General features: G+C 69.5%; 51 protein-coding genes, 3 tRNA genes and 1 rRNA gene (1 of these 55 running past the window's edge). 39 read left to right on the top strand and 16 right to left on the bottom strand.

The genetic code is table 11. The features are described 5' to 3' along the window. Positions 1–169 precede the first annotated feature (169 nt). Positions 170–286 (top strand): 5S ribosomal RNA (gene rrf / locus WBG06_RS06010). 321 nt (positions 287–607) lie between these two features. On the opposite strand, the gene WBG06_RS06005 is transcribed toward rrf, so the two are convergent. Beyond that, positions 608–1,915, bottom strand: coding sequence for an MFS transporter (locus WBG06_RS06005; protein ID WP_336735628.1), 1,308 nt, complete (start codon positions 1,913–1,915; stop codon positions 608–610). A 102-nt stretch (positions 1,916–2,017) separates the two neighbouring features. Further along, positions 2,018–3,574 (bottom strand): hypothetical protein, encoded by a 1,557-nt coding sequence (locus WBG06_RS06000; protein WP_336735626.1) that lies wholly within the window; start codon positions 3,572–3,574, stop codon positions 2,018–2,020. A 203-nt stretch (positions 3,575–3,777) separates the two neighbouring features. Between WBG06_RS06000 and WBG06_RS05995 the strand changes: the two genes are divergently transcribed. Next, on the top strand, positions 3,778–4,578 hold the full coding sequence (locus WBG06_RS05995) for a siderophore-interacting protein (protein WP_336735625.1): 801 nt from the start codon (positions 3,778–3,780) through the stop codon (positions 4,576–4,578). Between the two features lie 106 nt (positions 4,579–4,684). Here WBG06_RS05995 and WBG06_RS05990 read toward each other — a convergent pair whose 3' ends face one another. From WBG06_RS05990 to WBG06_RS05980, 3 genes are read right to left on the bottom strand one after another with little or no spacing between them, the layout of a single operon-like run. Next, positions 4,685–5,950, bottom strand: coding sequence for an Nramp family divalent metal transporter (locus WBG06_RS05990; protein ID WP_336735624.1), 1,266 nt, complete (start codon positions 5,948–5,950; stop codon positions 4,685–4,687). 20 nt (positions 5,951–5,970) lie between these two features. Then, complete coding sequence (locus WBG06_RS05985) at positions 5,971–7,200, bottom strand: RNA polymerase sigma factor (RefSeq protein WP_336735623.1); 1,230 nt, start codon at positions 7,198–7,200, stop codon at positions 5,971–5,973. A gap of 26 nt (positions 7,201–7,226) precedes the next feature. Next, a complete protein-coding gene (locus tag WBG06_RS05980; RefSeq protein ID WP_328528205.1) occupies positions 7,227–7,655 on the bottom strand; it encodes a YciI family protein in 429 nt (142 codons plus the stop codon). Between the two features lie 132 nt (positions 7,656–7,787). Here WBG06_RS05980 and WBG06_RS05975 point away from each other — a divergent pair, with 132 nt between their 5' ends. From WBG06_RS05975 to WBG06_RS05965, 3 genes are read left to right on the top strand one after another with little or no spacing between them, the layout of a single operon-like run. Then, complete coding sequence (locus WBG06_RS05975) at positions 7,788–8,672, top strand: LLM class flavin-dependent oxidoreductase (RefSeq protein WP_336735622.1); 885 nt, start codon at positions 7,788–7,790, stop codon at positions 8,670–8,672. A gap of 49 nt (positions 8,673–8,721) precedes the next feature. Further along, positions 8,722–8,961, top strand: coding sequence for a type II toxin-antitoxin system Phd/YefM family antitoxin (locus WBG06_RS05970; RefSeq protein ID WP_336735621.1), 240 nt, complete (start codon positions 8,722–8,724; stop codon positions 8,959–8,961). After that, a complete protein-coding gene (locus WBG06_RS05965; RefSeq protein WP_336735620.1) occupies positions 8,958–9,344 on the top strand; it encodes a type II toxin-antitoxin system VapC family toxin in 387 nt (128 codons plus the stop codon). The genes WBG06_RS05970 and WBG06_RS05965 overlap by 4 nt, the downstream gene beginning before the upstream one ends. A 37-nt stretch (positions 9,345–9,381) precedes the next feature. On the opposite strand, the gene WBG06_RS05960 is transcribed toward WBG06_RS05965, so the two are convergent. After that, positions 9,382–10,203, bottom strand: a complete 822-nt coding sequence (locus tag WBG06_RS05960) for a nicotianamine synthase family protein (RefSeq protein ID WP_336735618.1) — start codon at positions 10,201–10,203, stop codon at positions 9,382–9,384. A 189-nt stretch (positions 10,204–10,392) separates the two neighbouring features. On the opposite strand from WBG06_RS05960, the gene WBG06_RS05955 reads away from it, so the two are divergent. Beyond that, a complete protein-coding gene (locus WBG06_RS05955) occupies positions 10,393–10,770 on the top strand; it encodes a YciI family protein (protein WP_336735617.1) in 378 nt (125 codons plus the stop codon). 1 nt (position 10,771) lies between these two features. Then, a complete protein-coding gene (locus WBG06_RS05950; RefSeq protein WP_336735616.1) occupies positions 10,772–12,004 on the top strand; it encodes an RNA polymerase sigma factor in 1,233 nt (410 codons plus the stop codon). 14 nt (positions 12,005–12,018) lie between these two features. On the opposite strand, the gene WBG06_RS05945 is transcribed toward WBG06_RS05950, so the two are convergent. Next, a complete protein-coding gene (locus tag WBG06_RS05945; protein ID WP_336735615.1) occupies positions 12,019–12,597 on the bottom strand; it encodes a TMEM165/GDT1 family protein in 579 nt (192 codons plus the stop codon). Between the two features lie 295 nt (positions 12,598–12,892). On the opposite strand from WBG06_RS05945, the gene WBG06_RS05940 reads away from it, so the two are divergent. The 8 genes from WBG06_RS05940 (at position 12,893) to WBG06_RS05905 (ending at position 25,088) form a co-directional block, all read left to right on the top strand. Continuing rightward, positions 12,893–13,675: an HAD family hydrolase gene (locus WBG06_RS05940; RefSeq protein WP_336735614.1), complete on the top strand. Its 783-nt coding sequence runs from the start codon at positions 12,893–12,895 to the stop codon at positions 13,673–13,675. Between the two features lie 456 nt (positions 13,676–14,131). Next, the gene (locus tag WBG06_RS05935; RefSeq protein ID WP_336735613.1) at positions 14,132–15,064 is read left to right on the top strand and encodes an urea amidolyase associated protein UAAP1; all 933 of its coding nucleotides are present in this window, start codon (positions 14,132–14,134) and stop codon (positions 15,062–15,064) included. Between the two features lie 53 nt (positions 15,065–15,117). Then, a complete protein-coding gene (locus WBG06_RS05930; RefSeq protein WP_336735612.1) occupies positions 15,118–15,858 on the top strand; it encodes an urea amidolyase associated protein UAAP2 in 741 nt (246 codons plus the stop codon). Further along, a complete protein-coding gene (gene uca, locus WBG06_RS05925; protein WP_336735611.1) occupies positions 15,855–19,553 on the top strand; it encodes an urea carboxylase in 3,699 nt (1,232 codons plus the stop codon). The genes WBG06_RS05930 and uca overlap by 4 nt, the downstream gene beginning before the upstream one ends. Beyond that, complete coding sequence (gene atzF / locus WBG06_RS05920) at positions 19,550–21,232, top strand: allophanate hydrolase (RefSeq protein WP_336735609.1); 1,683 nt, start codon at positions 19,550–19,552, stop codon at positions 21,230–21,232. The genes uca and atzF overlap by 4 nt, the downstream gene beginning before the upstream one ends. 218 nt (positions 21,233–21,450) lie before the next feature. Continuing rightward, entirely contained in the window at positions 21,451–22,173 is a 723-nt protein-coding gene (locus tag WBG06_RS05915; RefSeq protein WP_336735608.1) for a TetR/AcrR family transcriptional regulator, read from the top strand. A gap of 158 nt (positions 22,174–22,331) precedes the next feature. Then, complete coding sequence (locus tag WBG06_RS05910) at positions 22,332–23,606, top strand: hypothetical protein (protein WP_336735607.1); 1,275 nt, start codon at positions 22,332–22,334, stop codon at positions 23,604–23,606. A gap of 111 nt (positions 23,607–23,717) precedes the next feature. Then, a complete protein-coding gene (locus tag WBG06_RS05905; protein WP_336735606.1) occupies positions 23,718–25,088 on the top strand; it encodes a cytochrome P450 in 1,371 nt (456 codons plus the stop codon). 126 nt (positions 25,089–25,214) lie between these two features. Here the strand turns inward: WBG06_RS05905 and WBG06_RS05900 are convergent, their stop codons facing one another. Further along, a complete protein-coding gene (locus tag WBG06_RS05900; protein ID WP_336735605.1) occupies positions 25,215–26,168 on the bottom strand; it encodes a helix-turn-helix transcriptional regulator in 954 nt (317 codons plus the stop codon). A 150-nt stretch (positions 26,169–26,318) separates the two neighbouring features. Between WBG06_RS05900 and WBG06_RS05895 the strand changes: the two genes are divergently transcribed. The 3 genes from WBG06_RS05895 to WBG06_RS05885 are packed head-to-tail and all read left to right on the top strand — an operon-like array spanning position 26,319 to position 27,860. After that, positions 26,319–26,954: a histidine phosphatase family protein gene (locus WBG06_RS05895; RefSeq protein ID WP_336735604.1), complete on the top strand. Its 636-nt coding sequence runs from the start codon at positions 26,319–26,321 to the stop codon at positions 26,952–26,954. Then, positions 26,951–27,280: a YnfA family protein gene (locus tag WBG06_RS05890; RefSeq protein WP_336735603.1), complete on the top strand. Its 330-nt coding sequence runs from the start codon at positions 26,951–26,953 to the stop codon at positions 27,278–27,280. The genes WBG06_RS05895 and WBG06_RS05890 overlap by 4 nt, the downstream gene beginning before the upstream one ends. Before the next feature lie 10 nt (positions 27,281–27,290). Next, the gene (locus WBG06_RS05885) at positions 27,291–27,860 is read left to right on the top strand and encodes an NUDIX hydrolase (RefSeq protein ID WP_336735602.1); all 570 of its coding nucleotides are present in this window, start codon (positions 27,291–27,293) and stop codon (positions 27,858–27,860) included. 268 nt (positions 27,861–28,128) lie between these two features. Here WBG06_RS05885 and WBG06_RS05880 read toward each other — a convergent pair whose 3' ends face one another. The 4 genes from WBG06_RS05880 to mobA all read right to left on the bottom strand — a co-directional run bounded on the left by WBG06_RS05880 (position 28,129) and on the right by mobA (position 30,792). After that, on the bottom strand, positions 28,129–28,344 hold the full coding sequence (locus WBG06_RS05880; RefSeq protein ID WP_336735601.1) for a hypothetical protein: 216 nt from the start codon (positions 28,342–28,344) through the stop codon (positions 28,129–28,131). A gap of 143 nt (positions 28,345–28,487) precedes the next feature. Next, complete coding sequence (locus tag WBG06_RS05875; protein WP_336735600.1) at positions 28,488–29,081, bottom strand: bacterial proteasome activator family protein; 594 nt, start codon at positions 29,079–29,081, stop codon at positions 28,488–28,490. A gap of 14 nt (positions 29,082–29,095) precedes the next feature. Continuing rightward, positions 29,096–30,070: an NAD(P)H-quinone oxidoreductase gene (locus tag WBG06_RS05870; RefSeq protein ID WP_336735599.1), complete on the bottom strand. Its 975-nt coding sequence runs from the start codon at positions 30,068–30,070 to the stop codon at positions 29,096–29,098. Positions 30,071–30,222: 152 nt separating this feature from the next. Then, positions 30,223–30,792 carry a molybdenum cofactor guanylyltransferase gene (gene mobA, locus WBG06_RS05865; protein ID WP_336735598.1) on the bottom strand — a complete coding sequence of 190 codons (570 nt, stop codon included), beginning with the start codon at positions 30,790–30,792 and terminating at the stop codon, positions 30,223–30,225. Positions 30,793–30,815: 23 nt separating this feature from the next. On the opposite strand from mobA, the gene WBG06_RS05860 reads away from it, so the two are divergent. From WBG06_RS05860 to WBG06_RS05850, 3 genes are all read left to right on the top strand, one after another. Further along, on the top strand, positions 30,816–31,592 hold the full coding sequence (locus WBG06_RS05860) for a carbon-nitrogen hydrolase family protein (RefSeq protein ID WP_336735597.1): 777 nt from the start codon (positions 30,816–30,818) through the stop codon (positions 31,590–31,592). Between the two features lie 85 nt (positions 31,593–31,677). Next, positions 31,678–33,423: a hypothetical protein gene (locus tag WBG06_RS05855; protein WP_336735596.1), complete on the top strand. Its 1,746-nt coding sequence runs from the start codon at positions 31,678–31,680 to the stop codon at positions 33,421–33,423. Between the two features lie 75 nt (positions 33,424–33,498). After that, positions 33,499–33,586 (top strand) — tRNA-Ser (locus WBG06_RS05850). 58 nt (positions 33,587–33,644) lie between these two features. Here WBG06_RS05850 and WBG06_RS05845 read toward each other — a convergent pair. After that, the gene (locus tag WBG06_RS05845) at positions 33,645–33,950 is read right to left on the bottom strand and encodes a hypothetical protein (RefSeq protein WP_336735594.1); all 306 of its coding nucleotides are present in this window, start codon (positions 33,948–33,950) and stop codon (positions 33,645–33,647) included. Between the two features lie 90 nt (positions 33,951–34,040). On the opposite strand from WBG06_RS05845, the gene WBG06_RS05840 reads away from it, so the two are divergent. The 3 genes from WBG06_RS05840 to WBG06_RS05830 all read left to right on the top strand — a co-directional run bounded on the left by WBG06_RS05840 (position 34,041) and on the right by WBG06_RS05830 (position 35,020). Continuing rightward, positions 34,041–34,535 carry a hypothetical protein gene (locus WBG06_RS05840; RefSeq protein ID WP_336735593.1) on the top strand — a complete coding sequence of 165 codons (495 nt, stop codon included), beginning with the start codon at positions 34,041–34,043 and terminating at the stop codon, positions 34,533–34,535. Between the two features lie 44 nt (positions 34,536–34,579). Further along, positions 34,580–34,673: transfer RNA gene (locus tag WBG06_RS05835), tRNA-Ser, on the top strand. A 179-nt stretch (positions 34,674–34,852) separates the two neighbouring features. Further along, positions 34,853–35,020, top strand: a complete 168-nt coding sequence (locus WBG06_RS05830) for a hypothetical protein (RefSeq protein ID WP_336735592.1) — start codon at positions 34,853–34,855, stop codon at positions 35,018–35,020. A 41-nt stretch (positions 35,021–35,061) separates the two neighbouring features. Here the strand turns inward: WBG06_RS05830 and WBG06_RS05825 are convergent, their stop codons facing one another. Next, complete coding sequence (locus WBG06_RS05825; protein WP_336735591.1) at positions 35,062–36,108, bottom strand: LuxR family transcriptional regulator; 1,047 nt, start codon at positions 36,106–36,108, stop codon at positions 35,062–35,064. A 107-nt stretch (positions 36,109–36,215) separates the two neighbouring features. Between WBG06_RS05825 and WBG06_RS05820 the strand changes: the two genes are divergently transcribed. After that, positions 36,216–36,288, top strand: a tRNA-Arg gene (locus WBG06_RS05820). Between the two features lie 65 nt (positions 36,289–36,353). Here WBG06_RS05820 and WBG06_RS05815 read toward each other — a convergent pair. Then, complete coding sequence (locus WBG06_RS05815) at positions 36,354–36,860, bottom strand: hypothetical protein (RefSeq protein WP_336735590.1); 507 nt, start codon at positions 36,858–36,860, stop codon at positions 36,354–36,356. A gap of 381 nt (positions 36,861–37,241) precedes the next feature. Here WBG06_RS05815 and WBG06_RS05810 point away from each other — a divergent pair, with 381 nt between their 5' ends. The 14 genes from WBG06_RS05810 (at position 37,242) to WBG06_RS05745 (ending at position 54,296) form a co-directional block, all read left to right on the top strand. Next, positions 37,242–38,888, top strand: coding sequence for an RNA polymerase sigma factor (locus WBG06_RS05810; RefSeq protein ID WP_336735588.1), 1,647 nt, complete (start codon positions 37,242–37,244; stop codon positions 38,886–38,888). Positions 38,889–39,026: 138 nt separating this feature from the next. Further along, positions 39,027–40,367 carry an O-antigen ligase family protein gene (locus WBG06_RS05805; RefSeq protein ID WP_336735586.1) on the top strand — a complete coding sequence of 447 codons (1,341 nt, stop codon included), beginning with the start codon at positions 39,027–39,029 and terminating at the stop codon, positions 40,365–40,367. 41 nt (positions 40,368–40,408) lie between these two features. Continuing rightward, positions 40,409–41,917: a lipopolysaccharide biosynthesis protein gene (locus WBG06_RS05800; protein ID WP_336735585.1), complete on the top strand. Its 1,509-nt coding sequence runs from the start codon at positions 40,409–40,411 to the stop codon at positions 41,915–41,917. Positions 41,918–42,101: 184 nt separating this feature from the next. Continuing rightward, on the top strand, positions 42,102–43,313 hold the full coding sequence (locus tag WBG06_RS05795; RefSeq protein WP_336735584.1) for a Wzz/FepE/Etk N-terminal domain-containing protein: 1,212 nt from the start codon (positions 42,102–42,104) through the stop codon (positions 43,311–43,313). Next, a complete protein-coding gene (gene pssD / locus WBG06_RS05790) occupies positions 43,313–43,762 on the top strand; it encodes a PssD/Cps14F family polysaccharide biosynthesis glycosyltransferase (RefSeq protein ID WP_336735583.1) in 450 nt (149 codons plus the stop codon). The genes WBG06_RS05795 and pssD overlap by 1 nt, the downstream gene beginning before the upstream one ends. Next, positions 43,759–44,421: a glycosyltransferase gene (locus tag WBG06_RS05785; protein ID WP_336735582.1), complete on the top strand. Its 663-nt coding sequence runs from the start codon at positions 43,759–43,761 to the stop codon at positions 44,419–44,421. Before pssD ends, WBG06_RS05785 begins: the two co-directional genes overlap by 4 nt. Then, positions 44,418–44,840 (top strand): adenylyltransferase/cytidyltransferase family protein, encoded by a 423-nt coding sequence (locus tag WBG06_RS05780; protein ID WP_336735581.1) that lies wholly within the window; start codon positions 44,418–44,420, stop codon positions 44,838–44,840. Before WBG06_RS05785 ends, WBG06_RS05780 begins: the two co-directional genes overlap by 4 nt. Next, the gene (locus WBG06_RS05775; protein ID WP_336735580.1) at positions 44,837–45,544 is read left to right on the top strand and encodes a sugar transferase; all 708 of its coding nucleotides are present in this window, start codon (positions 44,837–44,839) and stop codon (positions 45,542–45,544) included. Before WBG06_RS05780 ends, WBG06_RS05775 begins: the two co-directional genes overlap by 4 nt. Then, positions 45,544–46,359 carry a CDP-alcohol phosphatidyltransferase family protein gene (locus WBG06_RS05770; RefSeq protein WP_336735579.1) on the top strand — a complete coding sequence of 272 codons (816 nt, stop codon included), beginning with the start codon at positions 45,544–45,546 and terminating at the stop codon, positions 46,357–46,359. Before WBG06_RS05775 ends, WBG06_RS05770 begins: the two co-directional genes overlap by 1 nt. After that, complete coding sequence (locus WBG06_RS05765; RefSeq protein WP_336735578.1) at positions 46,356–47,273, top strand: glycosyltransferase family 2 protein; 918 nt, start codon at positions 46,356–46,358, stop codon at positions 47,271–47,273. The genes WBG06_RS05770 and WBG06_RS05765 overlap by 4 nt, the downstream gene beginning before the upstream one ends. Before the next feature lie 3 nt (positions 47,274–47,276). Continuing rightward, positions 47,277–47,951, top strand: a complete 675-nt coding sequence (locus WBG06_RS05760; protein ID WP_336735577.1) for a hypothetical protein — start codon at positions 47,277–47,279, stop codon at positions 47,949–47,951. 26 nt (positions 47,952–47,977) lie between these two features. Then, a complete protein-coding gene (locus WBG06_RS05755; RefSeq protein ID WP_336735576.1) occupies positions 47,978–50,839 on the top strand; it encodes a fibrinogen-like YCDxxxxGGGW domain-containing protein in 2,862 nt (953 codons plus the stop codon). 305 nt (positions 50,840–51,144) lie between these two features. Beyond that, complete coding sequence (locus tag WBG06_RS05750) at positions 51,145–51,948, top strand: glycoside hydrolase family 16 protein (protein ID WP_336735575.1); 804 nt, start codon at positions 51,145–51,147, stop codon at positions 51,946–51,948. A 44-nt stretch (positions 51,949–51,992) separates the two neighbouring features. Further along, positions 51,993–54,296, top strand: coding sequence for a fibrinogen-like YCDxxxxGGGW domain-containing protein (locus WBG06_RS05745; protein WP_336735574.1), 2,304 nt, complete (start codon positions 51,993–51,995; stop codon positions 54,294–54,296). Positions 54,297–54,311: 15 nt separating this feature from the next. Here the strand turns inward: WBG06_RS05745 and WBG06_RS05740 are convergent, their stop codons facing one another. Beyond that, positions 54,312–56,354: the 3' portion of a hypothetical protein gene (locus tag WBG06_RS05740; RefSeq protein WP_336735573.1), read on the bottom strand. It continues 711 nt past the right edge of the window; 2,043 of the gene's 2,754 nt are visible here — the last part of the coding sequence; its start codon lies beyond the right edge, outside the window; its stop codon occupies positions 54,312–54,314.

Raw genomic sequence — 56,354 nt, 5'->3', positions numbered from 1 at the left:
TACAGCAGCAATGCCCAGCCGACCGGTACTAATAGGCCGAGGGCTTATCTTTCATAAACCCTCAACAAAAACAACAAACGAAGACCGTCAAGTCTCGCGTCCACAACCAACTGTTGTAACACAGGTTTGGTCACCTCACCCGGAGCACGGGGAGAGTGATCTCTAGAGTTACGGCGGCCATAGCGAAGGGGAAATACCCGGTCCCATCCCGAACCCGGAAGTCAAGCCCTTCAGCGCCGATGGTACTGCAACCGAGAGGCTGTGGGAGAGTAGGACGCCGCCGGACATAACTTTGCGCAGGGCCACCTCTTCGGAGGTGGCCCTGCTGCCATTTGTACCCGTTTTTGATAGTCGCGGCTGCTCTCTTCGCGCCACGCCCGGTTGACGTGGGCGGTCCCGCGGGGTCCAATGTCATAGTTGGATCCGTATCAACATCGTCGAACGAGGAGTTCCCATGGTCAAGAAGCTGATCATCGCCGCAGTCGTCGCTGCGGGTCTCGGTGTGGCCATCAAGCTGGTAGCCAGCCGCTGATCCGGTTGCTTCCCAGTTGCCCGGCGCCCTCGAGGTGCCGGGCAACTGTCATCTCGACAAGCTCGATACATCGCATCAGCTGCTCTGGGACGCTTCCTCGTCCGGGGCGACGGGGTCAGGAGTGGCCACCCCGTCCGTCTCTTCCTGCTCGGCCATAGGAAGGTCGACCTCGACCAAGGACCGACGTGCGCCGGGGATGGCAAGGATGCCGGCCACGACGAGGAAGAGGAGCAGACCGGCGAGGACCAGCAAGGACTCGACCGAGAACTGGTCCGCAAGCGGCCCGAAGACGACCATCGACAGCGGCATCGCCACGGACATGACGATGCCGACGATGCCGAAGACGCGGCCCTGCATCTCTGCCTCGACGCGCTCCTGAAGGATCGTCATCGCAGGCGCGCTCAGGGCTGAGAAGAGCACTCCGATCACCAGCCCGAACGTGAAGAACACCCACATGTTCGTCGAGACACCGAGCCCGACGACGGCCAGCCCGATGAGGACGACCGAGCCGACCATCAGACGCATCCGGTGGGTGATCTTCGGTCCGAAGACTGCCATCGCGGCGCCACCGGCCAGCATGCCGAATCCCCAGAAGAGCTCGTTCGCGGTGAGCTTCCAGACCTCGTCACCGAAGGTGCGCGTGACCATGAGTGGGGTGAGGTACGACGGCGCACCCACCATGACCATGACCAGGCTGAAGAGGACGAGGATCCACCGCACGTGGGAGTGCGTGGAGACGTATTTCAGGCCGGCCCGCAGGTCGCCGAAGTAGGACACCTTGCCCTCGTCGGTGCGGACGAGGCGGGCGACCGGTACGAGGGCGAGCAGCGCCACACCGATCAGGGCGGTCGCGGCATCGATGAAGAAGACGGCGACGATGTCCATGCTGGCGTAGATGACGGCAGCGAGCGCCGGAGCGAGAAGAGTCATCGCCGACTGGATGGTCTGGAAGGCGCCGTTGATCCGGAGGAGCTGCGACGTCGGCACGATCTGCGGGATCATCGCGGTGACGGCGGGCATCTGGATGCCGGCGAAGACGGAGCGGACGGCCAAGGCCAGATAGATGATCCAGAGATCGTCGATGCCGCTGGCCATCAGGCCCGCCAGGATCAAGGTCGCCACCGCGATCGTGGTGTCGGAGCCCATGATCAGGAACTTCCGGTGGTGCCGGTCGGCCCAGACTCCGCCGAAGATCGACATGAAGGCCTGCGGGAGCATCCCGAAGACGAGACTCAGCATCAGGACCGACCCGGAGCGGGTCTCGATGGTGAGATGCCACATCACGGCGTACATCACCAGCATGGAGCCGAGCAGGGATACCGTCTGGCCGGCGAGGAAGATCGCTGCGTTGCGCCTCCAGCCGGGAAGCACGTCGGCGGGCATGCCGTCCAGCCTCAACCCGGAGGGGAGGCGCGTCAACCGACTTTGGTCGCGGCTCCGCCTCCTCGGGCATGTCGCTGTCGGACAGCCCCTGCGTCCGCGACGTCAGCCGACCTCGCTGCGGACGGCCTTGCGGGTGTCCTTCACGAGGTAGATCGCTCCGACATAGACCTTCTTGGTGGCCGCAACGACCCGGATCCGCCCGCGCACCTCTCGGTCGTGACCCAGGACGACCCACTTCGAGCCGTTCGTTCGCGCGTAGGTGTTGATCGTGCCGAAGTGGGTGCCACCGACGTAGATCTTGACCTTGCCGTGGTTCGGGCCGGTGTGCACCTTGATACGCAGCGACCTTGCCGTGAAGCGGTCGGTCGTCTGATCAGTGACTCGGGGTGAGGCCGAGGCGTACACCCAGGCGGCGCCGGCGATGGCCGGGAACCCGCCGCTCGCCCATCGTCCGCCCGTCACGGTGATCGGAGCGGTCGAGCACTTCCAGCCGGTCCAGGGAGAGACGTTGCCGGCAGCGTCGCGAGCGCGTACGCGGAAGCAGGTCGTCTCCCCGGTGAAGTCCGGCGAGCGGGTCTGGGACGTAGCTGTCGTGTAGGTCGTTCCGCCGACGAAGAAGGAGGTTCCGCCAGCTGCGATCTTCTCCTGGTAGAGGTAACCAGTCACCTTCACGTTGTCGGATGCCGCCCACGTGGCGACCGCCCGATACATCCCGTTGCTGCCCCGCTTGCTCGGCCAGGCAGGGGTGACGCTGAAGCTGGTGATACGCGGGCTCACCGAGTCCGAGGAATCGACCGGTGCAGGCGGGTTGCCAGGGTCGGGTTCGGCGTGGCTGGCCGGATACCCGATGTGCGCGCTCGACAGTCCCGAGGTCGGCCGAATGCCCCAGAGTCCCGTGAGCAGGAAGGACTTGGACGACGACGATGTGGTGCGGACCCGGATCCTGCCGGTCAGCGTCGACGCCTTGCGGAGCGTGACGTACTTGCTTCCGGACCTCTTCGCGGCCGCGGAGACGGTCCCGAGGTAGGTGGAGCCGATGTAGACCTTCGCGCGGCCCCTCGACGGACCGGTGGCGACCCTGATGCGGACGCCCGTGGCCCTGACCGGAACCGTCGAGATGCGGTCGTTGGCCGCACCGGTGTTACGGAGCTTGAAGCTGAACGAGGTCGGGTCCCAGGCTCCGTCCACAGCCTCTTCCCCGAACGGAGCGTAGGAGCACTTCCATGCGGACCAGGGGCTGCGGTTGCCCGCGGCGTCCTTCGCGCGAACCCGCTGACAGGACTGCTCGCCCTCGCCGATCCCGGTGTGGAGCGACCGCCGGGACCCCGAGTAGGTCCTGACGTACTTCGCGATGCTCGGCCATGTGCTCGCCCCGAGCCGCGACCCCGTGCCGTTCCCGATCCACGTCTCCACCTCGTGTGAGGCCACCCCGACGTTGTCGGAGCTCGACCACGTGTATCCGGGAGTTGCGCTCCAGAAGGCGCCGCGCCACTTCATGTCGCCGGGGACGAGCCACTGCTTGTAGGACGTCGAGGTGATCTTCGGGGCGGTGGTGTCGGCTGTTATGGCCGAGGCGGACGTGACCGGTGCGAGCGCCGCCAGCACGGCGACGGCCGTCGCCACACACAGGCGCAGTCGACTGCGGGGAGTGAGGGTCATCGAGGCTCCAAGCGTTGGCAGCGGGCGCCTGGCGAGAAGGCCGAGGGCCGCGGCAGATTCGTACCGCGATGGCGGCGGCCGGAGACTATCAGCAAGCAGCGCACTGCCGTGCGAGTTTTCGGCATGACTCCGGCGCCGGCTGGTGGGTGCCGCTACGCTCGGGAAAGCAAGGTAAGCCTTACCTGATCTAGATGGAGCCTGGTGTGGGATTCGATGACGGCCGGAAGCTGAGCGGCGTGTGTGCCGTGGAGGTGCTGCACAGGAAGCAGGTGACGCCGCACATGATGCGCGTCACCTTCGGGGGCGAGGATCTGAAGCGTCTTCCGCAGCACGGGTTCGACCAGTGGTTCCGGCTGTTCCTGCCCCGGCCCGACGGCAAGGCGACGAACTTCGACGCGGTGCCCGACAAGCTCAGGACGCTCGACTACCTGAAGTATCTGACGCACGGAGACAGGCCGCCGCTGCGCAACTACACGGTGCGCGAGCACCGCCCCGACCTCGGCGAGATCGACGTCGACTTCGTCGTCCATGGCGACCTCGGGATCGCCGGGCCATGGGCCGCCACGGCGGAGCCGGGTGAGCGGCTGGTGATCATGGACCAGGGGAAGGGTTTCGACCTCCACCCCGATGCCGGCTTCCACCTGCTCGTCGGTGACGAGTCCGCCCTGCCGGCGATCCTCGGGATCCTCCGCGACCTGCCCCGGGGCGTACGCGGGCTGGCCCTCATCGAGATTCCGGAGATGGCCGACGTTCAGGAAGTCTCGGGGCCTGCGGGATTCGAGGTGCGGTGGTTGCCGCGGGAAGACTCGAGCGTCCTGCCAGGGTCCTTGGCGCTGGCTGAGCTCAAGGCATTCCAACCCGAGACCCCGGCCGAGCTCTCGGCCTATCTCGTCGGCGAACGGACGATCCCGACCGGGGGGCGCCGGCACCTGGTGGCGCTCGGGGTCCCCAAGTCGCAGATCACGTTCGTCGGCTACTGGCGGCTCGGCAAGGCGCAGGCGTAGACCCAGGACAGGCACCGCGCCGGCCGACCCGCCGAGTCTCGGGACGACACGACGAAGGCGGCGAGCGTGGACGCTCGCCGCCTTCGTCGATCGTGCGGTGCCGTGGTCAGCCGAGCAGGCTCTGGATCGAGGTGCGTACCTGGTCGTAGGCGAGCCAGGCGAAGATCAGCGCGCAGACGATGAGGCCGATGTTGGAGACCCACTTGCTGCGCCACTCCGCGGGGGTGTGGCTGGTGTTGAGGAGCCAGAGGAGGGTGACCGCCAGGAACGGCATGAAGAAGGCACCGAGCACGCCGTAGATGAGGATCAGCCAGGCGGGCTCGTCGGCCAGCAGGAGCCAGATCATCGGCGGGAAGGTGAGCCAGAGGATGTAGACGCGGTACCAGAGGCCACCGCTCTTCGCCTCGGGCTCGTCCGCCTTGCCGCGGATGGTGCCCATGAAGTCGGCGAACATCAGGCTGACACCGTTCCAGACGCCGACCAGGGACGACATCGCGGCGGCCCAGAAGCCGACCAGGAACAGCTTGCCGAACCAGTCGCCGTAACGGTCGGCGAGCACCCGGGACAGGTCGAGCATGCCCTGGTCGCCGGTGCCGATGGCGATGTTGGCCGAGTAGAGCAGCTCGGCGCCGACGATCAGGGTCGCGATCACGAAGATGCCGGTGACGACGTACGCCGTGGTGTTGTCGATCCGCATCACGCGCATGAACTGCGGGGTGTGCCAGCCCTTCTCCCGCAGCCAGTAGCCGTAGGCGGCCAGGGTGATCGTGCCGCCGACGCCGCCGGCGACCGAGAGCACGTTGACCAAGGCGCCCTCGGGGATGGTCGGGGCGAGGCCCTTGAGGAGCTCGGGGAGGTTGGGCACGGTGATGATCGCGGCCGCCACCATGGTGACGAACATGATGCCGACCAGAATCGCGAGGAACTTCTCGAAGAGTCCGTAGCGGCCGGCCCACACGATGGCGAGACCGATCAGGCCGGAAGCGATGCCCCAGACCTTCACCGAGGCGAACGAGAACAGCGCGGTCAGGGCCAGGCCGGTGCCGGCCATCGCCGCGGCACCGTAGATGAAGCCCCAGATCACGATGTAGGGGCCGAAGTAGATCGTCGTCCAGACGCCCAGTCGCCGCCAGCCCTGGAAGATCGTCTCGCCGGTCGCCAGGCTGTAGCGTCCGGCGCCCTCGACGAGCACCACCTTCAAGACGCAGCCGATGACCACGGCCCACAGCAGGGCGTAGCCGTACTTGCTGCCTGCGATCAGGGTGGCGACCAGGTCGGCGGCGCCGACGCCGGTCGCGGCGACGACGAGGCCTGGCCCCAGGATCCGCCAACGCGGGGTTTCGGTCGACTCGGACCTCGCTGCTTGTGACATGAGCGACAGATATACCCCGTTTAGGGTAGATCTGCGACTTTCTGCCGAAGTACGGCGCGCTCGCGGTCGTTGGTGCACATCGCCGCGGCCCGCTCCAGCTCCTCGCGCGCTTCGACGGTCCGGCCGAGCCGGCGCAGCAGCTCGCCGCGTACGGTCGGGAGGAGGTGAGTGTGGTCGAGCCGTTTGTCCTCGGCGATCCGGTCGACGAGCTCGAGGGCGGGCAGAGGTCCGTGGGCCATCGCCACCGCGACGGCGCGGTTGAGATCGACGATCGGGTTCGGTGCGATCCGGCCCAGGGCCTCGTAGAGCACGATGATCCGCTCCCAGTCGGTCGTCGCGACCGACTCGGCGACCGCGTGGGTGCCGGCGATGGCTGCCTGCAGGCCGTAAGGTCCCAGTCCGCGCGGGGTGGCCTGCTCCAGCGCCGCCAGACCACGGCGGATCGCGCCGCGGTCCCAGCGGGTCCGGTCCTGGTCCTCGAGAAGGATGGCGTCGCCGTTCTTGTCGGTGCGTGCGGGGAACCGGGAGGCGGTCAGCTCCATGAGCGCAAGCAGGCCGTACGCCTCGGGCTCCTCGGGCAGCACGCCGATCAGCACGCGGGTCAGTCTGCGTGCCTCGCGCGCGAGGTCGGTGCGGATCAGATCGTCGCCGGAGGTCGCGGTGGAGCCCTCCGTGAAGATCAGGTAGAGCACGTTGAGGACACCGGGGAGCCGCTGTCTGCGCTCCTCGGGCGCCGGTGCCTCGAACGGCACCTTCGCGGCCGCGATCGTCTTCTTCGCGCGGGTGATCCGCGCCTGGATCGTCGGCACCGGCACCAGGAACGCCCGGGCGATCTCCTCGCTGCTCAGACCGCCGACGACCCGAAGGGTGAGCGCCACCCGCGCCTCCTTCGACAGCACCGGGTGGCAGGAGATGAACATCAGCGCGAGGACGTCGTCGTCGATCCTCTCGACGTCGAGGTCGTCGGCGTACGCCTCGTCCTGGTCGTGGGCGATCGCCTCGTATTTCTCGCGCTGGACCCCGGCACGGCGGATGGTGTCGATCGCCCGCCGTTTCGCGGTGGTCATCAACCAGCCGACCGGGTTGGCCGGCTGGCCGTCGCGCGGCCAGGCGATCAGGGCCTCCGCGAGCGCCTCCTGGGCGGCGTCCTCGGCAAGGGCGAAGTCGCCGGTGTAGCGCGCGAGCGCGCCGACGATGCGGGCTGACTCGATGCGCCAGATCGCCTCGACGGCGCGCGTCGCGTCACTCATGATGTGTCCTCGGATGGTCGCGGTCGTCAGAGCTGCCCGTTCTTGGTCCGCCAGTCGAGCTCCTTCTGGATCCACGGGTTGTCCTGCGGGAACTCGTCGATGGTCGGCACCCGGCGGATCTCGACGGCGGAGCCCGGGAAGTAGCTGAGCCGCTTGGCCCACTCGACCGCCTCCTCCTTCGAGGCGACCGAGATCAGGTAGAAGCCGCCGAAGAGCTCCTTGGTCTCGCCGTAGGGGCCGTCGGTGACCACCGGCGGCTCGTCGGCGTCGGCGTAGGTGACGACGGTGTGCTCCTCGGGGTCCAGGCCCTCCATGGCGAGCAGCACGCCGGACTTGATGAGCTCGTCGTTGAGCTGGCCCATCTTCTCGAGCATCTGCTCGAACGGGATCTCGGCCATCGCGGCGTTCTGCTTGTCCTCGTCGATGGTGCGCCAGATCAGCATGTACTTCGGCATCTCGGTGTCTCCTGTGTTCGGTCGGGCCGTCTTGCCGGCCCGTTCACCCCTTGGTCGAACGAGGTCTACGCGGGATCGACAACTCTGCCAAGAATATTTCTGACGGGTTCTGCAGGTGGGTAGGTTGGGGACGTGAAGATCTCGCTGTGGCCGAACCTCGTCCACCCCACCGCCGACATCCTGGCCGAGGCGCAGGCGGCTGACCACGCCGGGTGGTACGGCGTCTGGGTCGCCGACCACTACATGCCCAACACCGGCTCGGAGCAGATCGACGACGGACCGATGCACGAAGTGTGGGGGATCCTGCCGGCGCTGGCGGCAACCACCCAGAACGTACGCATCGGGCCCCTCGTCTCGCCGACGACGATCCATCACCCGGCGCTGCTCGCGAACCGGTCCGCGACCATCGACCACATCGCCGGGGGTCGCTTCGTGCTCGGCATGGGTGCCGGCTGGCAGATCAACGAGCACAAGGCCTACGGCATCGACCTGCCGGGCGCGAAGGTGCTCGTCGACCGGTTCGAGGAGGCGATCGAGGTCACCCGGTCGCTGCTCGACAAGCCGCGTACGACGTTCGAGGGGACCTACTTCCAGCTGACCGACGCGCCGTGCGAGCCCAAGCCGGTGGCTTCGCCGCTGCCGATCCTGGTCGGGGCCAAGGGGCCGCGGATGCTGCGTGTCGTCGCCCGGCACGCCGACGAGTGGAACACCTGGGGCACGCCCGAGAGCGCCGGTGCGGTGCGCGCCAAGCTTCTGGAAGCCTGCGAGCAGGTCGGTCGCGATCCGTCCACGATCAGGACGACCACCAACCTCATGCTCGATCTCGACGGCGCGAACCCGGGCTTCGCCAGGACGCAGACCGGCTCGGCCGGGGAGCTGCAGGACTTCATCGGGCGCTACGTCGAGGCCGGGTTCGACGAGTTCATCCTGCCGACGTGGAACCTCGGGGAGACCGGTGCCGAGCGGATCGAGCGAGCCGCCCAGCTCAAGGCCGAGGTGCTCGACCCGGTACTCTGATGTACGTACATGTCTTGTGATCTGTACGTACATGTTTTAGGGTGGGGTCATGAACGTGACCGCGACTCAGCTGCGCCAGGATCTCTTCCGGCTGCTCGACCAGGTTCTCGAAACCGGTGAGCCGCTGGAGATCCAGCGCAACGGTCGTAGGCTTCGGGTCGTCCCGGATCTGCCGGAGCGCAAGTTCGACAGGCTCACCTCGCGACCCGACTTCGTCTTCGGTGACCCAGATGACCTCGTCGAGCTCAGCGTCTCGGAGTGGGGTCCTGATCGGACGTTGAATCCGTGATCCACATCGACACCCATGTTGCGGTCTGGCTGTATGCGGGAGACGTGGGCAGGTTCAGCGACGGAGCTCGTGAGCTGATCGAGGCCGAGGATGTGGCCATCTCACCGATGGCCGAACTGGAGCTGACCTGGCTCCACGAGATCGGGCGCATCAAAGAGCCAGGCAGTGTGGTTGTCGGCGATCTCCGGCGGCGGATCGGTCTGACCACCGACGATGGCTATTTCGTCGATGTTGTGGCTCTCGCGGCAGAGTTCGAGTTCTCCTTCACCAGGGACCCGTTCGACCGCATGATTGCAGCTCAAGCGAAGCTGGCCGGTGTCGAGCTCCTGACCAAAGATCGCGCCCTTCGGGACAACCTCGACTTCGCCGTGTGGCCGAACTGATCGACAAGCTCGATACACCGCATCGGTGGATCCGGGGTCAGACAGGTCTGGCCAGGATGGCGCTGTTGATCACGTCGGTCCCAGGGGCGTCGACCTCGGGATCGGCCTCGGCCACCACGCTCAGACCGACCAGCGCCTCCGGGCCGACCGCCGGATAGAGCAGCGTACGCAGCCCCCGCGCGCTCCGCGCCAGGATCAGCCCGCCAGGCGCGAGGTGGGTGATCGCCGTGCCGAGCACCTCGGCCTTGGCGGCGTCGTCGGATCCGACCAGGCCGGCGAGGAGCACGACGTCGACGGGGTGCGGTGGCGTGGCCGCCGCGGCCTCGGCGTGCTCGAACGTCACGCCGACGGCACCCAGGCGGCCGAACGCGGCGGAGGACAGCCGGATCGCCTCGGCGTCGTGGTCGACGCAGTGCACCGCGATGCCCTGCTCGGCCAGGCAGAGCGCGGTCAACGGCAATGGCCCGGACCCGAGGAGCAGGACGTTCCGCGGCGTGACGCCTTGGCGGCGTACGGCCTGCAGCTCCATCTCCACGAGGAGCCGGTAGTTCTCGCGGTAGGGGAAGCGGGCGAACGCTGCCGCGGGGTCGGGGGCGCGCGAGATCTGGTGGGCCCAGGACCGCTCGAGCGCGTGCTCGCCGGCGGAGGCGACGGCGCGGAAGACGGCCGGGGAACGCGATGGTGGCAGCGCGGCGAGCACCGTGTCCGCGGCCGATGCGGGCACGCTCAGCACGGCGGTCACCAACCGGTGGAAGAGCGCGTTGACGACGATGCCGGGGGCCAGGGACTGCTGGTCGAGCAGGTCGTCGAGGGTGGAGACCAGGCGTTCGTCGATGGCTTCGAACGCTCCCGGATTCACATCCGGTCACCCTTCCACATCGACGAAGTCGGCGGCAGCGGGTTCCGTCGAGGAGACCCACTCCGCGGCACGGAAGTTTGGTCCGGATTTCTGCGCAGGAACTTCTGGGACGATGTAGAACTACGCCGAGCGGCTACGACGTGTCCCCGTGAGCACGCCTACGGAAGGCGCCTACGAAAGGGAAGAGTCATGAAGTACGTCATCCTGATCCACTCCAACCCGCAGCCGTGGGGTCACCCGACCGGTGACTTCATCCCCGAGCTGCAGGCGCTGCCGCAGGAGGCCAGGGACAAGCTCAACGCGGCGTTCGAGGGCATCCTGGAGGAGCTCTCGGCCAACGGCGAGCTCATCGGCGGGCAGCCGCTCGCGGATCCGGGGTCGGCCAAGCTCTACCGCTGGGACGCCGGCGAGCCGATCGTCACCGATGGCCCCTACTCGGAGGCGAAGGAGCATCTGGCCGGCTTCTTCCTGATCGACGTCGAGTCCCAGGAGAGAGCCGAAGAGGTCGTGCGCAGCTTCAGTGGCCCCGGTGAGACGGTCGAGCTCCGGCCGGTGGCAACCTACTGACATGACGGTGACAGGAGTCGAGGACGTGTGGCGGCAGGAGTCCGCCCATGTCCTCGGCGCCCTGCTGCGGGTCCACCCCGACCTGCCCGACTGCGAGGACGCCGCGCAGGAGGCGCTGATCGCGGCGAGCCAGCAATGGTCCTGCGACGGCCTCCCGGCCGATCCGCGGGCCTGGCTGATCCGGGTGGCCCACCGGCGGCTGATCGACCAGATCCGAGCGGACACCGCCCGGACGCGGCGCGAGGTCGCCGACGGGATCGCACGCCGGCTCGACGACCCCGAGCCGGTGGCCGTGGAGCTCGGCTCTGCCTACGACGACTCGCTTCGACTGATGATGATGTGTGCCCATCCCGCGCTGCGCCGCCCCTCCCAGGTGGCGATCACGCTGCGGTGCGTGGGCGGTCTGACGACGGCGGAGATCGCGGCGGCGTACCTGGTCCCGGAGGCGACCATGGGGCAACGGCTCAGCCGGGCGCGGGCCACGCTGAAGAACGAGGACTTCTGCTCGCCGGCGCCCGACGAGCTGCCCGAGCGGATCGCCTCCGTGCTGGACGTGTGTCATCTGATCTTCAACGAGGGCCACACCCGCACCAGCGGCCCGGACCTGCAGGGCGTCGAGCTCACCGACGAGGCGATCCGGCTGACCCGGATCGTGCGCGGCGTGCTCCCCGAGCACGACGAGGCCACCGGTCTGCTCGCGCTCATGCTGCTGACCCAGGCGCGCTCGTGCGGGCGCGTCGACCACCTCGGCGACCTGATCCCGCTCAAGGACCAGGACCGCTCGCAGTGGGACCGTGCGCTGATCCGGGAGGGTGTCTCGCTGCTGGAGGAGGTGCTTCCCGAGGGGACGGTCGGCCGCTACCAGCTGCAGGCGGCGATCGCCGCGGTCCATGCCGAGGCGGAGTCCTACGAGGCCACCGACTGGCTCCAGATCAACCTGCTCTACGGGATGCTGGCCCAGGTGGCGCCGTCGCCGGCGGTCACGCTCAACCGGGCCGTCGCGGTGGCGATGAGCCTGGGCCCCGAGCACGGCATCGAGATCGTACGAGACCTGCTGGAGCATCCGGCGATGCAACGGCACCATCGAGCCCATGCCGTCCTGGCGCACCTGCTCGAGCAGTCCGGCGACGTGGCCGCGGCCCGGGAGCACTACGTGGTGGCGGCGAGACTGACCGGGAGCGTCCCCGAGCAGCGCTATCTGAACCGCCAGATCGCGGCGCTCGACGAGCGCTGAGCCTGGGCCGAGGCTCAGAACTGCATGACGCCATCCACGATCAGGATGATCCCGAAGATCGCGAAGAGAGCGGCGGCGCCGTACTTGATGACCTTCTCGGGGAGCTTGCGGCCCAGGAGCGCACCGACGCCGATGGCGAGGGCATCGGCCGCGACCATCCCGAGGGTGGAGCCGATCCAGGTGCCCAGCCAGCCCTCCTGGGTGGCCAGGGTGATCGTCGCGAGCATGGTCTTGTCGCCGAGCTCTGCCAGGAAGAAGGCGACGCCGACGGCGATGATCGCCATGCCTCGGCTGTTCCGTGCCTTCTTGGCCTCGTCCTCGGTGAGCTCGTCCCCGCGCAGGGTCCAGGCTGCGAAGAACAGGAAGGCGATTCCGGCCACGAGGGTGATGTAGTGCTGGTGGTCGGCGAAGGCGTCGCCGATGAGGGCGCCGATGGCGACCGAGGCGAGGTGGACGATCGCGGTGGCGGCGGTGATCCCGAGGATCACGTCACGGGCGCGGTAGCGAGTGGCGAAGGTCATCGCCATGAGCTGGCTCTTGTCGCCGAGCTCGGCGACGAAGATGACCGCGGTCGACAGCAGGAAGGCGTACATCGGGGTTTCCTCTCCGGAGCCGGCCGGAGGATCCCATGAGGGGTGCAGCGTCCTTCGACCAGCACCGTCATTGATTCGGGTGCTCGGTCGAAGGTCTCGTCCGCCACATCGTGGCCGATCGCGCCGGGCGCAGAGGCCAGTGTGTCGACGCGACTGTTGAGGACTACTCCCCTTCGTCGCCCTCAGTCTAGGGCCCGGCCGGCGGCACAGCCAGGCCGTGAGTGCGTGCTCTGGGTCACGTCCCCATGTCCCGATGGGTATTCAGCAAAGATGCGATCCTGGCTAGGCTGACTTCATGGACGAGGGTGGCGTGCGCGCGATCCTCTTCGGACTGCACGACACCCTGATCCCCGGTGGCGCCAAGGCCGAGCGCGCGGCGATGGCTCGCGGGATGGGTGCCGAGCTCGGGATCGATCCGCCCGCGTTCGCGGCGGTCACCGCCGAGACGCTCGACGAACGGACCCGTGGGCTGCTGGCCAGCGTGCATCACACGGTCCGCTACCTGTCTCGGCGACTGGGTGCGAATCCCTCCGAGAGCCAGGTCGAAGCGGCCATCCGGCGCCGACTCGACTTCGCGCTCTCCCTGCACGCCGCGACCTGGGCGCTGCCGGCCCTCAGGGCGCTGCGCACCCGAGGCTTCGGGCTCGGGCTGGTCTCCGACTCCTGCTGCGCCACGACCGAGGTCTGGCCGGACAGCCCGCTCAGCGAATACTTCGGCGCGGTCTCGTTCTCGTGCCAGACCGGCGTACGGAAGCCGGACGCGGGCGCGTATCTGGTGGCCGCGGCCGCGCTCGAGGTGCCGACCACCGAGTGTGTCTACGTCGGCGACGGCGGTGACGGTGAGCTGCACGGCGCCGAGGCGCTGGGGATGAGAGCAGTACGTTTCCTGCCCGACGATCCGGCGCGACGGCCGGAGGTGGTGCCCGACGTCGCTGCCGAGTGGAACGGTCCGACGATCGGCGACCTGAACGAGCTCGTCGCGATGGTCGGGGTGCCGACGCCACGGGACGGGTCCGAATCGCGGACATTCGTCTCCGGAAATGTCGTGCCGTGGGGTTCGAAGAGAACCTCGCGCTGACCTCCGGCTGATCGCCCGTGGCCACGGGCGAGGTCCCCCGGGCCGGGGCAAGGGTCCCACTCGGGACGACCGATGTCAGCCGAATCGGAGATCCGTCGACGATTCGGTCCGCTCCTCGGCACGGTTGCTGATCGTCGTCGGATCGGTTTCCGATAGCAGACGAACCTTGTTACCTGTCTTGTGACAGTTTCGTCGTTGCAGGGCGAGCCGCTGGTCGAGGAGATCGCTCCGTCAGGCGGCACGACAAGCGTGAATTCCGCAGGAAATGCTCCGAGGGCCCTAGCCAGTCGCTGCCGAAAACGGTAAGAATCGATCGACCGACAGGGAAGATTTTTCCCGACTCCGACCCCACATTTCGGACTCAGGTTCCCAACAGTCATGGTTTGCCCCCGACACCCTTGACGCATCTGCTTACCTGTCAGTCGACAGGTTAATCGTGCTTCAAGGAGGACCCGGGTGGCGCCAGTTGCAGGGACGACCGGAGCGAGGTCGAGCGGCGAGCTTGCTCGTCCGCTCGCGCCGAGCGAGGGAGTGACCGAGCGAAGCGAGGACCACAGCACGGACACGGTGCTGAACGCACGGGCAGATGCTCGCGCGCAGGGGGGACAGGTCAGCGACTGGATGCCGTACCTACCGGCCTCGTCGAGCCCGTTCTGTCCCGATGACGTCGCCGCAGACAGCCTGACGTGGGCCGAGACGGTCGCACCCGGCGGCTACACCCACAAGGTCCTGGCGCGAGGAACGCGGTTCCGGCTCGAGGATCCGACCGGTGAAGCCTGCGCCCACACGCTCGTCTACAACGCGCTCGAGCCGACCGAGCGGCTCAATGTCGCCGACACCCAGAAGATCCCGTGGCAGGCCTACCTCGGCACTGGTCATCCGCTGCTCTCCGGCGACGGCCGCGTGCTCGCCACGATCGTCGGCGACACGTCGGGCCGCCACGACGCCTTCTGCGGTACGAGCACGGCGGCCTGGAACGCGTTGCGCTACGGCACCGCGCTGCCCGAGGGTCCGGCGCCGGCCGGCCGTGACCTCTTCGTGAAGGCGGCCGCCAAGCACGGGCTGGGACCTGCCGACGTACCGCCATCGGTGTCTTTCTTCCAGAGCGTCCGGGTGGCGGAGGACGGGAGCTTCAGGTGGGTCGGCTCCTCAGGCGCAGGCACCTCGGTCGAGCTCGTGGCGGAGCTGCCGCTGCTCGTGCTGATCGCCAACGTCCCGCATCCGCGGGACCCACGCCCGGAGTACGTCGTCGGGCCGCTGCGCGTGCACGCCTGGCGTACGCCGGAGACCGGCCCGACCACCCCGGAGGACGAGCGTTTCGATGCCTCTCCGGAGGTGCGCCGGGCGTATCTGAACACACTCGACTATGCGGAGGCTCGGGGGCTGTGACAACCACGATCGACTACCCGGTGATGAGGCCTGTGACGACTGTTCCTGTTCCTGTGACCACCTACCTGACGCCCGACGGACAGCTGGTCTCCAGCGTCCCGGTCGGGACGTCGTACGCCGATGGCAGTCCACTGGAGTGGGGTGGTCCGTTGGTGCCGGGTGCCGTCGTGCTGGACGAGCAGGTCGCCCCGCGGGCCTCGTGGTCGGGTGTCGTACGTGCCGGTCAGGTGCTGACGATCGTCGATGTCGGCGGCAACCAGTCGGGTGACTGCCTGCTCTACAACGCGCACGACACCGACGAGCGCTACAGCGCGCCCGACACGCTGGCCTGGCAGGACAACGCCTACATCCGCACCGGAACCGTGCTGCGCAGCAACCACGGTCGTGCGCTGATGACCGTCGTCGGCAACGAGATCGACCGCCAGGACACCATCGGCGGTGCCTGCTCGCGCGAGTCCAACACGCTGCGCTACGGCCACCACGTGATGTATCACCACGGCTGCCGGGAGAACTTCCTGACCGAGGGCGCCAAGCACGGCCTCGGCATGCGTGACATCGTCTCCAACATCAACTGGTTCATGAACGTGCCGGTCGAGGAGGACGGTGCCCTCGGCATCGTCGACGGCATGTCGGCCCCCGGGAAGCGGGTCGCGCTGCGCGCGGAGACGGACACGCTCGTCCTCATCTCGAACTGCCCGCAGATGAACAACCCCTGCAACGACTTCAACCCGACCCCGCTGCGGATGATCGTCTCGGAGCCGGACGCCGACCTCGACTACGAGGCCGACGCATGACGAGTGGTCCATCCGTCGACACCGTCCTGGTCGCCAACCGAGGAGAGATCGCCCGCCGGGTGATGCGCACGGCGCGCGAGCTCGGGATGCGTACGGTCGCGGTCTTCTCCGAGGCCGACCGAGCCGCGCCGCACGTGCGAGAGGCCGACGAGGCCGTCCGTCTCGGATCCGCGCCCGCACGTGACTCCTACCTGCGTGGCGACCTGATCATCGAGGCGGCCCTGCGCACCGGCGCGGGGCTGATCCATCCCGGCTACGGCTTCCTCTCCGAGAGCGCTGCGTTCGCGCGTGAGGTGGAGGCGGCCGGGCTGCGGTTCGTCGGCCCGACGCCCGAGCAGATCAGCGCCTTCGGTGAGAAGCACTCGGCGCGCCGGCTCGCCGAGAACGCCGGGGTGCCGATGCTGGCCGGGTCCGGGCTGCTCTCGGGCCCGGACGAGGCAGCCGAGGAGGCCGCGCGGATCGGGCTGCCGGTGATGGTCAAGGCGACCGGTGGCGGTGGCGGCATCGGGATGACCGCGTGCAGCTCGGAGTCCGACGTGAGGGTGGCGTTCGAGCGGGTCGCACGGCTCGCCCAGACCAGCTTCGGGACCGCAGGCGTGTTCCTGGAGCGCCTGGTGCGCCCCGCCCGCCATGTCGAGGTGCAGATCTTCGGCGACGGCGAGGGCCAGGTCGCCGTGCTCGGCGACCGTGACTGCTCGCTCCAGCGCCGCAACCAGAAGGTGATCGAGGAGGCGCCCGCACCTGCCCTCCCCGAGCACGTCCGGACCGTCATGCACGACTCCGCGCGCCAGCTCGCCAAGTCGGTCTCCTACCGCTCGGCGGGGACCGTGGAGTTCGTCTACGACCCGGTCCGTGAGCTGGTGTCCTTCCTGGAGATGAACACCCGCCTCCAGGTCGAGCATGCCGTCACCGAGCAGTCGGTCGCGACAGGCTCGACCACCAGGCTGGACATCGTCGCGCTCATGCTGCGGCTGGCCCGCGACGGGGTCGGCGCCCTGCCTGACGAGCTGTTCCACAAGTGCCCCGCCCCGAAGGCGTACGCCGTCGAGGCACGCGTCTACGCCGAGGACCCGGCCAAGGACTCGATGCCGTCGTCCGGACTGGTCACGGGAGCGGTCCTCCCCGTAGACGTCCCCGGCGTCCGGGTGGATTCCTGGATCGAGACCGGGCTCGAGGTCTCGCCGCACTACGACCCGCTGCTCGCCAAGGTGATCGCCACCGGCGCGACCCGCGACGAGGCTCTAGACATCCTGGGCTCGGCCCTTGCGCAGACCCGGATCGACGGGATCGTCACCAACGTCTCTGCGCTGCGCGCGATGACGACCTATCCGGAGCTCCGCTCGGCGACGCACTCGACCTCGACGTTGTCCGAACGTGCCAAGGAGGGCCGGGGTGGCGACCCGGACCCGCGCATCGACGTGCTCGACCCGGGAGTGCTCACCACCGTCCAGGACCTCCCCGGCAGGGTGGGCTACTGGCAGGTCGGCGTGCCGCCGTCGGGTCCGTTCGACCCGGTCTCCTTCGCCGAGGCCAACCTGGCCGTCGGCAACCACCGCGGCGCACCGGGGCTCGAGGTCACGGTGCCGCTGGCGACCGGACGGACGACGGCCGTGGGGCCGACGCTCGTCTTCTCCGATCCCGCCGTCGTCTGCGTGACCGGTGCCCCCATGCCGGTCAGCGTCGACGGCGTCCCTGCCCCGCAGTGGGAGCCGATCGAGCTCCCGGCGGGGGCGACGCTGACGCTGGGCCGCACCGACGGCCCGGGGCTGCGCACCTACATCGCGGTCCGCGGCGGCCTGGACGTGCCGGAGTATCTGGGCAGCGCCTCGACGTTCACGCTCGGCGGCTTCGGGGGGCACGCCGGACGTACGCTCCAGCGCGGTGACGTGCTCCGCCCCGGGACGGCGATCGACCCCGAGGCACAGCCCGCGGCGACGCCGGCAGCGCGGCGACCGGCGCTCACCAACACCTGGGAGATCGGCGTCACCGAGGGCCCGCACGGCGCCCCGGAGTTCTTCACGCGCGCGGACCTGGATCAGCTCTACTCGGCGAGCTACCGGGTGCACCACAACTCGGCGCGCACCGGCGTACGTCTGATCGGGCCGAAGCCGACCTGGGCCCGCGCCGACGGCGGCGAGGCCGGGCTGCACCCCTCGAACATCCACGACACGCCCTACACGGTCGGGTCGCTCGACTTCACCGGGGACACCCCGATCATCCTGGGCCCCGACGGGCCGTCGCTGGGCGGCTTCGTCTGCCCGGCGGTCGTCGCCAGCGGCGAGCTGTGGAAGATCGGCCAGCTGCGGCCCGGCGACACGGTGCGGTTCGTGCCGGTGCGCGAGGACAGGGCTGCCGGCCTGGTCGACCATCGCGCCTCGCTGCCGGTGGCCGGCGGTGCGGACGGCGACGGCGACGATGGTGTCCTGGGCCGTCTGCCCGAGACGCCGGCGCGGCCGGAGGTCACCTACCGGCGCAGCGGGGACAACTCGCTGCTGGTCGAGTACGGCCCGATGACGCTCGATCTGGGTCTGCGGATGCGGGTGCATGCCCTGCAGTCGGCCCTCGCCGAGCACGCGCCCGCGGGCATCATCGACGTCACGCCGGGGATCCGGTCGCTGCAGGTGCACACCGACTCCTCGGTCCTGCGGGCCGGCCAGGTCGCGGGACTCCTGCGTGAGCTGGAGGAGGACCTGCCGGCCACCTCGGAGCTGACCGTGCCGTCGCGGCGGGTGCGGCTGCCGCTGTCCTGGGACGACCCGGCGACCCGGGAGGCGATCGAGCGCTACACCGCCGGCGTACGCGACGACGCGCCGTGGGCGCCGTGGAACATCGAGTTCATCCGCCGGATCAACGGGCTCGCCTCGGTCGAGGAGGTCCACCGGACCGTCTTCGACGCGTCGTACCTGGTTCTCGGGCTGGGCGACGTCTATCTGGGTGCGCCGGTCGCGACGCCGCTGGACCCGCGACACCGGCTGGTGACCACGAAGTACAACCCGGCACGCACCTGGACGGCGGAGAACTCGGTCGGCATCGGCGGCGCCTACCTCTGCATCTACGGGATGGAGGGGCCGGGCGGCTATCAGCTGGTCGGCCGGACGACGCAGGTGTTCAACCGCTTTCGGCGCTCCACCTCGGCCGGCGGGCTCTTCCACGACGACCCATGGGCGCTGCGGTTCTTCGACCGGATCGAGTGGTACCCGGTCTCGGCCGACGAGCTCCTCGAGCTGCGGGCGGAGGTCGACGCCGGGCGCGGCGAGTTCGAGACCGAGGAAGGCACCTTCTCGATCAAGGAGTACGAGCGTTTCCTGGCCGCCAACGCGGACTCGATCGCAGCCTTCCGGGACCAGCAGTCCGCCGCCTTCGACGAGGAGCGCGAGCGCTGGAAGGCGTCCGGCGAGTTCGACATCTGCGACCGTCTCGAGACACGGGGCGACCCGTCGGAGGTCGAGGTGCCGGATGGCTGCGTGCAGGTGACCGCGCCGTTCACCTCGACGGTCTGGAAGGTGGTCGCGGACCGCGGTGCCCGGCTAGCGCAGGAGGCCCCGCTGATGGTCGTCGAGGCGATGAAGATGGAGGCGAGCGTCCCGGTGCCCGTCGCCGGTGAGGTGGTCGAGGTCTACGTGACGCCGGGCGAGCAGATCGTGCCGGGGCAGGTCATCGCCGCGGTGCGGCCGCTCGACGGGACCGCGTCGTGATCCCATCGCTTCCCGGTGGTGCGGTCGCCCGCGCCGCCGAGTCGCTCGATCGGATCGAGGCGGTCGACCGTCCGGAGATCTGGATCTCGCTGCGTACGCGTGAGGACCTGCTCGAGGAGGCCGCCGCGATCGATGCGAAGGTGGCCGGCGGTGAGATGCTGCCGCTGGCCGGGCGCCTGCTGGCGGTCAAGGACAACATCGACGTACGTGGCCTGCCGACGACCGCCGGAGCGCCGTCGTTCGCCTACCGGCCGCGTGCTGAGGCCGTGGCCGTCGCCCGGCTGCGGGCGGCCGGGGCGCTGGTCGTGGGGAAGACGAATCTGGACCAGTTCGCGACCGGGCTGGTCGGCACCCGCAGTCCGTACGGAGCGGTCCGCAACGCCTGGGATCCGACCCGGATCTCGGGTGGGTCCTCGTCGGGCTCGGCGGTCGCGGTCGCCCTCGGCCTGGTCGACCTCGCGCTCGGGACCGACACCGCGGGCTCCGGGCGGGTGCCGGCGGCGCTCAACGGCATCGTCGGTGTGAAACCGTCGCGCGGGCTGGTGCCGGTCACGGGCGTGGTGCCCGCCTGCTACACGCTCGACTGCGTCACCGTCTTCGCCCGGGACCTCGGGTCGGCGCGGGCAGCGGCGGAGCTGATGGCCGGTCCCGAGCCGTCGGACCCGCTGTCGCGTACGTTGCCGGCGGACGCCGGCCCACCGCCGGTGCCTCGGGTGGCGGTGCCGACGGCCGAGCATCTCGACGGGCTCGCTCCGGGCTGGTCCGACGCGTTCCAGGCCGCGGTCGCGCGGCTGGACTCCGCCGGGATCGAGGTCGTCGAGGCCGACATCGCGCCGCTGCTCGACGCGGCCCGGCTGCTCTACGAGGGCGCCTTCGTCGCCGAGAGGTACGCCGCGGTCGGCGCTCACCTCGAGGCCAACCGGGAGCTCGTCGGGACCGACCTGGACCCGACGGTGGCCGGGATCGTCCTCGCCGGGGCATCGGCGAGCGCCGCCGACTGGGCCCGCGACGTCGCCCACCTGGCTCGTCTCGGAGCCGCGGGTCGGGCGGCCCTCGCCGGTTGCTCGGCGCTGCTGACGCCGACGACGACCAGGCATCCCACGCTGGCCGAGGTGGCCGCGGATCCGGTCGGCGCCAACGCGCGCCTGGGCCGCTACACGAACTTCGCGAACCTGCTCGACATGGCCTCGCTCGCGGTGCCGGCCGGACAGGTCGACGGACTGCCGTTCGGCGTGATGCTCACCGGAGCCGCCGGAAGCGACCGCACCTTGGCGGCGCTGGGCCACACCCTGCTCAGCCCGTCCGTCGATCTCTTCGTGGTCGGTGCGCACCTGTCGGGGATGCCTCTCAACCACCAGCTGGTCGAGGCCGGGGCCACGTTGCTGCGCCCGGCGTCCACGTCGGCCGACTACCGGCTGTTCGCGTTGGACACCGTTCCACCCAAGCCCGGCCTCGTCCGGGTCGGCGCTCGCGGGACGGGGCTGTCGATCGAGGGCGAGCTCTGGCGCGTCCCGGCTGCGGGCTTCGGGGCGTTCGTGGGCGGCGTACCTGCTCCGATGGCCATCGGAAAAGTCGCGCTGGCCGACGGCTCGGAGGTATCCGGTTTTCTGGTCGAGCCCTTCGCTGTCGAGGGGGCCGTCGATATCTCGTCGTACGGAGGATGGCGGCGTTATCACTGATCGGAAAGGGTCATTCCTGCTGACGGAACACGATCCTGTGCAGATGGTCGATTTGCGGTCACACTGGACTGGATGCCGTCGGCATTCATTTCCCGGGAGGTTGCTGTGCCATACCGTTTGTTGCCAGCGAGATCAACCCCCCAATGGGACTTTCGGCTCTATTCTCTAGGGGAAGAAGACTCTTTCGAATCTTCCCCGAAACTCGGGAGGGCGCTTAGATGACGTACATGACAACTAGGCGTTCTCGGCCCGGCCGGCCCAGGCATGTGCCCGACTCGGGCACCGCCTCACCACGCGAGCAGATCCTCGAAGCCGCCGCGAAACTCTTCGTCTCCCAAGGCTTTGCAGCGACCTCCACCCGCGAGATAGCCGACCATGTCGGCATCCGTCAGGCTTCTCTCTATTACCACTTCGCCGGCAAGGACGAGATCCTCGTCGAGCTGCTCCGGACCACGGTCCGTCCGACGACGGACAAGGTCGAGAAGATCCTCAACCAAGTGCCGCCGCTGAACTACGAGACAGCTCTTTATCTGCTTGTTCTCGTCGACGTACGCACGCTTGCGGACGTGCCGCACAACGTCGGCATGCTCTATCTGCTGCCGGATGTGACCAAAGAAGAGGTCTACGTCGACTTTCGCAAGGAGCACGACACGCTGGTGACCGCCTACACCGATCTGGCCAGCAAGGTGGCCACGGAGCAGGTGTTGTTGGGGGTCGGCCTGAAGCAGCTGGGAAACATGCTCATCCAGCAGGTCGAAGGCGTCATCAACATGCGCACCGAGGACCCGGTCCGGCGGATCTCGTGCCCGGAAGCGTGGGCCATCGCGGCCTCGTGCCTGCGGATCTGCGGTGTCAGCGAAGAGAAGATCAGTGCTGCGAACGAGATCGCCGTGGAGATGCTCGACGATTTCCGAGAGGACAACATCCGCGAGGTCGCGTGACGTGTTCCGACCAGTCTGACAACACGGTAAATGGTGGGCACGGGCGGCGCGTGTGAGTTGCCCCGATGAGGCGTGACCGACACACTTTCCGAGCCCTTGTCCGCTTCCCCACCACGAGGACCCCCACACGTGTGCATTGACCCTTCCGGAGGCCGCTGATGGCCCGGAAGCAGACAGCCATCCTCTCCGTCACCCGCGGGGTCACGACGCTCAACGGTCTGGTGGTGGATCGTCCGTGGGGAGAGGATCCGCATCAGGCCGGCATCCGTGCCGTACGCGAACAGCTGGCCGGTCCGAGCCGCAAGCCGGTCCAGGTCGTCGCCACCGACGACGAGGCCCGGGTCCGGATGGTCGTCCATCCCGACGGGCAGGTCACCGACGTCGAGACGCTCGAGGTCTTCGGGAGCTACGCCTCGCCCGACGCGGTTCCCGGCGCGGCCTGGTTGCCTGCGGGTGCTGCCCCGGTCGTCATCCAGGCCGTCGTCGAGCCGGACGAGCCCGAGGAGCCGTACGTCCCGCCGGTCCTCGCTGTTCCGGCACCGGTCGAGCCGGCTGAGCCGGAGCCGGTGCCCGAACCCGAGCCGCTGTCCGAGCCTGAGCCGCTGTCCGAGCCTGAGCCGGTGCCCGAGCCTGAGCCGGTGCCCGAGCCTGAGCCCGAGCAGGCGCCCCCGCCCGCGCCGATGCCAGAGCCAGAACGTGAGCCAGAGCCCGAGCCAGTGCCCGAACCAGAGCCCGAACCAACGGCCGTCGTCCAGCCCGTGGCCGATCCCGTCGCTGAGCCCGTCACCGAGCCGGCCGCCGAGCGATCGGCCGGGCCGCTGGTGCCGTTGCACCACATGGAACCGGGCCCGTACCGGCGTTCCCGGATGACCCGTCGAGGTCGGATCGTGCTGGTCGTCCTCGTCGTACTGCTGCTGATCCTGGCCTACGAGGTCGTACGCGGCGTCGTGACCGACTCCGATGCGGACTCAGGCAACCAGAAGGAGCCGCAGAGCCGGCAGTCGGCGCCGAGCGCGGGGGCCAGCGACGAGATCATCGAGCCACCGTCCGAGGCGACCTCGCCGAGCTCGCCGCCGTCCTCGGTCCCGGTCGATCCGACCCCGACCCCGACTCCGACCAAGAAGCCGACCAAGAAGCCGGCGCCGGCACCGACCAGGACGCTGTCCGTGAAGGCGATCGCGATGACCGAGGCCATCGGCCTGCGGATCGACACCAGCAGGCTCCCGGTGACCGCCACGATCGCGATGGATCCGTGGGGCGCGCCGGAGCGGTTCACGCGTACGGTCACGATCACCGAGCCCAACCAGCTCGTCGTGGTCAAGCCGGTCGCCTCGGGGCACGCGGAGTGGAGTGTCCGGGTCGAGGGCGCGAAGAAGGTCACCGGCTACACGCACTCCTGGCCCAAGGGCGATCGCGAGTTCGTACGGCGCTGACCGGTCCGGACCTGGCCAGCCCGGGTCGAATTGCTACCACGGTCGGATGTGGGGCCTCCGCGCCCGGCGTACGCTGCACAAGAACGTGTTCCTGCGCCTCGGAGGTTTCGCATGTCGCTCAAGATCACGCCGCCGGTCGGCACCCCCAAGATCGCCGGCCGGACTCTCCACACGGTGGAGCGCACGGCCAAGCAGGGCGTGCGGTGGGCGCTGGGGCACGGGTTGCCGCGTACGGTCATCACGCGGTCCGCGAAGAAGGGTGACCTCCAGGGCGACCTGATCCTCAGCGGACCGGGGTCGCACACCTTCGACCTCGTGGACCTCTTCGAGGAGGTGCGCGCTCGGGGACCGCTCTATCGCGGTGCGTTCAGCCAGGTCGCGACCGACCAGGCGGTCATCCGCGAGGTGCTGACCAGCCCCGACTTCATCACCGGGTTCTTCGCGCCCGACGCAGGCGGCGGATGGATGGCGAAGGCCGGCACCTGGGCCGCCAGCGACGTCTTCAACCCGATCCAGCCGCCGTCGCTGCTCGCCACCGAGCCACCGGCCCACACCCGCTACCGCAAGCTCGTCACCCGCGTGTTCACGGTCAAGGCCGTGGAGAGGCTGCGGGGGCGCACCGAGGAGATCGCCCGCGAGCTCCTCGACGACCTGGAGAGGTCGGGGTCGTCCGAGGTCGACCTGGTCACGCGTTACTGCGGCCTGCTGCCGATCACCGTCATCTCCGAGGTGCTCGGGGTGCCGGTCGAGCTCCGCGAGCGCATGCTCGAGATGGGCAAGGGTGCCGCGCTGAGCCTCGACATCGGGCTCGACTGGGGCACCTTCCGCGGGATGGAGGCGGCGCTGGAGGAGTTCGACACCTGGCTGCGCGGACACCTCGCCCACATCGCCGCCCACCCCGGGGATGACCTGCTGAGCCAGCTCGTCGCAGTGCGTGAGGACGGCGACCGGCTCAGCGAGCCCGAGCTGCGCGCGATCGCCGGGCTGGTCTTCGCCGCCGGCTTCGAGACCACCGTGAACCTCCTCGGCAACGGGATCGCGCTGCTCCACGACCACCCCGATCAGCTCGACATCCTGCGCAGGCGCCCCGAGCTGTGGTCGAACGCCGCCGACGAGGTGCTCCGGCTCGACCCGCCCGTGCTGCTGACCGGCCGCGTCGCGCGTCGGGACTCGGTGATCGCGGGCCAGTCGATCCCGCGCGGCACGATCATCAACACCATCCTGGCCGCCGCCAACCGCGACCCGGCGGTGTTCACCGACCCGCACGTGTTCGACGTGACCAGGGAGAACGCTCGCGACCACATCTCCTTCTCCAGCGGCCGCCACTTCTGCCTCGGCGCCGCCCTGGCCCGGATGGAGGGCGAGATCGGCCTCCGCCTCCTCTTCGAACGCTTCCCGGACCTGAAGCTCCTCGACGGCCGCGAACGCCACCCCACCCGCATCCTCCGCGGCTACTCCCACCTCCCTGCCCGGGTGCGCTGACCCGTCGAAGCGTCAGGTACGTCGGCCGAGACGTCACTCCCGTCGGCCGAGTGGTCATGCCTGTGACCTTTCGGCCAGCGCGAGCGACGTCTCGGCCGACGCGGGTGACGTCTCGGATGGTGCGGGTCAGCGGGGCCGGGCGGCGTCGAGGAGCCGCTGGCCGAGGTCGGCGACGCAGCGGCGTACTTCCTCACCTTCGACCACGCGGAACGGGACGTCCTGGCGGGCGAGCTCCTGGGCGTACCAGCCCGGGCTGTTGGTGCTGCCGAGGAGACGGCAGCGCTCGTCGTCGACGGGCTCGAGGCGGCCCAAGACGCGCGGAAGATAGCGGTCGACCTGCGCGAACGGTGCCTCGAAGACGACCTCGACCGCATAGGCCCAGCCCTCGCCGAGGTGTTCCTCGACTTCGGTGACGGGGTCGAACTCGGGGCGTACGAAGGTCGTCTCCTCGATGTCGACCGCGCTCATCCGGTCGACCCGGAGCACTCGCCGGGCATCGGCGGTGTGGGACCAGCAGAGCAGATACCAGCGGGCGTGGCGGACGACGACCGCCCACGGGTCGACGACCATCTTGCGCTCGTTGCCGTTCTCGGTCGTGTAGGTGAGCGTGGTCCGCCGCTGGGAGTCGCAGGCCTGGACCAGGCTGGTGGTGATGTCCGGGTCAGGGGACGCGGCGCTCTGGTCGGGGACCGCCGAGATCGTACGCCGCACCGCGGCCACCGTCTGGGCGAGCGACTCCGGCAGCACCCGGCCGATCTTGCTGACCGCGCTCCCGACCGGGCCGGTGGTGTCGGCGATGTCGTGGTGACCGTCGAGCAGGGCCATCACCAGGCCGAGTGCCTCCGCGGTGGTGAAGATCAACGGCGTACGCACGCCACGGCCGAGGCGGTAGCCGCCATAGGGCCCCCGTTCGGACTCCACCGGGATGCCCGCCTCCCGCAGGATCGCGATGTAACGGCGGGCGGCGCGCTCGGTGACCCGCAGCCGCTCGCCCAGCCGCTCGGCGGTGATCCCGGGCGCCGACTGCAGCAGCTCGAGAGTGAGCAGCGCCCGGGCGGTCGGGCTCTCGTCATGTGGCATCGCGGCGGCTCCAGGAAGTGGTTCGTCCGGATTCAGCCTAGTCCGTCACGTCTCCGCATCGAGCGCGGTTGTTCGTGCCCGGCGCGAGTGACTTCTCGACCGACGTAACTGACGCCTCGGCGGGGGGTGGTCCCGTACCCTTACCGGCATATGAGACTTCTGCTGATCAGACACGGCCAGACCCCGAGCAACGTCTCGGGGGCGCTCGACACTGCCTTCCCCGGGGCGGGGTTGACCGAGCTCGGACTGTCTCAGGCCGCGGCGGTGCCTGAGGCGCTGGTGGGGGAGCAGATCGCGGGCCTGTATGCGTCCCGGCTGCTCCGTACGCAGCTGACCGCTCAGCCGCTCGCCGCCCGTCTCGGGTTGCCGGTCGTGGTGCAGGAGGGGTTCGAGGAGATCAGCGCCGGTGACCTGGAGATGGCCACCGACAAGGATTCGGTGACGGCCTACCTCGAGGCGCTCGCCGACTGGATCGCCGGCACCCTGGAGACTCCGGTCCCGGGCGGCGAGGCGGGCCACGAGTTCCTGGCGCGCTACGACGCCGCGATCCAGGCCGTGGCCAAGCAGCACGAGCCCGACGACACCGTTGCGATCGTCTCGCACGGCGCCGCGATCCGGATGTGGACCGGGCTGCGCACGACCCAGTCGCCCGCGTTCGGCGACGACAACCGGATCCGCAACACCGGTCTCGCGATCGTCGAGGGCAGCCCCGAGGAGGGCTGGACGACGGTCTCCTGGAACAACGACCCGCTGGGCGGCGCCCACCTGATCGGCGAGGGCTTTTGATCCTCCGCTCGCTCCTGCTCTTCGCGCTGGCCGCGGTCGCCGAGATCGGTGGGGCCTGGCTGGTCTGGCAGGGCCTGCGGGAGCACCGCGGCTGGCTCTGGGTCGGCGCCGGGTTCATCGCGCTCGGCCTCTACGGCGTCGTCGCCACGCTGCAGCCCGACGCTCACTTCGGACGGATCCTGGCGGCGTACGGCGGGGTCTTCGTCGTCGGCTCGATCGCCTGGGGGATGGCGATGGACGGCTACCGGCCGGACCGCTGGGACATCGCCGGCGCAGCGCTGTGCCTGGCCGGGATGGGCGTGATCATGTACGCACCGCGTGCGTGAGGATGGGGCCATGAGCTCCGATGACGACTCGCCACGCACCTTCGTCCCCGTCGCACCCGACGAGCGGCCGCGCCGTAGCCGCAGCACCGCCCGCGTGCTCCTGATCGACGACCGCGACCGGATCCTGCTCTTTGCCGACTCCGACCCGGGGGTCCCGGGACTGCGATGGTGGATCACGCCGGGCGGCGGCATCGACGACGGCGAGAGCGAGCTGGTCGCGGCGGTGCGCGAGCTCGAGGAGGAGACCGGACTCCGGATCACCGAGGCCGACCTGGTCGGACCGACGATGCGGCGGACCGTGGTGCACGGCTACAGCGACGTCGTCATCGACCAGCAGGACGTCTTCTACGCGTGCTGGGTGCCGGCCTTCGAGGTCTCCACGATCGGCCACACCGAGGAGGAGCAGCTCACCATGGCCGGACACCGCTGGTGGACGCGCGCGGAGCTCGCGTCGACCGACGAGGAGATCTGGCCGGCGGTGCTCCTCGACCTGTGGAAGGACGCCGACGTACGCCGCGAGTCCGCGCCCTCGGAGCCGGCCGACGGTGGCTGGGTGGAGGAGTCGACGGTCCCAGCCTGAGGACCGCCCCCAGAATGCGCCGCAGCCGACCATCCCCCCATGGATGGTCGGCTGCGGGTGTGCGAGATCTGGTCGATATCCCCCGGTATTGACGAGATCTCTTGGGTGGTGTCGTCTCGAGCGCGAATCCCCCGATCGGGCTCGTGCGACGACACTCAGCTCGTGAAGCGGCTCATCTGGCCCGCCCGGTGCTTTCGCTTCGGACGGCCCAGGTCGTCGAGCCACAGCATCAGGTTGTTGATGACAGGTCGAAGATGGCGGCGCATGGTCAGCGGACGATGCCGAGCGTGACGATGCCGGCCGCGGCCACGGCGGCGACGCCGAACATCGTGGTGCCGACGGCAGGCGGCATCCCGCCGCGGTGCTTGTGCTCGGAAGGCTCGCTCTTGCGGATGCTGCGGACGGCGTCGAGGACGTTGTTGCGGATCGACTCGACGGCGGTCAGGTCACTGCGGTGACGTGCGGTGATCGTGGTGGTAGCCATGGTTCTTCCTCTTCTCGGCGGACGCGCTGGTCACCGGTTGCCCGGCGGCCTTCACGTGAGAGGAACGGGGCCATGACACGGTCATGACGCGACTTTTCACCACTTTGTGGTTACGCAATATCCACAAAAGAGAAACAAACGGCTCAGAGGTAGAGGCCGCCCGAAGAATCGCCGTGGTCGTTCTGGGCGCCCGGCTGCTGGGGCCCGCCCTGGCCGTGGGCGCCGTGGCCCTCGGGGGAGAGGCTGACACCCGGCGGCAGACCCTTGCGGATCTGCTCGAACTGCGCACGCGCGGCGACCTGCTGGGCATAGATGGCGGTCTGGATGCCGTGGAAGAGGCCCTCGAGCCAGCCGACCAGCTGCGCCTGCGCGATCCGGAGCTCTCCCTCGGACGGCGTCTGCTGCTCGGTGAACGGCAGCGAGAGACGCTCCAGCTCCTCGACCAGTTCGGGCGCGAGCCCGGACTCGAGCTCCTTTATCGACGCCTGGTGGATCTCGCGGAGTCGGTTGCGGGAGGCCTCGTCGAGCGGGGCAGCCTTCACCTCCTCGAGCAGCTGGCGGATCATCGACCCGATCCGCATCACCTTCGCGGGTTGCTCCACGAGGTCGGTCACGTCGCGCTCTTCGTCCTCGGGGGCTTCCTGCGTGGTGGCGCCCTTGAGTACGTCGGCGGGCACCGAGATCGGCTGCCCGTCGGGTCCGATGACCACGACTTCCCCGGTCTGCTCCTGCGTCATGTGCTCAACCCTACCTAGGGTCCGGTGGTCAGCAGGATCTTGCCGGTGTGCGTGCCGGACTCCATCAGCCGGTGTGCCTCGGCGGCCTCCTCGAGCGGGAGTACGTCCTGCACGACCGCCTTCACCTCGCCGGTCTCGATCATCGGCCAGATCCGCTCGACGACCTCGGCGCAGATCGTCGCCTTCTGCTCGACCGGGCGACCGCGGAGATTGGTCGCGATCACCGCGGCCCGCTTGCGGAGGAGGGAGTTGATGTCGAGCTCGGCCTTGGTGCCGCCCTGCATGCCGATGATGACCAGCCGGCCCTCGGGGTTGAGAGCGTCGATGTTGCGGGCGAGGTATTTCGCGCCCATGTTGTCGAGGATGACGTCGGCGCCGCCGTAGACCTTGGCGACCTCGACGAAGTCCTGGTCCTTGTAGTTGATGACCGCCTCGGCGCCGAGCTCCTTTGCCAGCTCTGCCTTCTCGGGCGATCCGACCGTGGTGATCACCCGGGCGCCGATCTGGCTGGCCAGCTGGATGGCCATCGTGCCGATCCCGCCGGCACCGCCGTGGACCAGGAAGGTCTCGTCGGGGGTCAGCCCGCCGACCATGAACACGTTGGACCACACGGTGGTGGTGACCTCGGGGAGCGCCGCGGCGGTGACCAGGTCGACGCCCTCGGGCACCGGCATCACCTGGCCGGCCGGGACGGCCACCTTCGTCGCATAGCCGCCACCGGCCAGGAGCGCGCACACCTCGTGGCCCACCTGCCACTCGTCGACGCCCTCGCCGACCGCGGAGATCACGCCGCTGCACTCTATCCCGATGATGTCGCTCGCACCCTTCGGCGGCGGGTAGAAACCCTGCCGCTGCAGCAGGTCCGCTCGGTTGAGCCCCGCGGCGGCGACGTCGATCACGACCTCGCCAGGTGCCGGCTCCGGGTCGGGGCGGTCGGTGACGGTGAGGACCTCGGGCCCTCCGGGCTGCTCGGCTACGACGGCTCGCATGCCTCCACATTAGGGGGCTGGTGGGGTGGTGGGTGGGGGCCGTGTCGACGTGTAACACGTCGTTCGTAGTTCTATCCGGTCGTTTCTGACGGCCGGATAGAAGGTGTAACAGCGTGTTACAGCTCCAGCGCCCGGCGCCGCACCGGTTCCCCTCAGAGCGACTTCAGGTCGGTCCAGGTGTCGATGTCGCGGTGCTCGTCGCCCTCCGAGGGGACCTCGACGAGGTCCAGGTCGGCCAGCAGCTTGCGCAGCGGCATCCCGTGCTGTCCCTCGTGGTCTGGGCGGACCTCGGTGAGCCGCTCGGTGGACAGCACCATCGCCAGCTGCCGGCGCCCGTCGGGGCCGACGAGCACGGCACCGTCGCGACCGAACGCCGCCTCCCGGAGACGCGACAGCGTACGCGGACGCAGGAACGGCATGTCGACGGCGACCGCTCCGACGTACGCCCGGGGGGTCAGGAGCGCGTCCACGCCGGTCAGGAGGGCGGCGACCGGGCCGCCGAAGCGGGGATCCTCGCGGACGAACGTCACCGGACGATCGGTGCGCACCGGGTCACCCACGACGACGACCTCCGTCGCGTCGACCACGGCATCGAGCGTCCAGGCCAGCATCGTGCGGCCGCCGAGCTCGATCCCGGACTTGTCGATCCCGTCGAGCCGGGAGCTGCGTCCTCCGGCGAGCAGCACGGCTGCGTACGGCTCCCATTCGTCCCAGCGAGTCACACCGGGGACTCTAGTCTGGACGTGTGACCACCTGGAACAGCCTCCGCATCAGCCTCGTCCAGCAGGCGTCGGGCCTCGAGCCGGCCGCCAACCGGGAGCTCCTGGCCGAGCTGATGCCTGGGGACAGCGACCTGGTCGTCTTCCCGGAGGTCTTCGCCAGGGACTTCGGCAAGCCGGGGTCCGACCTGAGCCCGTACGCCGAGGACCAGGACGGGCCTTTCGGGACTGAGCTGTCCCGGGTGGCCGAAGAGCGCGGGGCGACGGTGGTGGCCGGGATGCTCGAGACCAGCGGTGATCCCGACGGCCGACCGTTCAACACCTTGCTCGTGCGGGGTGGGGCAGAGGCGGCGTACCGAAAGATCCATCTCTACGACTCCTTCGGCTACAAGGAGTCAGACGCGCTGGTCGCGGGCGCGGTCGAGCCGGTCGTGGTCGATATCGGCGGCGTCCCGACGGGGCTGATGACCTGCTACGACCTGCGCTTCCCGGAGCTCGCGCGGAGCCTGGTCGACCAGGGCGCCGAGCTGATCGTGCTCCCGGCGGCCTGGGTGGCCGGCCCGCGCAAGGTCGACCACTGGCGCACGCTCGTGCGTGCGCGCGCGATCGAGAACACCGTCTTCATCGCGGCCGCCGCCCAGTCGGCGCCTCGCTACTGCGGTCACTCGATGGTCGTCGACCCGTTGGGGGACGTGCTGGTCGAGGCCGGAGAGGGTGACGAGATCGTCTCCGCGACGATCGATCGGGCCGTTCTCGAGGAGGCCCGTCGGACCAATCCCTCCCTGGTCAACCGCAGAATGTGACCTTGGTCAACAAGTCCCCGTCACAGCGGTAAACGGATATCGATGACTCGTTAGGTTCACCTCGTCCCCGGTATCCTCGCCTGTTATGGACCGAGCCCCCCGTCGTCGCGCTGACAAGAGCAAGCGTGGCCGTCGTGCAGCCGGTCGCGGTGAGCCCACACCGGCCTACGTCGAGCCGACCTCGAGCGAGGCGCTGGCGTATGACCAGTGGGCGCAGGGCGAGTGGCCCCCCGGTTATCCGGACGCCAGCCAGGAGACCGCCCAGCCCTTCGGCGGGCAGAACAACGGTCAGGGCTGGAACGACGCCGGCTGGACCGACACCGGTTGGAACGCCGATGGGTGGTACGACGAGCGTCAGCCGCCTTCCCACGATGCACCGCCCACGGGTGGTGGCCGCCGGATCGCCGGGCGTGCTGAGCCGGAGCAGTTCGACGAGCCGAACGGTTACACCGGCAAGCGCGCCGCACGAACGGCACCGGAGGAAGCGCCCTACGGCGGCTTCCCGGCGCCGGGTTACCGCACGGAGCCCGAACCGGCGCTGAGCGGGCCGACCGCGCCGCCGCCGAGCGCGCGGCAGATGCCGGCCTACTCCACGACGGGGACCTATGTCGGGCTGACCGATATGACGCAGGCGACGCAGACCCCGCCTCACCTTCCGCAGCAGCCCGTCTACCAGGCCGACCCCTATCAGTCCGGCCACCTCGAACCGGTTCACGACCCGGCCGCGGCCTACGGGCCGGAGACGCCCAGCCGTCCGGCGGGTGCCGCGAAGGTGACCTCGTTTCTCGCTCAGCCGCGAGTCCCCGGCGCCGGCGCCGCCCGCGCGGGACTCGGCATCATCGAGAGCCTGACGGCCGGCACCATCCGTCTGATCTGGCTGGCCGCGCTGGCCGTCGGCCTGCTCGGTCTCGCCATCAGCGCCTTCGACCTGGGGCCGGAGATCTTCGGGGGCCTCGGTGCCGCTGTCGTCGGCACCACCTACACCTTCGCGCTGGCTCACCGCACCGGTGGCCGGCCGCTGATCTTCGGCGCGCTGGCGGGGGTTGCCGGGCTCGGCGTGGTGCTCGTGGACAACGAGGCGCTGCGCACAGGGGCGGCGGTGCTGGTCGCCTCGGTGGCGGCGGTCCTCGCGGTGATGGCCACTGTGCCGTCGCGTCGGTTCGTGAAGACGATCCGGGAGGCGTTCATCGCCGTCGGCATCGCCGCGGTCGGCAGCTTCGCCGCGCTCGGTTTCGAACCGGTCGTGATGCTCTCCCGGTTCGAGTACGCCACGCTCGCCTGCTCGCTCGCGATCGCCTTCTTCGCGGTCTACCGTCTCGGTGCCGGGCTGCACGGCCTCGGACGCCGCGGCGCGATCGTGGTCGGCATCGGCGGCCTGATGCTCGCCCTCACCTTGATCTACGCCGAGATGCTGCGCCGTTACGGCAGCACCGGCCTGATCGACTCGATCGACGAGATCCAGCGCTGGTGCCGGATCCACCTCGGTGGCTACCCGCACCCGATCCAGGCGCTCTTCGGGGTTCCCGCGCTGGTCTGGGGCACCCACATGCGTGCTCGCCGCCGCCAGGGCTGGTGGGTCTGCCTCTTCGGCGTCACGCTCACCGCACCGGTCGCGTGCACGTTCCTCAACCCGGACATCGGGCTAGCCGAGGCTGCGCTCTCGATCGTCTACAGCATCCTCATCGGTCTGTTGATCGCCTTCGTGATCATCCGCATCGACCTTGCGCTCACCGGATCGACGCCCGCCGGCGGCGGCCGCAGGGCGGCGCGTGAGGCCGACGAGGCCAGCGCTGTCCGACCGGAGCCCGGCCGCACCCACGCGCTGCTCTGAACCCACCGGGTTCTCGTCGAGTTGAGCGCCTGAGCGTCAGGCGCACTACACTCGGCCACGCGCCCACGGGCGCATGGAGGGGTGCCGGAGTGGCCGATCGGAACCGCCTTGAAAGCGGTCGTAGGGAGACCTACCGCGGGTTCGAATCCCGCCCCCTCTGCCAGATTGAGCGCCAGCGAAAGCTGGCTGAGGGGGCGTTGGCGCGGGCGTGGCCCTGCCAGTCAGACCTCTTGCAGGTGCCGGTCCACGTCGACCATCAACCGCCGCAGCTCGAGGAGGAGATCCTCGAGGTCGGGGCGGTCGAGCACGTCGTCGGCGAGGACGGCGAGCCGGCTCAGCAGGGTGCCCCGATCACGGAGCGCGCTGACGTCGGCGAGGGCATGCCACTCCTGGCCGGTGTCGAGGACCAGCAGCGCATCGCGTACGGCCGCAAGACGCTGGCGCACCGACCAGCGCCAGAGACCGACGTTGGCCCCGGGGCGGGGAGCGGCGATGGCAGTATCCAGGGCCCGAAGAGCATCCGACATATTGGGAAGCACACCTGTCATGAGCAGATTGTGACCTAGGTCACGTAAAGGAGCAAGCCGATGCGGCTCTCCGGGCCCGTGTCGGCCACAATGGAGAGCGTGTCGTCCGCTGAGCTCACCTACTACCGTCTCGCTCCCACCGTGCAGGCCCGCCTCCTCGGCACCTCCGTGGTCGGCCTGGCGCTCCTGGTCTTCGCCGGCACCGCTGTGGTGATCGCGGCCAGGATCGACTTCGCATGGCTCTTCGTCCCGCTGGTCGTCGGCATCGCCGCGGTGATCGGGTTCGGCTGGTGGCTCCGCAACAAGGCGTACGTCCTGCGCGCCAGCGCTCAGGGCTACAAGGTCGCGTTCGTGCGGGGCGCCGGTGTGCGGGAGGCCCGGTGGGCGGACATCCAGGAGGCGGTGACCACCATGCCCGCTGGCACGCCGTGCCTGGAGCTGCGGCTCAAGAAGGGCGGCGCCACCACCATCCCGGTGACCATTCTCGCCGTCGACCGTGAGCAGTTCGTGCGCGATCTCCAGGTCCATCTGAAGGCCACCATCAAGCCGCTCGACACGACCGCCGGTCCCGGCGAAGCGTCCTGATTGTGCCCAGGCGCACAGGTGTTGCTAGCCTGTTCGCGCGGTATGGAGGCGTCGCCTAGTCCGGTCTATGGCGCTCGACTGCTAATCGAGTTTGGGGCTTAAACCCCATCGAGGGTTCAAATCCCTCCGCCTCCGCCAGTTTCCATGAGTTTGGCCCCCTTTACGAGGGGGCCAAACTTGTTTCTGACCTGCAGGTTTGCGCAGTGCGAAAGTCCGTACGCCGGAACTTGGGTTACCTGAAACCCCCCAACCTGCACAATAATCATTCCGTAGGCCTCTCGGCACCGGTTCGGCCTCGAGATCAGGAAGGGAAGAACATGAAGCTCGTACGCACTGCTGCGGCTATCGCGCTGGCCTCGGCGGCGACGGTTGCAGTCACGCTGTTCCCCGCAGGACCGGCTCAGGCAGACATCAGCTGGGGCTTCGGTGACCGTCCGTCGGACTCCGCCCAGACCGTTCAGCTGAAGGACATCTCCTGGGGCTGAGTGCCTTGTGCCGGGCCTGAGAGCCCGGCACATCGGAATATCTACGCATCGTCGAGACCAGAGCCGCTGCGACCGATTTCATAGCCGAGCTGGAATCGGGTGTCGACCTCGAACTCGTCCTTGAGGTCGGCGACATAGCCCGCGTACGTCCGCGGGCTGACGCCCAGTCGTTTGGACGCGGCAGGATCGGAATGTCCCTCGACGAGCATGCGGAGGGTCATTGACCGCTGTTCCTTGGCGATGTCCTTGAGGGTAGAGGGGTCGCCGTGGCCGAACGGCCGCCCGCGCTCCCAGGCTCGTTCGAAGACGTCTACCAGGTAGGCGACCACGGACGGTTCGCGGACGGCAACCGCGACGTCCACGCCATCCGGGCTGGGGATGATCGCGATCCGGCGGTCGAAGATCAGGATTCGATTGAAGAACTCGTCGAGTGTGCGGACCTCACCGCCCGCGGCGGTGACGGCGGTGACGTACTCCCGCGTCTCGCTGCTGCGCCGCGCGGCGTGCTGATAGAGCGTACGCATCCTGACGCCGCGCTTGATCATGGCTTGCTCCTTGGCGATCACCTCTTCCATGACCGTGCCGCCTGCTCGCCGGTTCTGCGGTTGGGCGGTGAGCGCTTCGAACTCGCACTCCGCGGCCAACGAGTCGACAAACGGCTGGATCGCGGGGCGATGCACATAGGTGAACGGGCCACGTTCGTCGTCGGGAGCCGCGCGCCGCCACGCGCTCCGCAGGGCTGTGAAGTTGTTCGCCCACTCGGCCGACTCCTGGAGCAGGCGGACGCCCTCTTGCGTCATCGGAGCGACGATCTGCGCCTGAACCGTCGCCGGGTCAACCGGCACCCAGCTCGATCCGTCGTCGCCGGTCCTGCGTACGAGCCCGAGGTCCGTCAGCACCTCCAACGCCTCGGCATACTCCCCGCCCTGGCTGATCCGTTCATCAGATGCCGGGAGCTCGCCTCGTTCCGCGATGAGCTCGAAAAGCTCGATGCCCTTGGCTTCGAGCAGTGCACGCGTCCTGGGCGTGCCTCCCTCGTCGGTCACGTTCTTCCCCTCGCCGGTCGGCGTGAATTGACGCTTGCTCACGCTCCACCTCCCCGATGCTGTGGCTGGCGCCAGATCTTCTCACACGTGGCGATTTCAGGTCACGGACCATCTTCCGCTAATCTTCTACACGTTGCTTCGGTAACACTGCGCCTGTAGCTCAACGGATAGAGCATCTGACTACGGATCAGAAGGTTTGGGGTTCGAATCCCTACAGGCGCGCAGAACACGAAGGCCCTTCACTAGGCAAGAAGCTCGGTGAAGGGCCTTCATCATGTCTGGCACGGTCAGTCGCTGATCCCACGGGAGTCCTTGCTGATCAGCCAATGGATGCCCAGTCCGAGTCCGACAAGACCCAGCCCAGCGGCGATCACAGCGCCGATGAGCACCGAAGGCAGGTTGCCGACCGGGCCGACGCGCACCGATGCGTCTTCTGCTTGGCAATCGACTGTGAAGCTTCCGCCTTCAGGCGTGGTGAACACGTGGTCAAGCATCTCGGTATCTGACGACGAGACCGTCGCGCCGGGATCGCGGATCTCGACGGGACGGCCGGCGCTGTCGTTGACCGAGCAGTATCCGCTGTAGCCCGAGTTGTCGGCGTCATTGAAGTAGATGCCCCATGTCTGGTGGCCCGGTGCGTCGACCGTGATGGGCGCGTCGGCGACCCCCACGCCGTTGTCTGCCGCGGCAAGGATGAACAGCGTGATCGGAGCGACGAAAGTGACCGCGGCGGCGAGGAGCAGCACCAGGGCGCTCCAGCCGAGCAGTTTCGAGGAGATCCGACCCTGAGCCATGACGGGACCTTGACACAGGACGCCCGTTCCTTGGGGCGACGGCCCCGCTGATCAACCAATAAGGTGAGGGACCGAGGCGACCGGGCGTCGACGCCACGCCGGATCACCCATATTTCACCCGTGGTTCACCCCGCCATCACCCTGCTTTCGTGGGGATCCCGGCCGGGTTTCGTGTGACCATCGAATCGGTTCAGAGGCGGGTGCCGCAGATCGGGCAGTGCGGGCGGATGCGCAAGCAGAAGGATGCTTGTCGTGTCCGCCGAGTGCTGTGCGGCCCCATGGGTCCGAAACCTCTGAACATCTTTCGAATCCCGATGCTGCAGAGAGTGTGTGATGTTCGACGTCAAACGATCCGATCCAGATGTGTCAGATCTTGTGCTGGTGGACCGTGTTCGTGGGGGTGACGACGCCGCGTTCGGTGGCCTGTGGGCCCGTCATCAGGATGCCGGTCTGCGCGCCGCGAGGCAGATCTCGCACCGCTTCGATCCCGAAGACCTGGTGCAGGAGGCCTTCACGCGCGTGCTGTCGGCGATCCGTGGGGGCAAGGGACCGCGTGACGCGTTCCGCCCCTACCTGTACGCCTCCATCCGCGCGGTCTCGATGAACTGGACGCGGGATCGGGCCAAGGAGCACACCCTGGAGGATCTGTCGTCGCAGGTCGACGTCGACGCCATGTTCGAGGACGTGCTGCTGGAGCAGACCGTCACCGGTCAGGCGTTCAAGAGCCTGCGCCCGGAGTGGCGCACGATCCTGTGGTACACCGCCGTCGAGGGCATGTCCGCCCGGGAAGCCGGCCCGTTGCTCGGGCTGAGCGCCAACGCGGCGGCGGCGCTCGCCTACCGCGCCCGTGAGGGACTGCGGGTCGCATGGCTGCAGGCGCACGTGAGCTCGGACGACGCCGACCCGGCGTGCGTGTGGACCGTCGACCGGATCGGTGTTTATCAGCGCAACGGTCTGCGCCGCAAGGACAAGGCCACGTTCGAGGAGCACCTCGAGAGCTGCCTCAAGTGCACGATCCTGGTGAGGGAGACCACCGACCTGGCCTCCAGTCTCAAGGCCATCCTGCTGCCGATCGTGCTCGGGTCCGGGATCGTCTCGCTCGACGCCCTGGGAGCAGTGTCGCTGGGCGGTGCCGTCGCGGGTGGCACCGTCGCGGGCGGCGCCGTCGGTTCGGGAGGTGCGGCCTCCGCCGGGTCGACCTCGGTCGGCTCGGCCGCCGCGGCCTCCGGGGCCGGAACGGCGGCCATCGGCAGCGCCGGCGCAGTGGGCGTGACGGTGGCGTCGGTGGTCACCGCCTCGCTGGTGGTCGCAGCGTCGGTCGCTGCGGGGATCGGCTGGAACCACGGTGGTACGCCGTCGCCCAGCGCGGGTCAGAGCGTGACCGTCGCGGACGTGGAGGACCGACCCGGCGGGAGTGTGAGCGGACCCGATGGCGAGCAGCGCCAGAGCGTGCCGGACGCCGTTCCCACGCCCCGGGAGATCACCGCCGCTCCGTCTCCTGCTGGTGACCAGCCGCAGCCGGACGCCGTGCTGCCCCGACCCGTCGAGAGCCAGGCTTCTCCAAGATCGCCGGTCGCGGAGTCACGGGTCGAGGAGTCGCCGGTCGAGACACCGGACGACCTCACCCCGCCGACTCCCGTCAAGGAGCCGACCCCTCCCAAGGAGCCGACCCCTGCCAAGGAGCCGACCCCGGAGGCGCCGGCCACGCCCGCTCAGCCGTTGGAGGCCACGCCTTCCGTACCTGCTGGACCTGCTCGACCTGCCGGACCTGCCGACGAGTCGGAACAGCCCGACTCGGACCGGCCATCCGGGTCCAAGCCGTCCGGGCCGGGGATCACGATCACGGTCACCCAGTCGGGCCACGCCCTGCTCACGGTCCACCTGCCCGGCCGGGGCCGTGGCAAGCACGACAGCCAGCAGCCGGGCCACCGACCTGATCACGCTAAGCCGCACGAGTCCCGGGGCCAGGGCGGCCTCGGGTCCGCGAGCTCGACGAAGGACAGGCCGGGCAACCCGAACGGGAAGTAGAGCCGCCTCGAGCGTCCGGCCGACCGGGCGAGAGCACAAGGACCGCGCCGCGCCGTCATCAACGTGCCGGAACCGTGTCTTGGGGTGTGCCCGGGTGGATCCCGCCCCGAGACCGACGAAGGACCCGACTACGTGAGCATGACGCAGAACCCTGTGCCGACCCTCTGGGCGGACGCCAGACCCGTGCCGGTGAACCGGCGCGGGCAGCAGCCGATCCTTCCGGTCTGGCCGGTCGCCGGGCTGGTCGCCGGCTTCCCGGTGGCGTGGGCGCTCGGCCTGGCCGTCGTGTTCCCGGTCGCGATGGCGCTGATCCAGCTCGCGTTCCTCATCAGGCGCGGGAGCATCCGCACCGATGTCGTGCTCGGACTGTACGCAGCGTTCGCGCTCTGGGCGCTGACCAGCGTCGTCCTGCTCGACAGCCCTGGCCAGGCGGTCGGCTACGTCCAGAAGTACTCCGAGATCGTGGTCGCCGGTGTCGCGCTGGCCTATGTGCGGGCGCTCCCCGGCCGCTCGCTGCGGCACGTCGTCGATGCCCTGGTGGTGCTCTGGGTGGCGGTCGTGCTGCTCGGCGAGCTGGCAACCTGGATTCCCGACGTACGCCTGCGGGCACCGTTCGGGGTCGTGCTCACCAGCGTGCTTCCCGGCGCGATCTCCGGGAACGAGCTGGTGCGAGACCTGCTGCTGCCGCCGATGGCGGAGGTCCAGCAGATCTGGGGAGCGAGCGCACCGTTCAACCGCCCCGCGGCACCCTTCCCGTACGCCAACAGCTGGGGCAGCGCGGTGGCGCTGCTCACCCCGGTGGTCCTGGCCCGGCTCAGCTGGTCGTCCGCGCGGACGAAGGTCCTGCTCGTCGCCGTGCTCGTGCTCTCGATCCACCCGATCCTGGCGTCGGGCAACCGGTCGATGGCTCTCGCGCTCGCAGTCTGCGGGGCGTACGTCACGATCCGGCTCATCGCCCGGGACCGGCTCCGTGCGGGTGCTCGCTTGCTCGCTCTGGGCGCCGTGGCCGGGGCCGTGCTGGTCGCCAGCGGTGCCGTGGGGTCGTTCTTCGAGCGGCAGGTGGTCAGCGGCGGGGCGAGCGCTGACACCCGCATGGCCGTATACGTGGAGACGATCGAGGCGACGCTGCGCTCACCCCTCATCGGGTGGGCGAACCCGCGCACCGACGCGACGATCGGCATCGCACTGGGCACGCAGGGGCAGATCTGGTCGGTGATGTACAGCTACGGGTTCGTCGGTCTGGCACTGTTCTGCGCGTTCCTCGTGGCTCTCGTCTGGCGTGCTCGGCGTGCCCCCGGGACGGCGGGGCTCTGGCTGCACGGCGTCCTGATCGCGGCGGTCGTGATGCTTCCCTTCTACCGGCTCGGTGTGATGCAGACGGTGGTGCTCGTGTGCGTGGGCGCGGTGCTCACCCATCCGAGGGTGCGCGAGCTGTTGCCGGGCCCTGACGGGGCGCGGCCTCGGGTTCGACAGGCATGAGTGCGGCCGGAGCGCCTCCCGGGAGGAGTCACGCCGTCGTCGTGATGGCGTCGACCATGGTCGGAGTGGTCGCGACCTTCGGTCTCTCGGCGGTCGTGGGCAACCTGCTCGGCGCCGCAGGAGCAGGAGAGTTCTTCCAGGTCACGGCAGTGTTCACCATCGTGTCGAGCATCAGCGTGCTCGGCGCTGAGACCACGATGGTCCGGATGACCTCGAGGGCGATGGCCCTCGGCAAGCAGGTCGAGCTGCGGACGATCGCGTTCGTCGGGGTGTTGCCGCCCGTGACCGTCGCGGCGCTCGCCGGTGTCGCGCTGTGGGTGTGGCCGGAGGTCGCCCAGTCGCTGGTGGCGGTCCCGGGCGAGGACGGGGTCCGGCTCGTCCGCGCCATCGGCCTGGCCCTGCCGTTCGCCGTCCTGCTCGCGGTCTGCTCGGGCGGCGTACGCGGTTTGGGCAAGCCGGTCGCGGCGACGTCGCTGCAGTCGCTCGCCCTGCCCGGGCTGCGGCTGGCCGCCGTGGTCGGGGCACTGGTGGTGACGGCCTCCACCGAGGACGCCTTCCTCGCCTGGCTCTCGCCGCTCCCGGTGCTGGGCCTGATCGCGCTGGCGCTGCTCGTCCGAGCGGTGCGCCGCCGGACCAGGTCGGTCGACGGGCCGATCGTCGGCACCGAGCCGGTGGGTTCCGTCGTCGGCGAGTTCTGGCGGTTCTCCTTGCCACGGGGAGTCTCGATCGCGGTCGAGCGGAGCCTGGACTGGGTCGACGTGCTGCTGGTCATCCAGATCGCCGGTCCCGCGGCCGGCGGGATCTACGCGATCGTCTCCCGCCTCGCCGTCGCCGGAACGGTCCTCGACACCGCCGCCCGGGTCACCTGGGGACCGCAGGTCTCCGCCGCGCTCGCGCGGGGCGAGGCGGACCGTGCCCGGCGGCTCTTCGACATGGTCACCATGCTGCTCGTGGGGCTCGGCTGGCCGGCGTACGCGACCCTCGCCGTCTTCGCGCCCACCGTGCTGGCCTTCTTCGGGCCGGAGTTCCCGGCGGGCGCGACCGCGCTGCGGGTGATGTGCGCAGCGATGATGGTCCTGCAGGCCGCCGGGATGCTCCAGACCTTCCTCCTCATGGGCGGCCGCAGCCACTGGCAGATGTCGAACCGGCTCGTGCAGCTCGCGCTGCTGATCAGCGGGTGTCTGATCCTGGTCCCACGGCTGGGCATCCTGGGCGCTGCGCTCGCGTGGTCCGCCGCGGTCGTCGTGGATGCGGTGCTGGCCACGATCCAGGTGCGGCGTATCGCCCCGATCGGATCGTCGTGGCGCAGCGCCGTCCTGGTCGGTCTCCCCGCCCTCGCCCTGTTCGGTGGCGGCGGGGCGGTCCTGGTCGCCGTCCTCGGGCAGACGCCGCTCGCGCTCGTGGCGGTCGTCGCGCTCGGGGTCCCGTACGTCGTGGTGGCCTTCTCGATCGCCCGCCGGCGTGGCCTGCTGGACCGAACCGAGCCCGTTCCGGAGGCTGCGCCGGACCCGGCTCCGGCGGCGAGAGCCACCCAGATCCGGCCCTCCTGACGGACGTGAACAGCAGCCCGATGACGCAGGACAGCTCTGTGTGAGTTACCTCACATCGCTGATTCGCCATCGAGCGTCATAGGTCTTTGGTCCCGGTGTCATGCGAATCGCAAGCACACCCTACCGAGCCACTGGTCCGGTCCGGTGAGCCGCTGAGTCCGATTCGAAACGATCTCTGAGGAACATGACCACAAGAACCCTCCCGGCCGGGCGGCCGGCGACGAACGAGCCCGCGATGTCCGAGGCGTCGTCCCATGAGCTCACCCTGAGCGAGGTGGGTCGCGTGCTCGCCCGCCGTTGGCCGACCATCGTCGCGGCGACGGTCGTCTGTGTCGCTGCTGCTCTGGGCGCCTTTGCGCTCACGCCGAGCACCTACACGGCGACGTCGACGGTGCAGGTGACCTCGCCGGCCTCGTTCGTGCGCGAGACGTCTGCCGGATCGCTGGCGGCGGAGACCGCGACCGACGTCGCGCTGCTGAGCGCCAAGGACGGCGCCAGCGTGCTGCCGTCGACCGGGGCCAGCCAGGAGGTCGACGACGCGATCGCCGCCGGCCTCGATGTCGGCAGTCCGCAGGGGACGGCACTGATGGACCTGTCCGTCTCGGCGAGCTCGCCGGAGCTGGCCGCAGAGGCGGCGAACGTGGCAGCCGAGCGCTACCTGATGCTGCGGACCCAGCGGGCGACCGAGGCACGCGAGGCGTACCTGGAAGCCCTCGAGCAGACGGACGAGCTGGCGGCGGCCGAGATCGGAGAGCGGAAGCTCGATGCGACCGTCTACGGCAGCGAGGTGGGCAAGGTCGTCCGCACCGCCAAGGTGAGCGACGAGCCGTCATCGGTCGGCGTCGCCGCGTACGTCGCGGCAGGTGTTCTGGCGGGGCTGCTCCTCGGGGCGTTCGTCGCGCTCCTGCGTGATCGGCGAGACCCGAAGGTCCGGACGGTCGAGCGGCTGACGGACGCGCTCCGTGGTGCCACCGTCGTCGCCGGTGACCTGCGTTCGGCGTACGTCGGTCGAGCCGTCGGCGCGTTGGCCCTCACCTCGTCAGGCGACACGCCTGCCCGGGTGGGCGTCGTCGTCCCCGGAAACACCGCGAGCGCAGCGAGCCTGCGCATCGTCGACGGGTTGAAGGCGGCCGGGGTGGCCGCGACCGGATCGGGTCACGGGCCGCACGTCCAGCTCGTGCCGCTGCCGGACCCGTCGGCCGCTACCGACCCGCACGGGTCGTGGTGGTCGGTCGCCGCCGTCGTCGTGGTCTGCTCGGGGACCGCGACGACGGCTCAGGTGACCCGTTGTGCACAGGCCGCAGCAGGTGCGGGGGTCGTGACGCTCGGTGTGCTGAGCGAGAACCGTGCCGAGAACCGTGCGGGGAAGCCGTCCTCGGAAGCGGAGGCTCGTTGATGCGCGCGATGCTCGTGGCGACGAGCGGTGGCCACCTGGCCCAGCTCCTCTCGCTGGACGCCTGGTGGTCTCGGCACGACCGGCACTGGGTCACCTTCGACGAGCCCCACGCCCGTGTGGCGCTCGACGGGGAGACGGTGACCTGGGCGTACAGCCCCACCAACCGCAACGTTCCGAACGCCCTCCGCAACGCCGCCCTGGCGTTCCGGTTGCTTCGTGCCGAGCGGCCCGACGTCGTGGTGTCCACGGGAGCGGGCGTGGCCGCGCCGTTCTTCCTCGCCGCTCGGATGCTCGGCATCCGGACGGTGTACGTGGAGGTCTTCGACCGCATCGACTCGCCGACCCTGACCGGGAGGCTCTGCTACCCGCTCGCCGACGTGTTCTGCACCCAGTGGGAGGCGCAGGAGCACATCTACCCCGGCGCGGTCACGATCGGACCCGCTCTGTGACCGGTACGAACCGGCCGGCCGACGAGCCCCTGCGCGTCGTCGTCTCGGTCGGAACCGACTCGCACCCGTTCGACCGCCTGGTCCGCGCGACCGAGGGGTGGGCCGACACCTGGAGCCGGCTGCACCAGCGGCCGGTGGACCTCTGGGTCCAGCACGGCCACAGCAAGCCACCGACCACGGGGACCGCGGTCTCCACGGTGGGCCGGGAGGAGCTCTTCGAGAGGTTCGCTGCCGCGGACGTGCTCGTCACCCAGGTCGGCCCCGGCACGATCCTCGACGCGAACGCGCTCGGCCGTCGCCCGATCGTCGTCCCGCGACGTCACCACCTCGGTGAGCACGTGGACGACCACCAGGTCACCTTCGGCCGGTTCATGCACGACCAGGGCGGGGCCCTGCTCGCGATGGAGAACCACGACCTCCACGCCCTCATGACGCGGATGGCCGAGGACCGGGCACTCGGCACGATCCCCGGACGCGCCCGGTCGACAGCGGAGACCGCGGTCCGCCTCGAACGTGAGGTCACCGACGCGATCGCCGCCGAGCGTCCTCGAGGCACCACCCTGCGCCGCCTCGCCGCGATCGTCGGCAACAGCCGGCGGCTCTCCCGCCGCAGACCCCTTCCCCCCGCTCAACCACCGACCAACGAAAGGAAGAAATGATCGTCGGATACGCACCCGGAGCCTGGGACATGTTCCACGTAGGACATCTCGCCCTGCTCCAGAATGCGCGTGAACTGTGTGACCACCTCGTCGTCGGGGTCGTGCCGGACCATCTCGTCGAGCTCGCCAAGGGCAAGACGCCGATCGTCGGCACGCAGGACCGGGCCGCCATCGTGGCCGCCATCGGCATCGTCGACGAGGTCGTCGTCGAGCAGAGCCCGGACAAGCTCATCACCTGGTCGCAGCGGCCGTTCGACGTCTTCCTCAAGGGAGACGACTGGAAGGGGACCGCCAAGGGCACGATGCTCGAGCAGAGGTTCGCCGAGGTGGGGGTCCGGGTCGAGTACCTGCCCTACACCCGACGTACGTCGAGCACGATGCTCCGCGCCCGGTTGCACGAGCAGGGGGCCGGGCGATGACGACGCCGACCCTGACCCGAAGCGACCTGATTCCGCGGCTTCGCGTCTACGACTCCGAGGTTCCGCAGGAGACGGCACCCGCGACCCTGCCCCCACCCACCGGGCCGAGCACGGTCGTCAAGAACGTCGCCGACCGGCTGGCCGCTCTGGTTCTGCTGGTGGTGGCGCTCCCGGTCCTGGTCGGGATCGGGCTGCTGGTCTTCCTGACCGACAGGGGACCGGTCTTCTACGTCCAGGAGCGGGTCGGCCGGCTCGGCCGGCGCTTCCCGATGGTGAAGTTCCGCAGCATGCGGGTGGGCGCCCATGCCGAGGTCGTGCATCTGGTCGAGGAGAACGACGGGGCCGGACCCCTGTTCAAGATGCGCCGTGACCCGCGGGTGACGGCCGTCGGACGGGTCCTGCGCCGCTACTCGCTCGACGAGCTGCCGCAGCTGTTCAACGTCCTCGCCGGACAGATGAGCCTGGTCGGCCCCCGGCCTGCCCTTCCTGCCGAGGTGGATGCCTACGACGAGCGCGAGCGCGGGAGGCTCGCGGTTCGTCCCGGTATCACCGGTCTCTGGCAGGTCAGTGGTCGCAGCGACCTCGACTGGGAGACGAGCATCAGCCTCGATCTCCAGTACGTCCGGTGCTGGAGCCTGCTGGGCGATCTCAGCATTCTCGGCCGGACCTTCGGTGCCGTCTTCGGCGGACGGGGGGCGTACTGATGAGCGGATCCAGAGCCACGCTCGCCGCGGTCGAGAGCACCGTCACGGACACGTCCATGACCTTCGCCGAGGCGTGGGCCACGATCGGCGCCGCGCAGAAGGTCGGCGACGGCGTTCCGGCGTACACCCGATGGGTCAACCGCCGGGCGGCGCGGGTCGTCGCGGCGGCCGCCGTCGCCCTGGGCATCGGCCCGAACACGGTGTCGTTCGTCAGCTTCGGGCTGTCCCTGGCCGGTCTGGGAGCGCTCCTGGCGCTGCACACGCAGAACGTGCTCGCGGGTGCGATCGCTGCGGTGCTGCTCGCTCTCGGTTACGTGCTCGACTCGGCGGACGGCCAGGTCGCGCGGCTCACCGGTCGCTCGTCGAAGCAGGGCGAATGGCTCGACCACGTGCTCGACGCCGCGCGCGTCCCCGCGATCCACGTGACGGTGCTCCTCCTGGCGACCTGGAGCGACTCCACGCTCGGCGTCGCGACAGCGGCGCTGTTCGTGCCGGTGGTCGCGGCCCAGTTCATGTCGCAGATCCTCGCCGGGCAGCTCCTCCAGGGCCAGCGCCGCACGACAGTGCACCGCTGGACGCCGGCGGGATCCACGGCGAAGCCTGCCACGCGGTCGCGCCGCGGGACTCTGCAGTCGGTCCTCCTGCTGCCCACGGACACCGGCGCGCTGTGCTGGGTGTTCCTGGCCTGGGCGTGGCCGCCCCTGTTCTTCGCGCTCTACGCGCTGCTGTTCGTCATCAACGCCGGCCACACGGTGGCGTCGATGCGCCGGCGTGCTCGCGACCTCGCCCGTCCTACCCGTCAGGAAGTCCGATGAGTGCTCCTACCGTCACCTGCGTGATCGCCACCCGCGGCGGTCGGGAAGACCTGCTGCGGCGAGCGATCCGCTCCGTCATGACCCAGGACTACGAGGGCGAGATCGAGACGGTCGTCGTCTTCGACCGGGTCGACGTGGACCCTCTCGACGACGTGATGCTCCTCCCCGGACGAACCCTGCGCACGATCACCAACAACCGTACGCCGGGCCTCGCCGGCGGCCGCAACACCGGGATCCTTGCAGCCACCGGCGATCTGGTCGCGTTCTGCGACGACGACGACGAGTGGCGTCCGACCAAGATCCGTCGCCAGCTCCGGCTCCTGGCCGACCACCCCGAGGCCGTCCTGGTCGCCTCGAGCATCGAGGTCGTCACGGCCGGGCAGTCGGTGGTGCGTACGGCACCAGCACGCGCCGAGCACGCTGACTTCCTCGCTTCGAGGATCACCGAGTACCACCCCTCGGGGTTCGTGCTGCGACGCGAGGACCTGCTGGGGGAGGTCGGTCTGGTCGACGAGCTCGTGCCGGGCTCCTTCGGTGAGGACTACGAGCTGCTGCTCCGGGCGACGACCCACGGCCCGGTGATCGCTGTCGACGGACCGCTCGTGGTCGTGCACTGGGACCGTCCCTCCTTCTTCACGAGCAAGTGGCAGACCAACGCGGACGGTCTGGCCTACATCGTCGGCAAGTACCCCGAGATCCGCGGCGACCGCACCGGCCTGGCACGCATCGCCGGCCAGATCGCCTTTGCCTCCGCCCTGGCAGGCAACAACAAGCTCGCCCGCCGCTGGGCAGGTACGTCGCTGCGTGCCAAGGCCGGCAGCCTGCGGGCGTGGGGCGCGCTGGCCGTGTCCACGCGGATGGTCTCCGGGCCCTGGCTCGTGCGGACCGTCAATGCCCACGGAAAGGGGTTGTGAGAGATGGCGAGGATCACCACTCGTCAGCGCGTCGTCCTCGGGGCGACGGCGACGCTGCTCGTCGTCGGGACCGGCGTCGCGGTTGCCGCAGCGGAGTCGCGAGCGCCGTCGACGCTGCCGGAACGGGTCACGGAGGCACCGAAGCCCGACGAGGACGCCGGCGAGGAGCGGACCCCGACGGCCGACCCGCCGCCACGTGCTCCGCAGCGGGCGACGGGGACGGGACTGACCGCTGCCGAGCTGGCCGCCGCCGCCACGAAGGCGCGGGTCGATCCGGAAGAGGTGAAGGATGCGGTGACGAGCGTGGACACCTCGCTCGACGCGCTGTTCGCGCCGCTCCCGAAGGGCAAGAAGCTCGACCTTCCGGAGGTCGTCGGCACGTTCATGGCCGAGGAGATCTCCAACACCCAGCTCGAACGGCAGGACCTCGGCTGGACGGTCGAGGGCGCCGCAAGGCTCGACGGCCTCGCGGTCGTCGAGGTCGACGATCCCGCGAAACCGTCGTCGATGACGATTCGTACGTGTGTGGACACCTCCGACGTGATCGTCCGCAACTCAGCAGGGAGCGACATGACCTCGGGCACTGTCACCCGCTCCCTCTCACTCTTTGACCTGGCTCTGGTCGAGGGCGACTGGAAGGTGCGGTCCCGCACCTTTGCCGCGAACCCCGACTGCTGAGCCCGAACACCTCCGAAGGACCCGAAGTGCCCATAACCTCTCGACTGCTGCGCGCCCGACGCGCGGCGGTGTCAGCTCTCAGCATCACCCTCCTCGGCGGGTTCGGCTTCCAGGCCGCGTCCGCGCAGGCAACCGTGCCGGTCACGACCGCGCTCCCCGCAAACCCGGCGGCTCCGCCGAGCGCCTTGGGGCCGATCGGCTCAGAGACGAACCCCGCGGCATCCTGCTGGGAGGTCAAGCAGGATCGCCCCGATGCTCCCTCGGGGAATTACTGGCTGTGGACGCCGGACCTGGTCCGCGCCGACCAGTTCCACTGCGACCAGGAGACCGACGGCGGCGGCTGGGTGCTGATCGGCCGTGGCCGCGACGGCTGGAGCCACTCCTCCACCGGCCAGGGCACGGTCGCCGATGTCCGGGACGTCATCGACGGACCGGAGGCGTTCGCCCCACGTACGCTGCCGGTCGACACCGTCAACGGCCTGCTCGGCGGGAAGCGGGTGGACGAGCAGACCGTCCGGCTGCGGCGCGCGGTCAGCGCCGACGGCAGCAAGCGCCAGGAGGTGCGGTTCCGGTACGCCCAGGCCCGGCCGGGGTGGTCGTGGCAGCTCGAGACCGACCTGCCGGTCGCCGACGTGCTGTTCGACGGCACCGTGGCCGGGAGCGGCACCGCGGCCTCGTTCAAGGCGAGCGGGAGCGTGCTGTACGACGTACACACCACCGTCAGCTCGACGTCCGGCTGGCGGTCCGGCTGGGGGATCCGCGACTGGAACAACGGACTCGGCGGAACGACGTCGAGCTCGAACTATCTGTACAAGAACGGTGGGGAGGTCACGCGCCCGTTCACCCAGGTGTTCCTACGGCCCGAGCTGGACAGTGATGACTTCCCGGCACCGCCGCAGGACGGCACTCCCGAGGTTACCGGCCCGGCGGTCGCCTCCAGTGCCTCGAAGTGGAACCCGTGGGGGGTCACCGGTCTGTCGCCGGGCTCCGACACCTTCTACGACGTCGAGGTCCAGGCGTTCGCCGAGGGCGACGGCGTGATGTACGTCGGGGGCAACTTCACCACGATCCAGCGCAGCTCCTCGGGCACCGACACCGTCGAGCAGCCCTACCTGGCGGCCTTCGACATCGACACGGGCGAGTGGATCCCGACCTTCCGGCCGAAGCTGAACGGCCAGGTACGTGCGCTGGCCGTCCTGGACGACAACCGGCTGGCGGTCGGAGGCACCTTCACCCAGGCGTCCGGCATGGAGCATCACGGGCTCGTGGTGCTCGACACCACGGTGGGCCAGGTCGACCCGTACTTCACGACCACGCTCGCCAACTACGTCGGCGGGCAGCTGCCGTCGGTCCGCTCCATGGACGTGGCGGACGGGTGGCTCTACATCGGCGGCCTGTTCACGCACGCGACGAACGAGAAGCTTCCCGACGAGGTCTACGGGCGCAACCTGATGCGCTTGAGCGTGGCCGACCTGACACCGGACCGGGCCCTGGGGGTCGAGCTCAACGGCTCGGTGTGGTCGCTCGACGCCAGCGACGACGGGGAACGGCTCTACGCCGCCGGGATGTTCAGCGTCAACGGCACGGAGTCCGCCTACCGTGGCCTCGCGATCGATCTGGACGACCTGAGCCAGGTGCCGTGGAAGGTCGCCTTCTCGGACCCGCGGGACGGCAACACCCGTCAGCAGGCCGTCGTCGCGGCTGGCGACTCGGTGTGGATCACCGGTGCCGAGCACATCCTGAGCACCTACGACGCCGCCACCATGGAGCTGCGCCAGACCTGGGTCCAGCAAGCAGGTGGTGACGGTCAGACTCTGGCGACCGATGGGGAGACGGTCTACGCCGGGTGCCACTGCTCGGAGAACACCTACGAGGGGTCGAGCTCCTACGCATCGCGGGTTCCTGGCACCGTCAACCACGGTGCCATCGAGCAGATCGGTGCGTTCGACAACGCCGGCGCGACCATCCAGCCGGCGTTCTCGCCCCGTTTCAGCACGCGTCAGGCGTCGGGCGCGTGGGAGAGTCTGGTCGACTCCAACGGCACCCTGTGGGTCGGTGGTGACCTGACCCAGGCAGCCAGGGACAGCCTGACGAAACGGTGGACCGGTGGGTTCGCCCGGTTCGCCGCGACCGACACGACCGCGCCGGACAAGCCGGCCGACCTGAAGGTCGTGACGGACGGCGCCTCGCACGTCCTGACCTGGTCCGGCACCGGCGGGAAGGGGGTGACGTACCAGGTGCTGCGGAACGGCCGCCCGGTCGGCACGGCCCCCGAGCGCACCCTTACCGTGCCTGCCACGGACGGCGCACAGTACGTCGTCCGGGCGATCGACGCCGCGGACAACGCCTCGCCGAGCACTGCGGTCGAGTCGGCCGTCGCCGCCCCGGTCCTGGTGGTTCCGAACGGGGCCCAGTGGGACCTCTCCTACGGCCACGGCACGCCGCGCGACTGGCCGGCAGTCGGGTCGCTCGACACGTACGGACCGGCGCCGCTCGGCTGGGGAACGGCCGACGTCGCCACCGAGATTCCCGCCGCCACCGACGGGACGCGCCCGATCACGTCCTACTACGCGCGAGCGTTCGAGGTCCCGGATCCAGCAGCGACCGGCGGCCTCGAGGTCACCGTCCGCGTCGACGACGGCGTCGCCGTCTATCTCAACGGCACCGAGATCGTTCGCGAGAACCTGCCGGCGGGCGCGCTGACCGAGAACACCTACGCCTCCTCGGCGGTGAGCTCGTCGTCGGCCTCCACGTCGACGGTGACGGTCGTGGTTCCGCGCGATCTGCTGACGACAGGGACGAACGTCCTGACGGCAGAAGCTCACTCCAACTATCGCAAGACCGCAAGCCAGACGTTCGAGCTGAGCGCAGCGCTAGCCGTCCGGTGACGAGAGCCGAGGAAGGCCCACACATGCGACAACACCCGACCGGCCAGAAGATGACGCGACGTGCCCGACTGACGGCTGGCGGAGCAGTCCTCGCAGTCGCAGTCGTGGCCGGGTTGCTGGCCGCCGCGCAACTGAGGGACGAGACCGCCTGGACCGGTAGTGACAGGGGGAGCCAGGACGGCCGTCAGAGCGCGGACCCGGCGGAACCCGATGCCAGCGGGGAAGTCGTGGATGCGCCCGGCGCGATCGCTCCGTCAGAACCGCCCGGCCCCGGCGGGCCGTCCGCGAAGGGAGACGGCACCGGCGTGGACAAGGGCGATCGTCCGAACGGCGGCGCTGGTGCGAAGGACGGCGATGCCACGACCGAACCCGGCACCTCCCGGCGGGCAGCGGATCCTGCGGGATGGCGCACGCTGTGGCGCGACGACTTCACCGGACTCGACCGCACCCGGTGGAACGTACGTCACTACGGGCAGGCGCCCAACCAAGCGGCGCTGTTCATGCGCGAGAACGTCAAGGTGGACGACGGATTCCTCCACCTCCGGGCCAAGAAGCAGGTCGTCCAGCGCTGGAACTACACCTCGGGCTACATCGACAGCAACGGGAAGGCTGCGCTTCCGGACGAGTTCCGGGTCGAGGTGCGGGCCAAGGTGCCCATGGAGCGCGGGCTCTGGCCGGGGCCCCTGTGGCTGCGTCCCGACGATCGCTCGGCGGGTGAGATCGACCTGGTCGAGATCTTCGGCCGCGAGCTGGACGATCCGGCGACACACCACACGATCCACACCGCGTACGGCCCCGGTCGCGAGCAGGAGGTCCACGTGAAGAAGTTCTCCGCGCTCCCGGGCACGGCCGACGGCTGGCACACCTACTCGATGGAGAAGACCCCGGGGTCGATCAAGATGTGGGTCGACGACGTCCCGGTCGCCACCTTCACGTCGGGTGACCCGTCCTGGTTCGACACGTACTACGAGGTCGGCAAGCGCTGGAACCTCCGAGTGACGCTCAATGTCGGCGGGGAGTGGAACGGGATGCCGGACCACACCACGGACTGGTCCGCCTCGGAATCGGTCATGCACCTCGACTACATCCACACATGGGTACGTGATTGATGCCGCCCCGCGGCGCGTCATGGCCTGACTCGGGAGGAACATCCATGAGCAAGCTCCACCACCATCGCGCCGGCCGGGCGGCGGCTGTCACGCTGGCGGTCACGTTCGGCGTGCTCACGCCGGGCTACGTCGCGCCGGTGTCGCCGGCCTCGGCAGCAGAGGCGCCGCTCGGCACGGAGTCGAACCCGGCCGGGTCGTGCTGGGAGATCAAGCAGGTGCGGCCGGACGCGCCGTCGGGCGTCTACTGGCTGTGGACGCCGGAGCTGGTCGTCGCCGACCGGTTCTACTGCGACCAGGTGACCAGCGGGGGAGGCTGGGTCCTCGTCGGGCGTGGCCGCGAGGGGTGGAGCACGGCGGCCACCGGCCGCGGGACCTCGGCGGAGGTGCGCAGCGACATCGCGGGCGTCGGCGGGTTCTCTCCCCGTCAGCTGCCGGTCACGACCGTGAACGCCCTGCTCGGAGACCTACGGGTCGACGACACCTGGGTCCGGCTGAGGCGTGCGACAGACGCGGCCGGGACCAGGTGGCAGGAGGCGCAGTTCCAGTTCGGCGGCGAGGGCCAGCCGGGATGGACGTGGCAGTTCGAGTCCGCGATGCCGGTCACCAACGTGCAGTTCAACGGCACCCCAACGGCGGGTGGGACGGGCGCCCGGTTCGGGAGCGAGACCAACCTCGCCTTCGACGTGAACACCACCACCGACGTCAAGTCCGGCTGGTCGGTCGGCTGGGGCATCACCGACCCCACCAACGTCCTGGGTGGTTCGACCTCCGGCACCAGCTACCTCTACAAGAAGGGCACGCAGGTCACGAAGCCGTTCACCCAGGTCTACCTCCGCCCGGCGCGGTTCAGCTCCGACTTCGGGCAGCTCCCGGCGGAAGGTACGCCCGCAGCGACCCGGCCCGCGGTCGCCCGGAGCGAGTCGCGGTGGAACCCGTGGGGCGTGAGCGGGCTCGGACCTTCGTACGGGGGCTACTACGACGTCGAGGTGCAGGCGTTCGCCGAGGGCGACGGCGTGATGTACGTCGGCGGGAACTTCACCACCGTCCAGCGCGACGCGCGCGGGACGGACGCCGTGGAGCAGCCCTATCTGGCCGCCTTCGACGTCAGCACCGGCGAGTGGGTCTCGGCCTTCCGGCCGGCGCTGGACGACCAGGTGCGGTCGCTGGAGGTGCTGCCCGACGGTCGGCTGGTCGTCGGCGGTGACTTCACCACGGTGAACGGGGAGGGGCGCCAGGGGTTCGCGGTCCTGGACCCGTCGACCGGGGATCTCGACCAGTTCGCGACCACCACCCTGACCAACCGCGTCGGCAGTCTTCGGCCCTCGGTCTGGGCGGCGGAGGTGAAGGACGGCTACCTCTACATCGGTGGCAAGTTCACCCACGCCTCGAGCGCGCGAGCGACCGGCGAGGTGTACAGCCGCAACCTGATGCGCCTGTCCGTGGACGACCTGTCCCCGGACCGTACGTTCTGGCTGAACCTCAACGGGACGGTCTACGACCTGGACGTCTCCGACGACGGCGACAGGCTCTACGCCGCCGGCCGGTTCACCGCGAACGGGACCGCCGACGCCGTCAGCGCCCTGGCGATGGACATCCCGACCACGACCCAGATCCCGTGGACGATCTCCAAGTCGCACGATGCCTACCACCTGCAGGGTGCCGTGCTCGCGGTCGGTGACAACGTGTGGCTCACCGGCGCCGAGCACCTGGTCGCGGTCTACGACGCCGGGACCATGCAGGTGCGGCAGACCTGGCTGACCCACAACGGTGGCGACGGCCAGGCGCTGGCTTCCGACGGTCGCACCGTCTACGCGGGGTGCCACTGCTCCGAGAACGTCTACGAAGGTGCCTCGCGGATGCTGGAGTGGACCCGAGGGACGTCGAACCACGGCGCGATCGATCAGCTCGGTGCGTACGACAGCACCGGGGCGACGCTCGAGACCGCCTTTGCGCCACGTTTCGGCATCCGCGAGGGGTCGGGGGTGTGGGCAACGCTGATCGACTCGGACGGGACGATGTGGGTCGGCGGTGACCTGACCCATGCGTCCCGGGACACGATCACCAAGCGCTGGACCGGCGGGTTCGCCCGATTCGCACCGGCGGACGCCGCCGCCCCCGTGGCGCCGTCCGGGTTGAAGGTCGTCTCGGACGGGACGACGGACTCGCTGTCGTGGACCGGGTCACCCGAGCGCGGCGTGACCTACCAGGTGCTGCGCAACGACCGTCCGGTCGCCACGACGGCGGCCAGCACGCACACCGTGCCCGCAGTGGACGGTGCGGCCTATGCGGTGCGCGCGATCGACGCTGCCGGCAACGCGTCCGCGAGCACCGCCATGGTCACACCGTGACCGTTGGACCAGGGGCTACTGGAGCACCGCTTCCAGGTCGAAGGTCGAGCTGGGTGCCTTGCTCCAGTTGGCGTGCGTCTCGGCGGTGATGGTGTTGGTGCCGGTGGTCAGGTCGCTGACCGGGATCCGGACCGTGGAGGTGTTGGCGGGTGCGGCGGCCCCGGACACGGAGGTGGTGGCGTACGTGCGGTCGGTCAGGTCACCGTCCGGCAGGTTCTCCCGGAGCACCTCTCTGCCGTTGACGTAGACGGCGGCGCCGTCGTCGAGACGTACGGTGATGACGAGTTCCTGGTGGGGTGCGTCGGCGGGGAGCTCGAACGACCTCGCGTAGTAGGTGGCGAGAGGCCGGGTGCCGTCGGCCGCGGCGGGGAAGGTGGTGGCGACGTCCTGGGTGCCCCAGCCAAGGGGTGCGGCGCCGGTCGACGCGAGCGACGTGACGGCCGGCCAGCCGTCGGGGCGTCCGGCGTCGTACGAGTAGGTCCATGAGGTTCGCGGCGCGATGACCTGCGTCGGCCGGACCGGTTCGCCCTCGTGGACGAGCCCGGCCGGGATCTCGCCGGGTTGTGCGACTGCGGGGTCGCTGGTCGCCGAGATGTTGCCTGCTGTGTCGATGGCGCGGACGAGGTAGCGGGTGCCCTCGGGGGCAGCGGGTACGGCGATCGCGGTGTCGGTGGTCTCGGCGACCATGTCGCCACTGCCGATGCGGAACACCTGGTACGTCAGGCCGTCTTCGCCCGTGGGGTCCCAGGAGAGTGCGTCCCAGGAACCGTCGGTGACGACGGTGAGTCGGGTGGGTACGTCGGGGGCGGTGGCGTCGCCGTCCTGCTCGAACCGGACGAAGCCGCCGGTCCATCGGTTCCCGGTGGTCCAGCCGTCCGGTCTGGCGTGGGTGAAGTCGCCGCCGACCCAGAGGGTGCCACGTTCGTCGATGTGGCTGGCCCAGGCGCCGTCGCCGCGGCGGGAGGAGAAGACGGGGTCCCAGACCTTGGGGCTGCGCTGGATGGTGGTGCCGACGGCGTCGTAGGCGCCGATCGCGGAGATCTCTGCGTAGTTCGATCCCTTGTCGCCCCACTTCCGCGCACCCTCGTAGGTGTAGTCCCAGCAGTGACAGCCTGCGAAGACGGTGTCGCCGTTGGTGGCGATCGTCTGGCCGTCGCCACCCGAGTACTGCATCCAGGTCTGTTTCAGGGAGAGGTCGGTGGCGTCGTACGCGGCATGGAGGTGCTCCGCGCCGGTGAGCCAGACCGAGGTGTCGGTGGCCACGACGCCGTACTGGCGGGTGTTGAGCACGGCGGTGCCGTAGCTGGTGTGGATCGTCCAGGGGATCTGCGAGTAGTCGTCGAGGTCGATGGCGAGGGCGCGGAAGGCGGGGTTTCCCTTGTTCTGGCTGAAGGTGCCGGCGGCGTAGAGACGGCCGTTGTGGATGTCGAGGTCGACGGCGCCGCCGTTGAGGTCGGCGGTGAAGGTGCGGTCGGGTGTGAGGTCGTCGAGGCTCATCCGCATGAGGTTGCGGCTGTAGATCTCGCGGGTGGAGCCGGGTGCGGTGGCGTGGGTGAACTTGCCGGCGAGGTAGAGCCAGCCGTCGTCGGTGACGAAGTCCCACACCGAGACGGTCTCGATGGAGATGTGGTTGACCAGGAGCGTCGTGAAGTCGGGGTGGACCTTGCCGGTGGCCGTGTCCAGCACGACGAACCCTTCGTGGGGTGCGCCGTCGACGTTGGCGAACTCGCCGCCGACGGCCAGCCTGCCGCCGGGGAGGACCTCGATGGCTTTGACCTGGCCGTCGAGGTCGGGTCGGAAGGTGTCGATCCACTCGCCCGTGACGGAGTCGAAGGCGGCGAGGAACTGCTGGGTGGCGGCGTCGGTGCCGTCCTTGTCCCGCTGGACGGTGGTGAAGTTGCCGCCGACGTACATGATGTCGTTGGCGGTGTCCTCGCCGAAGGCCTGGACCTCGACGTCGAGGTTGTCCTGGAAGAGAGGGCTGCGGCCGGTGACGCCCCACGGGTTCTTCAACGACCCGTTGCGCAGGACGGCCTTCCGGCGCTGCTCGGGAAGTCC

Origin of the sequence: Nocardioides sp. CCNWLW239, from assembly GCF_037137035.1 — a bacterium.
Classification (GTDB): domain Bacteria; phylum Actinomycetota; class Actinomycetes; order Propionibacteriales; family Nocardioidaceae; genus Nocardioides.
This window is presented reverse-complemented; position numbering and strand designations above follow the sequence as displayed.

Coding starts and splice junctions, on each gene's coding strand:
- WBG06_RS05775 (WP_336735580.1), top strand. CDS start 44,837: ATGACGACGCCGACCCTGACCCGAAGCGACCTGATTCCGCGGCTTCGC.
- WBG06_RS05905 (WP_336735606.1), top strand. CDS start 23,718: ATGTCGCTCAAGATCACGCCGCCGGTCGGCACCCCCAAGATCGCCGGC.
- WBG06_RS05895 (WP_336735604.1), top strand. CDS start 26,319: ATGAGACTTCTGCTGATCAGACACGGCCAGACCCCGAGCAACGTCTCG.
- WBG06_RS05870 (WP_336735599.1), bottom strand. CDS start 30,070: ATGCGAGCCGTCGTAGCCGAGCAGCCCGGAGGGCCCGAGGTCCTCACC.
- WBG06_RS05955 (WP_336735617.1), top strand. CDS start 10,393: ATGAAGTACGTCATCCTGATCCACTCCAACCCGCAGCCGTGGGGTCAC.
- WBG06_RS05760 (WP_336735577.1), top strand. CDS start 47,277: ATGGCGAGGATCACCACTCGTCAGCGCGTCGTCCTCGGGGCGACGGCG.
- WBG06_RS05780 (WP_336735581.1), top strand. CDS start 44,418: ATGATCGTCGGATACGCACCCGGAGCCTGGGACATGTTCCACGTAGGA.
- WBG06_RS06000 (WP_336735626.1), bottom strand. CDS start 3,574: ATGACCCTCACTCCCCGCAGTCGACTGCGCCTGTGTGTGGCGACGGCC.
- WBG06_RS05805 (WP_336735586.1), top strand. CDS start 39,027: ATGACGCAGAACCCTGTGCCGACCCTCTGGGCGGACGCCAGACCCGTG.
- WBG06_RS06005 (WP_336735628.1), bottom strand. CDS start 1,915: ATGCCCGCCGACGTGCTTCCCGGCTGGAGGCGCAACGCAGCGATCTTC.
- WBG06_RS05770 (WP_336735579.1), top strand. CDS start 45,544: ATGAGCGGATCCAGAGCCACGCTCGCCGCGGTCGAGAGCACCGTCACG.
- WBG06_RS05875 (WP_336735600.1), bottom strand. CDS start 29,081: ATGACGCAGGAGCAGACCGGGGAAGTCGTGGTCATCGGACCCGACGGG.
- WBG06_RS05885 (WP_336735602.1), top strand. CDS start 27,291: ATGAGCTCCGATGACGACTCGCCACGCACCTTCGTCCCCGTCGCACCC.
- WBG06_RS05990 (WP_336735624.1), bottom strand. CDS start 5,950: ATGTCACAAGCAGCGAGGTCCGAGTCGACCGAAACCCCGCGTTGGCGG.
- WBG06_RS05840 (WP_336735593.1), top strand. CDS start 34,041: ATGGAGAGCGTGTCGTCCGCTGAGCTCACCTACTACCGTCTCGCTCCC.
- WBG06_RS05880 (WP_336735601.1), bottom strand. CDS start 28,344: ATGGCTACCACCACGATCACCGCACGTCACCGCAGTGACCTGACCGCC.
- WBG06_RS05970 (WP_336735621.1), top strand. CDS start 8,722: ATGAACGTGACCGCGACTCAGCTGCGCCAGGATCTCTTCCGGCTGCTC.
- WBG06_RS05745 (WP_336735574.1), top strand. CDS start 51,993: ATGAGCAAGCTCCACCACCATCGCGCCGGCCGGGCGGCGGCTGTCACG.
- uca (WP_336735611.1), top strand. CDS start 15,855: ATGACGAGTGGTCCATCCGTCGACACCGTCCTGGTCGCCAACCGAGGA.
- WBG06_RS05795 (WP_336735584.1), top strand. CDS start 42,102: ATGACCACAAGAACCCTCCCGGCCGGGCGGCCGGCGACGAACGAGCCC.
- WBG06_RS05985 (WP_336735623.1), bottom strand. CDS start 7,200: ATGAGTGACGCGACGCGCGCCGTCGAGGCGATCTGGCGCATCGAGTCA.
- WBG06_RS05855 (WP_336735596.1), top strand. CDS start 31,678: ATGGACCGAGCCCCCCGTCGTCGCGCTGACAAGAGCAAGCGTGGCCGT.
- WBG06_RS05945 (WP_336735615.1), bottom strand. CDS start 12,597: ATGTACGCCTTCCTGCTGTCGACCGCGGTCATCTTCGTCGCCGAGCTC.
- WBG06_RS05900 (WP_336735605.1), bottom strand. CDS start 26,168: ATGCCACATGACGAGAGCCCGACCGCCCGGGCGCTGCTCACTCTCGAG.
- WBG06_RS05980 (WP_328528205.1), bottom strand. CDS start 7,655: ATGCCGAAGTACATGCTGATCTGGCGCACCATCGACGAGGACAAGCAG.
- WBG06_RS05910 (WP_336735607.1), top strand. CDS start 22,332: ATGGCCCGGAAGCAGACAGCCATCCTCTCCGTCACCCGCGGGGTCACG.
- WBG06_RS05815 (WP_336735590.1), bottom strand. CDS start 36,860: ATGGCTCAGGGTCGGATCTCCTCGAAACTGCTCGGCTGGAGCGCCCTG.
- WBG06_RS05915 (WP_336735608.1), top strand. CDS start 21,451: ATGACGTACATGACAACTAGGCGTTCTCGGCCCGGCCGGCCCAGGCAT.
- WBG06_RS05845 (WP_336735594.1), bottom strand. CDS start 33,950: ATGTCGGATGCTCTTCGGGCCCTGGATACTGCCATCGCCGCTCCCCGC.
- WBG06_RS05940 (WP_336735614.1), top strand. CDS start 12,893: ATGGACGAGGGTGGCGTGCGCGCGATCCTCTTCGGACTGCACGACACC.
- pssD (WP_336735583.1), top strand. CDS start 43,313: ATGCGCGCGATGCTCGTGGCGACGAGCGGTGGCCACCTGGCCCAGCTC.
- WBG06_RS05950 (WP_336735616.1), top strand. CDS start 10,772: ATGACGGTGACAGGAGTCGAGGACGTGTGGCGGCAGGAGTCCGCCCAT.
- WBG06_RS05830 (WP_336735592.1), top strand. CDS start 34,853: ATGAAGCTCGTACGCACTGCTGCGGCTATCGCGCTGGCCTCGGCGGCG.
- WBG06_RS05765 (WP_336735578.1), top strand. CDS start 46,356: ATGAGTGCTCCTACCGTCACCTGCGTGATCGCCACCCGCGGCGGTCGG.